47 protein-coding genes and 2 pseudogenes (1 of these 49 running past the window's edge) are annotated in these 57,296 nt (G+C 69.2%); 21 read left to right on the forward strand and 28 right to left on the reverse strand.

From position 1 onward, the window contains the following. Positions 1–408 precede the first annotated feature (408 nt). The gene (locus tag OG574_RS00005; RefSeq protein WP_326771227.1) at positions 409–2,517 is read left to right on the forward strand and encodes a DEAD/DEAH box helicase; all 2,109 of its coding nucleotides are present in this window, start codon (positions 409–411) and stop codon (positions 2,515–2,517) included. A 566-nt stretch (positions 2,518–3,083) separates the two neighbouring features. Here the strand turns inward: OG574_RS00005 and OG574_RS52580 are convergent. Together OG574_RS52580 and OG574_RS00010 are read right to left on the reverse strand one after the other, a co-directional pair. After that, positions 3,084–3,296 (reverse strand): HNH endonuclease, encoded by a 213-nt coding sequence (locus tag OG574_RS52580; RefSeq protein WP_442816779.1) that lies wholly within the window; start codon positions 3,294–3,296, stop codon positions 3,084–3,086. 484 nt (positions 3,297–3,780) lie between these two features. Next, the gene (locus OG574_RS00010; RefSeq protein WP_326771228.1) at positions 3,781–4,155 is read right to left on the reverse strand and encodes a hypothetical protein; all 375 of its coding nucleotides are present in this window, start codon (positions 4,153–4,155) and stop codon (positions 3,781–3,783) included. Positions 4,156–5,050: 895 nt separating this feature from the next. On the opposite strand from OG574_RS00010, the gene OG574_RS00015 reads away from it, so the two are divergent. From OG574_RS00015 to OG574_RS00040, 6 genes are all read left to right on the forward strand, one after another. Continuing rightward, positions 5,051–6,967, forward strand: coding sequence for a hypothetical protein (locus tag OG574_RS00015; RefSeq protein WP_326771229.1), 1,917 nt, complete (start codon positions 5,051–5,053; stop codon positions 6,965–6,967). Next, the gene (locus OG574_RS00020) at positions 6,964–8,640 is read left to right on the forward strand and encodes a UvrD-helicase domain-containing protein (RefSeq protein WP_326771230.1); all 1,677 of its coding nucleotides are present in this window, start codon (positions 6,964–6,966) and stop codon (positions 8,638–8,640) included. Before OG574_RS00015 ends, OG574_RS00020 begins: the two co-directional genes overlap by 4 nt. Positions 8,641–9,263: 623 nt before the next feature. Then, positions 9,264–10,265, forward strand: a complete 1,002-nt coding sequence (locus OG574_RS00025) for a YecA family protein (protein WP_326771231.1) — start codon at positions 9,264–9,266, stop codon at positions 10,263–10,265. Positions 10,266–10,628: 363 nt separating this feature from the next. Beyond that, a complete protein-coding gene (locus OG574_RS00030; protein WP_326771232.1) occupies positions 10,629–11,105 on the forward strand; it encodes a hypothetical protein in 477 nt (158 codons plus the stop codon). After that, positions 11,102–13,168 carry a DEAD/DEAH box helicase family protein gene (locus OG574_RS00035; protein WP_326771233.1) on the forward strand — a complete coding sequence of 689 codons (2,067 nt, stop codon included), beginning with the start codon at positions 11,102–11,104 and terminating at the stop codon, positions 13,166–13,168. Before OG574_RS00030 ends, OG574_RS00035 begins: the two co-directional genes overlap by 4 nt. Next, positions 13,158–15,881, forward strand: a complete 2,724-nt coding sequence (locus OG574_RS00040) for a TerD family protein (RefSeq protein ID WP_326771234.1) — start codon at positions 13,158–13,160, stop codon at positions 15,879–15,881. The genes OG574_RS00035 and OG574_RS00040 overlap by 11 nt, the downstream gene beginning before the upstream one ends. 144 nt (positions 15,882–16,025) lie before the next feature. On the opposite strand, the gene OG574_RS00045 is transcribed toward OG574_RS00040, so the two are convergent. Beyond that, positions 16,026–17,663: a DUF4209 domain-containing protein gene (locus OG574_RS00045; RefSeq protein ID WP_442816780.1), complete on the reverse strand. Its 1,638-nt coding sequence runs from the start codon at positions 17,661–17,663 to the stop codon at positions 16,026–16,028. Positions 17,664–17,734: 71 nt separating this feature from the next. On the opposite strand from OG574_RS00045, the gene OG574_RS00050 reads away from it, so the two are divergent. Next, positions 17,735–18,397, forward strand: coding sequence for a hypothetical protein (locus tag OG574_RS00050; RefSeq protein ID WP_326771236.1), 663 nt, complete (start codon positions 17,735–17,737; stop codon positions 18,395–18,397). Positions 18,398–18,716: 319 nt separating this feature from the next. Here the strand turns inward: OG574_RS00050 and OG574_RS00055 are convergent, their stop codons facing one another. From OG574_RS00055 to OG574_RS00065, 3 genes are all read right to left on the reverse strand, one after another. Next, on the reverse strand, positions 18,717–19,085 hold the full coding sequence (locus OG574_RS00055) for a hypothetical protein (RefSeq protein ID WP_442816915.1): 369 nt from the start codon (positions 19,083–19,085) through the stop codon (positions 18,717–18,719). An 8-nt stretch (positions 19,086–19,093) separates the two neighbouring features. Further along, positions 19,094–19,351 carry a hypothetical protein gene (locus OG574_RS00060; RefSeq protein ID WP_326771238.1) on the reverse strand — a complete coding sequence of 86 codons (258 nt, stop codon included), beginning with the start codon at positions 19,349–19,351 and terminating at the stop codon, positions 19,094–19,096. A 122-nt stretch (positions 19,352–19,473) separates the two neighbouring features. Then, positions 19,474–19,632 carry a hypothetical protein gene (locus tag OG574_RS00065; protein ID WP_326771239.1) on the reverse strand — a complete coding sequence of 53 codons (159 nt, stop codon included), beginning with the start codon at positions 19,630–19,632 and terminating at the stop codon, positions 19,474–19,476. Positions 19,633–19,899: 267 nt separating this feature from the next. Between OG574_RS00065 and OG574_RS00070 the strand changes: the two genes are divergently transcribed. Further along, on the forward strand, positions 19,900–20,520 hold the full coding sequence (locus tag OG574_RS00070; RefSeq protein ID WP_326771240.1) for a class I SAM-dependent methyltransferase: 621 nt from the start codon (positions 19,900–19,902) through the stop codon (positions 20,518–20,520). Between the two features lie 224 nt (positions 20,521–20,744). On the opposite strand, the gene OG574_RS00075 is transcribed toward OG574_RS00070, so the two are convergent. After that, on the reverse strand, positions 20,745–21,389 hold the full coding sequence (locus tag OG574_RS00075) for a CBS domain-containing protein (protein ID WP_326771241.1): 645 nt from the start codon (positions 21,387–21,389) through the stop codon (positions 20,745–20,747). A gap of 418 nt (positions 21,390–21,807) precedes the next feature. On the opposite strand from OG574_RS00075, the gene OG574_RS00080 reads away from it, so the two are divergent. Further along, positions 21,808–25,278 (forward strand): DNA polymerase III subunit alpha, encoded by a 3,471-nt coding sequence (locus tag OG574_RS00080; protein ID WP_326771242.1) that lies wholly within the window; start codon positions 21,808–21,810, stop codon positions 25,276–25,278. A gap of 5 nt (positions 25,279–25,283) precedes the next feature. Continuing rightward, positions 25,284–25,721 carry a hypothetical protein gene (locus OG574_RS00085; RefSeq protein ID WP_326771243.1) on the forward strand — a complete coding sequence of 146 codons (438 nt, stop codon included), beginning with the start codon at positions 25,284–25,286 and terminating at the stop codon, positions 25,719–25,721. A gap of 93 nt (positions 25,722–25,814) precedes the next feature. Here OG574_RS00085 and OG574_RS00090 read toward each other — a convergent pair whose 3' ends face one another. Continuing rightward, positions 25,815–26,753 carry a LysR family transcriptional regulator gene (locus OG574_RS00090; protein WP_326771244.1) on the reverse strand — a complete coding sequence of 313 codons (939 nt, stop codon included), beginning with the start codon at positions 26,751–26,753 and terminating at the stop codon, positions 25,815–25,817. Between the two features lie 188 nt (positions 26,754–26,941). Here OG574_RS00090 and OG574_RS00095 point away from each other — a divergent pair, with 188 nt between their 5' ends. From OG574_RS00095 to OG574_RS00105, 3 genes are all read left to right on the forward strand, one after another. Then, positions 26,942–27,676 carry a hypothetical protein gene (locus tag OG574_RS00095; RefSeq protein WP_326771245.1) on the forward strand — a complete coding sequence of 245 codons (735 nt, stop codon included), beginning with the start codon at positions 26,942–26,944 and terminating at the stop codon, positions 27,674–27,676. A 161-nt stretch (positions 27,677–27,837) separates the two neighbouring features. Then, positions 27,838–29,064: an MFS transporter gene (locus tag OG574_RS00100; RefSeq protein WP_326771246.1), complete on the forward strand. Its 1,227-nt coding sequence runs from the start codon at positions 27,838–27,840 to the stop codon at positions 29,062–29,064. A gap of 161 nt (positions 29,065–29,225) precedes the next feature. After that, positions 29,226–29,720, forward strand: coding sequence for a cupin domain-containing protein (locus tag OG574_RS00105; RefSeq protein WP_326771247.1), 495 nt, complete (start codon positions 29,226–29,228; stop codon positions 29,718–29,720). A gap of 148 nt (positions 29,721–29,868) precedes the next feature. Here OG574_RS00105 and OG574_RS00110 read toward each other — a convergent pair. From OG574_RS00110 to OG574_RS00120, 3 genes and pseudogenes are all read right to left on the reverse strand, one after another. Further along, positions 29,869–30,027: pseudogene (locus OG574_RS00110) on the reverse strand (transposase); the annotation flags it as partial. A 168-nt stretch (positions 30,028–30,195) separates the two neighbouring features. Beyond that, on the reverse strand, positions 30,196–31,020 hold the full coding sequence (locus tag OG574_RS00115) for an MBL fold metallo-hydrolase (protein ID WP_326771248.1): 825 nt from the start codon (positions 31,018–31,020) through the stop codon (positions 30,196–30,198). Further along, positions 31,017–32,468, reverse strand: coding sequence for a purine-cytosine permease family protein (locus OG574_RS00120; protein WP_326771249.1), 1,452 nt, complete (start codon positions 32,466–32,468; stop codon positions 31,017–31,019). The genes OG574_RS00115 and OG574_RS00120 overlap by 4 nt, the downstream gene beginning before the upstream one ends. A 171-nt stretch (positions 32,469–32,639) precedes the next feature. On the opposite strand from OG574_RS00120, the gene OG574_RS00125 reads away from it, so the two are divergent. Both OG574_RS00125 and OG574_RS00130 read left to right on the forward strand, forming a co-directional pair. Then, the gene (locus tag OG574_RS00125; protein WP_326771250.1) at positions 32,640–33,257 is read left to right on the forward strand and encodes a TetR/AcrR family transcriptional regulator; all 618 of its coding nucleotides are present in this window, start codon (positions 32,640–32,642) and stop codon (positions 33,255–33,257) included. 139 nt (positions 33,258–33,396) lie between these two features. Next, a complete protein-coding gene (locus tag OG574_RS00130) occupies positions 33,397–34,167 on the forward strand; it encodes a substrate-binding domain-containing protein (RefSeq protein WP_326771251.1) in 771 nt (256 codons plus the stop codon). A gap of 147 nt (positions 34,168–34,314) precedes the next feature. On the opposite strand, the gene OG574_RS00140 is transcribed toward OG574_RS00130, so the two are convergent. Genes OG574_RS00140 through OG574_RS00150 form a run of 3 tightly spaced genes read right to left on the reverse strand, consistent with a single transcriptional unit; the run spans position 34,315 to position 38,179 of the window. Continuing rightward, entirely contained in the window at positions 34,315–36,672 is a 2,358-nt protein-coding gene (locus tag OG574_RS00140) for a hypothetical protein (RefSeq protein WP_326771252.1), read from the reverse strand. 3 nt (positions 36,673–36,675) lie between these two features. Beyond that, positions 36,676–37,017 (reverse strand): helix-turn-helix domain-containing protein, encoded by a 342-nt coding sequence (locus OG574_RS00145; RefSeq protein ID WP_326771253.1) that lies wholly within the window; start codon positions 37,015–37,017, stop codon positions 36,676–36,678. Position 37,018: 1 nt separating this feature from the next. Then, on the reverse strand, positions 37,019–38,179 hold the full coding sequence (locus OG574_RS00150) for a tyrosine-type recombinase/integrase (RefSeq protein WP_326771254.1): 1,161 nt from the start codon (positions 38,177–38,179) through the stop codon (positions 37,019–37,021). Between the two features lie 167 nt (positions 38,180–38,346). Here OG574_RS00150 and OG574_RS00155 point away from each other — a divergent pair, with 167 nt between their 5' ends. Continuing rightward, positions 38,347–39,111, forward strand: a complete 765-nt coding sequence (locus OG574_RS00155; protein WP_326771255.1) for a DNA polymerase Y family protein — start codon at positions 38,347–38,349, stop codon at positions 39,109–39,111. On the opposite strand, the gene fxlM is transcribed toward OG574_RS00155, so the two are convergent. Then, complete coding sequence (gene fxlM / locus OG574_RS00160; protein WP_326778315.1) at positions 39,074–40,291, reverse strand: methyltransferase, FxLD system; 1,218 nt, start codon at positions 40,289–40,291, stop codon at positions 39,074–39,076. The genes OG574_RS00155 and fxlM overlap by 38 nt on opposite strands. A 579-nt stretch (positions 40,292–40,870) precedes the next feature. Here fxlM and OG574_RS00165 point away from each other — a divergent pair. Together OG574_RS00165 and OG574_RS00170 are read left to right on the forward strand one after the other, a co-directional pair. After that, a protein-coding gene (locus OG574_RS00165) for an IS5 family transposase (protein WP_326771256.1) occupies positions 40,871–41,688 on the forward strand; the annotation gives its coding sequence in 2 pieces (ribosomal slippage) (positions 40,871–41,210 and positions 41,210–41,688; 819 coding nt in all). Positions 41,689–41,922: 234 nt separating this feature from the next. Next, complete coding sequence (locus OG574_RS00170; RefSeq protein ID WP_326771257.1) at positions 41,923–42,060, forward strand: hypothetical protein; 138 nt, start codon at positions 41,923–41,925, stop codon at positions 42,058–42,060. Here the strand turns inward: OG574_RS00170 and OG574_RS00175 are convergent. The 3 genes from OG574_RS00175 to OG574_RS00185 form a co-directional block, all read right to left on the reverse strand. After that, the gene (locus OG574_RS00175) at positions 42,057–43,001 is read right to left on the reverse strand and encodes a tetratricopeptide repeat protein (RefSeq protein ID WP_326771258.1); all 945 of its coding nucleotides are present in this window, start codon (positions 42,999–43,001) and stop codon (positions 42,057–42,059) included. The genes OG574_RS00170 and OG574_RS00175 overlap by 4 nt on opposite strands. Before the next feature lie 1,423 nt (positions 43,002–44,424). Further along, complete coding sequence (locus tag OG574_RS00180; protein WP_326771259.1) at positions 44,425–47,520, reverse strand: hypothetical protein; 3,096 nt, start codon at positions 47,518–47,520, stop codon at positions 44,425–44,427. Next, positions 47,517–48,362 carry a hypothetical protein gene (locus tag OG574_RS00185; RefSeq protein ID WP_326771260.1) on the reverse strand — a complete coding sequence of 282 codons (846 nt, stop codon included), beginning with the start codon at positions 48,360–48,362 and terminating at the stop codon, positions 47,517–47,519. Before OG574_RS00185 ends, OG574_RS00180 begins: the two co-directional genes overlap by 4 nt. 217 nt (positions 48,363–48,579) lie before the next feature. On the opposite strand from OG574_RS00185, the gene OG574_RS00190 reads away from it, so the two are divergent. Next, positions 48,580–49,098, forward strand: a complete 519-nt coding sequence (locus OG574_RS00190) for a Pycsar system effector family protein (protein WP_326771261.1) — start codon at positions 48,580–48,582, stop codon at positions 49,096–49,098. A 12-nt stretch (positions 49,099–49,110) separates the two neighbouring features. Here the strand turns inward: OG574_RS00190 and OG574_RS00195 are convergent, their stop codons facing one another. From OG574_RS00195 to OG574_RS00215, 5 genes and pseudogenes are all read right to left on the reverse strand, one after another. After that, a complete protein-coding gene (locus OG574_RS00195) occupies positions 49,111–49,848 on the reverse strand; it encodes a Crp/Fnr family transcriptional regulator (RefSeq protein WP_326771262.1) in 738 nt (245 codons plus the stop codon). Between the two features lie 186 nt (positions 49,849–50,034). Then, positions 50,035–50,268, reverse strand: coding sequence for a hypothetical protein (locus OG574_RS00200; protein ID WP_326778844.1), 234 nt, complete (start codon positions 50,266–50,268; stop codon positions 50,035–50,037). A gap of 24 nt (positions 50,269–50,292) precedes the next feature. Beyond that, positions 50,293–50,415 (reverse strand): annotated as a pseudogene (locus OG574_RS00205) (hypothetical protein); the annotation flags it as partial. Between the two features lie 26 nt (positions 50,416–50,441). Next, a complete protein-coding gene (locus tag OG574_RS00210; protein WP_326771263.1) occupies positions 50,442–50,564 on the reverse strand; it encodes a hypothetical protein in 123 nt (40 codons plus the stop codon). A gap of 183 nt (positions 50,565–50,747) precedes the next feature. Next, positions 50,748–51,059, reverse strand: coding sequence for a helix-turn-helix domain-containing protein (locus tag OG574_RS00215; RefSeq protein ID WP_326771264.1), 312 nt, complete (start codon positions 51,057–51,059; stop codon positions 50,748–50,750). A 182-nt stretch (positions 51,060–51,241) separates the two neighbouring features. Between OG574_RS00215 and OG574_RS00220 the strand changes: the two genes are divergently transcribed. Beyond that, complete coding sequence (locus OG574_RS00220; RefSeq protein WP_326778316.1) at positions 51,242–52,324, forward strand: IS630 family transposase; 1,083 nt, start codon at positions 51,242–51,244, stop codon at positions 52,322–52,324. A 97-nt stretch (positions 52,325–52,421) separates the two neighbouring features. Here the strand turns inward: OG574_RS00220 and murA are convergent, their stop codons facing one another. The 5 genes from murA to OG574_RS00245 form a co-directional block, all read right to left on the reverse strand. Then, complete coding sequence (murA, locus tag OG574_RS00225; protein ID WP_326771265.1) at positions 52,422–53,768, reverse strand: UDP-N-acetylglucosamine 1-carboxyvinyltransferase; 1,347 nt, start codon at positions 53,766–53,768, stop codon at positions 52,422–52,424. Positions 53,769–53,826: 58 nt separating this feature from the next. Continuing rightward, positions 53,827–54,621 (reverse strand): class II aldolase/adducin family protein, encoded by a 795-nt coding sequence (locus OG574_RS00230; protein WP_326771266.1) that lies wholly within the window; start codon positions 54,619–54,621, stop codon positions 53,827–53,829. Continuing rightward, positions 54,618–55,328, reverse strand: a complete 711-nt coding sequence (locus OG574_RS00235; protein ID WP_326771267.1) for a hypothetical protein — start codon at positions 55,326–55,328, stop codon at positions 54,618–54,620. The genes OG574_RS00230 and OG574_RS00235 overlap by 4 nt, the downstream gene beginning before the upstream one ends. Continuing rightward, on the reverse strand, positions 55,325–56,443 hold the full coding sequence (locus OG574_RS00240; RefSeq protein ID WP_326771268.1) for a glycosyltransferase family 4 protein: 1,119 nt from the start codon (positions 56,441–56,443) through the stop codon (positions 55,325–55,327). The genes OG574_RS00235 and OG574_RS00240 overlap by 4 nt, the downstream gene beginning before the upstream one ends. A 545-nt stretch (positions 56,444–56,988) precedes the next feature. After that, positions 56,989–57,296: the 3' portion of a hypothetical protein gene (locus OG574_RS00245; RefSeq protein WP_326771269.1), read on the reverse strand. Its footprint extends 73 nt past the window's final position; 308 of the gene's 381 nt are visible here — the last part of the coding sequence; its start codon lies beyond the right edge, outside the window; its stop codon occupies positions 56,989–56,991.

Consider the following 57,296-nt stretch of genomic DNA (forward strand, 5'->3'; position numbering starts at 1 on the left):
GACGCGCCGCCGCTACGCGGCGGTTCCCGCGCTTCGCGCGGGAAGAACTCCCCGACTTCGTCGGGGAGTTGGCGTCACTCCGTGACGCCATGTCAGCACCGCTTCGCGCTGCTGACGGCTCGGATCGCTCCGCGATCCGGCCTAGCAGGCCCACGCTCCGCGCGGTCCCGCCAAAAACAGCTGGCTACACAGGCTGATCGGTGGGGGTGACGGTGCGTCTGTGTGTGGCGCAGGCTCTCTTGACGATCCGTCATGCTTCTGGTCGGAATCGGACAAGGTGAGAACCTCCCAATCCCGTGTGTGTCATCATGGCGAGCGGGCTAGATTATGGCCTGGATGCTTACCACCGACCGCCCCTGCTGGCCCTGACTTGACCCCTGCCGAGCATATCTATCACGGGAGACCGTAATGGCAGCAATGAAACTTCTTCCACATCAGGTCGAAGCTGTCGATGGGATTCTGAGGACCCTTCAGACCCCGGCCGATGGCTGTATGCCGGCGCAGGGACTGCGGGCGCAGGTCGTCTCTGCAACTGGGTCGGGCAAGACATTGATGGCGGTGGAGGCAGCTCGCCGTCTGAAAGCGCGGCGGGTGTTGGTATTGGTGCCGACGCTGGATCTGCTGATGCAGACGGCCGCCGCGTGGCGGGCCGGCGGCCGTGGTGGGGGCATGGTGGGGGTGTGCTCGCTCAGTGCCGCGGACAGTCAGGGTGTGCCGTGCACGACCAGCGCGGAGGAGTTGCGGTTGTGGCTGCGGGGCCTGGAGCAGGTCACCGTGTTTGCTACCTACGCCTCGCTGGGGCTGCGGACGCTGCAGCGGGCGCACGGAGCCGGGGTTGGGGTCTGGGACCTGGTCGTGGTCGACGAGGCGCATCGGACGAGTGGTGATGCTGGTAAGCCGTGGGCGGCGGTGCATGACCAGCAGCAGATTCCGGCGCATCGTCGGTTGTATATGACGGCGACGCCGCGGGTGTGGGAGGCCGGTGGTGAGGTGCCGCGCATGGTTGCTTCCATGGATCGGGACAGCGAGCTCTTCGGGCCGGTGGCGTATGAGTTGAAGCTGTCCGAGGCGATCCGGCGCGGGATCGTGGCGCCCTATCAGGTCGTCTGTGTGGATATCCGCGACGAGGACGTCCATCGGGCGCTGCAGGGCGAGCCGTTGGGTTCTGATCATGTGCGGGGTGCGCGGTTGGCGGCTTTGCAGACTGGGCTGCTGACGGCGGCTGTGGAGGAGAAGTTGCGCAGGATTCTGACGTTCCACAGTCGGGTTGCGGAGGCGGAGGCGATGGCGGCCGGGGTGCCGGCCGTTGCTGGGCAGTTGCACGCTGATGACCCTGAGCGGTTCCCAGCGCCGGGGCGTGTGTGGGCGCAGTGGCTGTATGGCGAGCATCCTCCCTCCCACCGGCAGGCCGTGTTGCAGGAGTTCGCCTCGGATTTCATCCCGGGCACGGACGGTCGTGAGGTGAAGGCCGCGGTTCAGGTTCTGGGGTCCGTGAAGGTGCTGGGGGAAGGGGTCGATACGGCTCGCTGTGATGCGGTCGCTTTTATGGATGCGCGGGGTTCGATGGTGGACATCGTGCAAATGGTCGGACGTGCTCTGCGTATCCGGCCCGGTGAGGGAAAGCTCGCCACTTTGGTCGTTCCGGTATTTCTCGGTCCAGGCGAAGAAGGCGGGGAAATGCTGGTTTCGAATTCCTATGGCACCCTCAGTAAGGTTCTTGGAGCCTTGCGGGCGCACGACACAGAGACGATCGAGGCGCTCGCTGATCCCCGCGTGCGCAGCGGGAGTTGGGTCCAGGATGAGGATCAGGAGGAAGTCGTCGAAGGCGCCGTTGATGAGCAGGGCGACAGCGGCGCGGATGTTGCTGGTGGCGAGGTTGCCGAGCCGGTGGTCAGTGGGCCGGCTGCGGAGTTGCTGAAGTTCAGTACGCCGCGGGATCCGGCGTTGATCGCGCAGTTCATCCGCCTGCGGATCATCGATCCGGAGAACGCCTACTGGCGGCGCGGCGTCCAGGCCTGCATCCAGTACCTCAAGGAGAGCGGAGCGCAGGTGCTGCAGGCGCCGCAGCGGTACGTGACGCCGGATGACTGGTCGCCTGCGCGGTTTCCGCTGGGGGTGTGGTTGGCGGATCAGCGCAAGTACTACAACGCGGAGCTGCTCGAGGGTGAGCGGGTACGGCAGTTGGACAAGCTGGGCATGGTGTGGAACGCGCACGACAGCGCCTTCGATGAAGGCCTCGCCGTCGCCCGGGCTTGGGCGCAAGAGCACGGGCATCTGCTGGCGCCGGTCAGTGCCGTCGGTGAGGGCGGGTTCCCGGTTGGGGTGTGGCTGAAGAACCAGCGGGCTGCCGCGCGGCAGGCCGTGGAGGCTGCTCTCGCGCACGAACAGGGCCGGCTGGTGCCTGCGGGAGGGTGGGGACTCTCAGAGAGCCGTCCCAGGGCGCGTTGGACGCGATCGACCCGGGCTGGGGCCACGCGTCCGGCGAGTCTGGGGTGCGCACTAGCCCACGCCAGGTGAAACGCGCCGTTCGTGGGTCGGCGGCGGGCGCAGGCGGCGCGGTTCACATCGCCGGATGCCTCCTCGCTGCGACCACCCGACCGAGACTGGCGCCATTCCTCGACAGCCCGATCCAGCAAGTTGCCGATCAGATCACCGAGATACCACCCCTTCTCGTACGCCATACGCCGCAGGTCTTCGCGCTCGGCTTCGGCCAAGGTGATGAACTCCGGGTGGGCGTCCTCTTGCTGGTAGCCGCAGCACAGCACGCGCATACAGCGGCTCGTGGCCGGTTTGATCTCTCGTGACTCCCACGGCGGATAGGGGTAACGCTCCATCCCTTCCGCGCACCGTTGGACTTCTTCATGCTTCTGCCGACGCAACCGCGGACTGTGCTTTCGCCCGTAGTGGTGCTCGAACCACTGGCGCCGCGCGGGATCGCGTATCTCACGCTGTACCTGGGCTACACGGTCGTTGATCCCCTCGACAATCCGGAGTGGAAGGGTATGGCGAGCGAAGCCAGCCTTCGGGTACGCGTGGTGCAACTTCATGTCACGTGCCCACTCAACCGCAGACCTTTTCTGCTTTCAGCTGTTACACCGGTCGCAGGCAGGCACGAGGTTCCACCAGATGTCCCGTCCCGCCCTGCCCGCCAACGGCGCTTCATGCTCAAGGGTCTGTGCCTGCTGCTCGTCGCAGTACACACAGCTGCGCCCGTGCGCCATCAAGACCATGATCCATACCCAGAGGGGCTGATTCCCCCGGTCCTTGCTCAGCAATTCCTGTCCGGCCGCTGTCATCTCCACCCCTCAGCAACTCGCTTCGGCGGCATCGTACGGAGAGCTACTGACAAACAGCCTGGCCGACGGGATAGCTCGCCATGCCAAAGGGCAGAGCGAGGGCTTCCAGGCTTTGGGACCTGTCAGCGCCCAGCTCGGAACCCGACCTCACCGACGTCGTTCTGCACCTGACGCCTCTCGACCCCAGGCGTCCCGCGCGGGATCTGAGGTTCGGGGCTCGGCTGCTCTCCGCAGGGAGTTGGCCTCGTGCTGAGCCTTCGCTGATCTGAACCGCGCGCGCCGATGGCGGGACACGAGAAGCGCCCGCAGTCGCCCACCGAGAAACCGGGGCGCCTTCATCGTTCTCTGGTAAGAATCATGCGTGGATGCAGGTACAGCAGCCGTGGCCGGAGAGGCAATCGGTGGAGGGCTGACGGGACTTACAGCAGTCGCGACAGGCATGTTTGGTCTTCGGACCGCCCGCCTTCAGCTCACCTCACAAGAGTCAGAAGCAGCCCGCCAACGCCGCTTCGAGAGCCTCACCGAGTGACGCGGGCCCCGCTCGCAGGCTTACGCGGAGTTCGTCGCTGCCGGCCAAGATCTGATCGACGCGCTGTACGGGCGCGAGGAGGAGTTCCACCAGCAGTTCGATGACCTTTGGGAGAACATCCGCGAGCGCCGCTCCACAGTAGCCATCGCAGGACCAGATGCCGTGGTGACGGCGGCAGGCGACTTCGCCGACGAGGTCAGGAACTTCAGGAACGAACTCGGTCGCGCACGAATCCAAAGATCTCGTGCGTTCAACGAGAAGTACCGCTTCGAACGTCGGCTGGACGCTTTCACCCGGGCGGCACGCGCAGCGCTGGAATACGAAGGCCACCCACCGGTCGGGCCTGCCTCGGAGGCAGCTCCGCAAGCATGACCAGCGATGAATGCTAAGCGGCCTTCATCGTTTCGCATCACGGGGCCCTGCGCTCGCGCCCGCTGCCAAAGGCTGTTGAATTAGGTTCGGGTGTTCTGAACGAATGCGCTCCGGGCCACTTGATATTCATTCGTCACCCAGGCAAACGGACGTTGCTCGTCATCCGTCACCCATACCGGTTCGTCCTCTTCGAAAGCCGGGGTCCGGCCTGGAAATTGCAGCAAGTCTCCAAGGTCGGCCAGCCGGGATGCTGGGGGTATGAGCCGATCGGGGCCTTCCAGTTCCCAGGCGAGCAACCGCCTTGAGGAGGCGCTCGTACACCTCATCGGCGTGTTCGATCGATTCATCATGTCGCCGCTCGGCTTCTTCCCGCTGTCCCCTGGCTCTCTCCCTGACCGGCTCCTCGTTGCTGGCCTCGTCCTCATAGATCATGTGCAGCCAGGATGCGGCGCTCCAGCTGTGGTCGCAGGAACGCTTCAAGTCGTCGGCACGCGTCAGCACTTCGACGCATGCCTCGTGCTGGCTTGTCCTGCGTGCATGCACGAGTTGTGCCCGTCCCGCGGCCACTGCCGACTGGCGGGCTGCGCGGGCCTGCACGTAAACCGCGGGTACGCCTACGACCGCGAGGGCCGCCGAGATCATGTAGGTGATCATTTGTATGGACACACGGTGATCGTAACGACGGCTGCTCGCCGGGTGAGGGCTGCCGCAGTGCCGTTGTCGTTGAAGACGGGGACCCGCCGCGGCAGGCCTCTGCTCGAGACAGAGCAGGTCGGAGCGCAGCGGATCTCGGTAGACACGGAAATACGCATATGCCTCGTCAGCACCTGTTCTGTCGGGCGATGATGGGCGTGTGCGTGCTTCACGATTGTTGATCACAGGGTTTCGGGGCTGGGAGCGGCTGGATCTGCGCCCCAAGGATCATGTGCTGCTGGCGGGGGTGCCCCGGGCGGGGCGTTCCGACATCATGGCGGCGCTGGCCCGCGTGTTGGATCCGGATGCCGGCCGGGGGGCGGCTCTCACCGATCTGTTCGACAGCACGCGCCGTACCGACGACAGTGGCACCGAGGAGGCTGCGGACACGGAACAAGTGGGGAGCGCGGATCCGGACGTCGGGGACGGCGGATCCGAGTCCGCTTCGGCCGCGGAGCAGGCTCCGGAGGAAGAGCCGGTCGCCGAGTCTCCTGCGCTGCGTTGTGCGGAGGTTGAGGTGACGCTCACCGATTTCGACGCCGATGTGCAGCAGTTGGTCGACGGCTTCTTGGAGCCGCTAGATCCGTCGGGCTGTGCGAGCCAGGACGTGGATGTTCCCGCAGATGCTTCCTGGTGCGTGCGTCTGACGTATCGGCTCACCCATGACAGCGAGGCCGAGTCGCTGGAGTCGCTGGTGTACTTTCCGGCCCGCAGCAGTCCGGCGCGGGGGCAGTTCGCCAGGGTTCCTGCTGCCACGCGCCGGGCTCTGCCGGTGCTCGTACTGGACACCGCGGCGCCGTTGCAGCTGCGTGCCGGTGGGGCGTTCCGGCGCATTCTCGAGGAGCGGGATCCCAAGGCGGCTGCGGCCGCGTTCGACGTGCTGCGCGATGGGGTCGCCGAGGCTGTGGCCCGGTTGTCGGCCGATCCGGCGGTGGTCGAGGCTGTCGATGCGGTGCTGGCAGTCGGCGGAACCGGCGGCCGGTTCGGGGACCGGCCCGTCTCCGCTGCGGAGATGGGCTTCATGGCGGAGGATGGGTCTGTTGCCGCGTTGCTGCGCAGTCTGAGGGCTGCGGCCGACCTCGACGGCAGCGGTCTGCTCCCGTTGACCAGCCATGGCAGCACCGCGGGCGCCGTGTTGTCGGTGGCCGAGGCAATGCTGCTGGCCAATGTGCCGGGCGCGCTCGTCCTCGTCGACGACTTCGGTGACCGGCTCGATGCGGCGACGGCGGAACACCTCGCTGCCGTGCTGCGTGCGCAGTCGGGGCAGTTGTGGCTCTCGACTCGACGTCCCGAGGCGGCGCGTGCCTTCGAACCGACCGAGTTGGTCCGCCTGGTCCGCCATGGCGGCACCCGCACCCATCACCAGCTGACGCTGCCGACCGACCGCAAGATGCTGGTCGCGTTTCGTCAGCTGCACACCCAGCTGCTGGCCGCGCTTAGCTCGCCCACCGTCGCCATCACCGAGGGCCCGCATGACGTTGCGGTGCTGAGCATGGTGGACCGTCGCTTCCCGCCCCAGCAGCTGCCGCTGCCGGCGCACGGCGTGCGCCTGGTGGCGGCGGGAACAGGCATGGACGGAGGCATCGACCAGATCCCCCGGGTTGCCGAGTTGGCCCGGCAGCTGGGGTTTCGTGTCCTGGCGGTCGTGGACCGGGACAAGGAGACCGCCCAGTCCCGCGGGCAGCTCGACAAGATCAGAGCGGCGTGTGATGCGGTGGTGCGGCTGCCTGCGGGGGCGATCGAGCAGGCGATGCTTGAGGGCATCGGCCTGGACGTCATCGCCGAGGCCAGCACCACACTGACCGTCTATGGCATTCCTGACCCGGTGGCTGGACGCCTCGAGGAGCGGGCGGTCATCGACCTGTGCAAGGTGCTCCACAAGCACGGGCTGCACGAGCAGTTCCTGAGCGCCCTGTACGGCGAGACGAAGACGCATCCGCCGGTGATCGCGACGGTCCTGCTGACGCTCGCCGCGCAGGCGAACGCCGCCTACCGCGGCCCGGAACAGGTCGATCTCCTTTCGCTGCCCCGCCCCCAGGCCGTCCCCAGGGATGCACCCAAGGCAGACGAAGCATGATCTACAAGCCGAACGATGCCCAGCGCAGCGTCATCTCCAGCCAGGCCCCGGCGCTGGTGGTGCTGGGAGGGGCCGGCACCGGGAAAACGGTCACCGCCGTGGCAGCGGCCCGTGAGCATCTCCACGCCGCCGACGGGCAGTTGCTCGCCGTCCGGCAGAAGCTCGTGAAGCAGGGGGTACGCAGCAGCATGCCAGCGCGGACGCGGGCACTGTTCCTGTCGTTCTCCCGCACCGCGGTGTCACAGATCATGGATCGGGCGGCGGGCGTGATCGGACGCCTCGGCCCGCGGCTCGAGGTCGCGACGTTCCACGGATTCGCCTGGCGGATCATCACGGGCTTCGGCGCACATCACGGATTTCCTCCGCCACAGACGGTGCTGAGCAGCGCCAACAGTCGCGTTCCCGGCGCCCCGCCGGGCCTGGTCTACGACGACTTGATCCCCTCCGCGAGTGATCTGCTGCGACTGCCCGCCGTCGCGGCTCACTACGCGCAGCGCTACAGCATCGTCATCTGCGACGAGTTCCAGGACACGAGCTCCGCCGAGTGGACCTTCCTCCAGTTGATCGCGCCGTCCGCACGACGGATCTTCCTGGGAGACGTGCATCAGAGCATTTACGGCGGCTTCAAGCCCGGAGTGAGCCCGGCGGCTCGCGTCGACGCCGCCATGGCGCTGCCGGGAGCTTGCAAGATCCAGCTCCCGGCCTCCAGCTACCGCGACCCCAGTGGCGTTCTGCCGGCGGCGGCCGAAGCTGCCCGCGCCCGCTGTTTCGCTGACCCGGCAGTTGCCGAAGCCGCCGGCACGGGCCGCTTGCGTGTGACCCCTGTGCTGCGGGGAACGGGCCACGACGAGGTCCTCGAGCTGGTCCGGCAGGCCCGGCGCGAGAAGGACACCGTCAGCGTCTTCACCCATGGCATCGCAGCCACGACGACACTGTCCGATGCACTGACCGAGGCCCAACTCCCCCACGAACAAATCGGCTTCGGCGAGGCGCACGGTGAAGCACTGGCCGCCCAGCTCAGCCTGATCCAGTTCGCGCTCGGCGATGACAGCGCCCCGGTGCGCAGGACGCTGGCGGTGTTCGTCACCGCGGCCCTGCGCCGGGGCCGACAACTTCCCCCGCTGGCGGGGCAGATGCTGCACTGCACGAACCCGATTCTGGAGCGTCGGCTGATGGGGCTCTTGGACGATCTGCGTGCGGCGAGGGGCGGCCCGGAAGCGGGCCTGGGTCAGCTGGCCGATGTAGTGTCCGGAGCCTATGCCCGCATCGGCGCCTCCCGCGGGCGGGAGGCCTGGCAGCAGGCGGCAGCGCGCACCCGCAGCACGCTGCGTCTGTTCGGCGGTGAGCAGAGCATCGCCGCGGTGACGACGGAACTTCTGCGGCTTCGCGACGACTCCCTGGTGGGCTCCCTGTCTCCGCGCCAGCGCCCGGTCCAGGTGATGAACCTTCATCAGACCAAGGGCCGCGAGGCGGACACGACGATCCTCCTGTTGGGGCCGGACGAGTTCTACGGCTACGAACAGGAGCCGTTCCCCGACGGGTCGCGGCTGCTATATGTCGTGTTGACCCGGGCACGGCGTACCGCGCATCTCGTCGTGCCCGGGCGCCCGCATCCTCTCTGGTCGCCGCTGGTCGCAGCCGTGTCCGCAGCCGCTTCGCAGCCCGCAAGCTAGGGCGCGGCGGCAGGTGCCGTGGCGGCTGTGCTGGCCGCGGCCCGGGCCCCGTCTTGAGCCCTGCCCCCGGGCCCTTCCCCTGTATCCAGTGCGGGGCCGGTGTTGGCCGCTGGCGCCGAGTTCTTGTGCGGTCTGGTCAACACGCCGTCGCTCGGCTCGTCGTCCTGCCGTCTGGTGACGTGTGCGTGGTGCGCGCAGTGCGCGAAGCGTTCCGGCTTGGTGTGCTTTGACGCGTTGTGCTCGGCGTCGTTTGATCCGGTGTCCGGACTGGAGCGGGACGGGGCAACGGCCGTGAGTCTGGATGCTGGTGTGGCTCCGATGGGGGCGCATCGGTCTTCCCCTGTGGGGTGGACGTACGGCTGGGGGCGGTGTGCGCCAGTGGACAGAACGTGAAGGAGTCGTGTTCACTTCGTGACGCCGGAGTGTGCGGCCCCTTGCAGGGCGTCGCGCTGCCACGGCAGCTGCGGGGTCGGCCAGGCCCTGCGGGCTGGCAGGCGGGAAACACCGTGCACGGCAGAGCGCCCTGGTTCTTCCGGGGCGCTTCTTGACTCAAGTGACACGGCGTTTCCTCCTTTCGACGCAGCGCCAGTGCGTCACGTCAGTGAGCACCAGGGGGAAAGATCATGGTTCACGCACCACAGAAGACGGTCGAACTGCCGTGCCGCATGCAGCACTTGAAGCGCGACCGTCGGGGTTACCCGGTGATCGCGACAGTGGAGCGCAGTGCCGCGGGGGTGAACTTCGGGGCGATCAGTGAGCGGCGCAAGCTGGCGCTTGCGACCTTCGACTGGTGCGCCGTGTGCGGCCTGCCGTTCGGGGACGAGCTGCGCTGGCAGGTGATCCTGCAGGACGGGCCGTTGCCGACTGCCGAGATTAGCGGGGAGGCGCCCGTGCACGAGGTGTGCGCGCTGTATGCGGCACAGGTCTGCCCGTTCCTGTTCTCCCCCAGCTCGCGGCTGGGGGACGAGGCCAGGAAGGGAACGGTCCGCACGGAGGTCATGCGATTCGCCGGCTTCCGCGAGACCATCGGCGTGTTCGCGCACGAGTCGGGGCTGCAGCCGGGAGTCTACACACTGCACTACGAGCAGGCGCAGCGAGCGGACGACTTCTCGTATCGCGATGCGGCGGGCGTCCGGGAGCGGTTCGCCAAGGCCCTCGCAGACGAGGAAGAACTGCCGTTGAGCGACGCGGAAGCCGAGCTGGTACGGCTGTTCAACCGCGTGAACGATCACGACGACGGTGACGTGGTGACCGGTGCCGCCCTGGTCGCCGGGGCCGCCTTCGCCAAGGACGTCTTCCGTCTGCAGGGCCTGAAAGCGTTCCAGGGCAAGCAGTACCCCACGGTCGCTGGACTGTTCCTGAAAGGCACGGCACAAGAGATCCGCGGCTTCTCGGACGAGGCGAACGACGAGGCGTTCGGTGCCGTCGGCCCCTGGCTGCTGGAGCACATGGACAACCTTCCGACGCCGCTTTCCCGGTGGCGCACCCGCGGCGCCAGCATGGTGCGCCGCCCGTCCCAGCGCCCCGAAGGCCCCGGGCGCAGCATCGCGAAGAACGCCCCGTGCCCGTGCGGGTCCGGGCGCAAGGCGCGGCGGTGCCACCCGGCAGGCGTTGCGGCCCAGTAGCCGGGAAGTCCTTGCAAGGTTGTTGCGACCGGGCGTAGTTGACCACGGTGCGCGGCTCGTGGCCGGTCACCGGACCGCTCCCGGCTCGCCCGCGGTCACCCGTGCGCTGTAAAGGTCACCGCGGTGTCAACGCGCCCCGGGCCGCTCACAACCGGACGTGGTAGACGTGGGCGTCGTCGTCGGCGGAGGCTCCGAAGTCACGCGCGGCGAGGGCTGGCTCGTGCACGTATGAGGGGGAATATGGGGGCATGGTTTGAGCGCATGGCGGCTATCCCTGGCATCGCCTTTTCCGGGAGCCCGGGGGTCGTGCGTGAGGCGTTGCCGGGGGCGGGAGTTCGTCCGGATGAGTCGTACGGCTCGCCAATGTGGCCGACCTCCGAAGGCAGCACGTCCGCGACACCGGCCAGTCGCCATGTGCCGTTCGAGGCACGCGGCACTGAGCTGATCGCCCGTGTGTGGGAGGCGTTGGAAGTTCCTGGCTCGGCCATGGACTACCACTTCGTTCTGCAGGGTGCGGTGGATCGGCTGTGGAGTGCACGCGGTAGGGAACCGGCGGCACTGGCTGCGCTCGAGGTGTTCGCCTTGCTGGATTTGGAGTTGATGGAGGCTGCCCCGCAGGCGGTGTCCTTCGACGCCCCCGCTGCCCCGAACACATTTGTGCGGGTGTCGTCGGTGCCCCGGTTGATTGGTCTGCTCGAGCGCGAGGGCACCTTCGCGGAGGCGCTTGAGCTGGCGGGGCGGCTGGCCCGTTTCGGGCAGGGCCAGGACGTGGCGGCCCGGCTGAAGGAGAAGGTCCAGGCACTGGCTGCCGAGGCCGCGGCACAGGATGGATCGTCATGAGTGCGGGGCTGGAGCGACTGATCCCGGCTGCCTCCTACTTGGAGGAGGCGTTCTTGCGGTGGGTGCTGACGCCGGCCGTGGACGCATCGGTCGTCTCGCGGGTGCACAGTCAGTATCCGGTCACGGTCGAGGAGCGGAGCTACCGGCTGGACTACCTGATCGCGGGTGAGACGCTGCAGTTGGCCGTCGAGCTGGACGGGTTCGCCTTCCACAGTGACCGGGCCGCGTTCACCTACGACCGGCTGCGGCAGAACGATCTGGCTGCGACCGGCCTGACCGTGCTGCGGTTCTCCTACGATGCGGTGCGCGTGGACACCGCGCGCTGCGTGGCCCAGTTGCAGGCGCTGCTGCGACAGGATCCGCTCCTGGCGCCGCTGGTGAGTGCCGTGCCGCGCGTCGAGGTGCCGGACATGGCCGGCGATCCGATGCGGGCGGCTGATCCGCCCCGCCGATCCGAGCCAATGTCGGGTGGGTCGTATTTTGCCGATGCGCGCACGGGGGTGGACCGGGCACCGTTGCGGTCGTGCCAGGACGAGGCGTTGACTGCGCTCGCGAACTACTACGCCTCCGGCGGCCGGCATGCGGCGACGGTGATGGCGGTCGGGGCCGGCAAGACGGCCCTGGGCGTGGCGGCCGCGTTGTCGTTCAGCAGGAAGCGGGCGTTGGTGGTGACGCCGGGCTCGGTGATCCGCGGCACCTTCGCCAAGGCGCTCGATCCGGGAGTGCCGGGCAATGTGTTGTACGGGCTGGCTGGCGGACCGCTGTTGCCTGGTGTCCGCCCGCCGGCCACGCTCGTCCTGGACGCGGATGACGGGCAGATCAGCCGGGTCAGCCGAGAGCAGCTGCTGGCAGCGGACGTCCTCGTCACGAACTTTCATGCGCTGGGCACCGGCGCGAGTGGCGGGGATCTCCTGGCGAAGCTGGAGCCGGACGACGTCGACTTCATCGTCGTCGATGAGGCGCACATCGCGGCCAGCGCCTCGTATCAGCGGCTGTTCGCGCACTTTGCGGGTGCGCGCACGCTGCTGATGTCGGCGTGCTTTCAGCGCTTGGACGGCAAGCCGATCGACGCCGATGTCGTCTACCGCTATCGGCTGGTGGACTCCGTCGCGGACGGCTCGGCGAAGAACCTGCGGGTGCACCGGTTCGCCCCCGAGGTGGCATCGACGGTGTACGAGGCGGTGTGGCCGGACGGACGGCGCGAGCAGATCGTGGGCCGGGACGCGTTGTTGGCCGCGCTGGGCGATGAGCGGAAAATAGCCCGCATCACCGCTCAGTCCGAGGCCCCGATCCGGCAGGTGATGGCGGTGACGCGGGCGTGTCTTGATGCGCAAGCCAAGCTGTTGGCACCCGTCAAACCCCGGGTGTTGTTCGCGGCGATGGGCCAGGCGCATGCCGAGCAGATCGCGCGGATCGCCGAGGAGTACGGGATTGCCTGCGCCACGCTGCACCACAGCATGCCCGCGTCCACGATCGCCTCCACACGACGTCGGTTCGAGTCCGACGCCGGGGACCTGCAGGGCATCGTGCAGCTGCGGATGCTCGGCCAGGGTTACGACTTTCCGCCGATCACCGTCGTCGTGCCGATCCGCCCCTATGGCAGCTTCGGCGAGTTCTACCAGTTCCTCGGCCGCGGGGTTCGCGTCCTGCGCCACCCGTCAGTGGCCGCCGACCAGCAGTACCTGGACGTGGTCTGCCATGCCGAACTCGGCCTGGAGGAGCACCTGGAGGCCACGTGTTTGGACAACGACATGGACCCCGCTGTGCTCCTGGACGTTCCGCCGATCGACCCCGCCTCCCTGGAAGAGGACCTAGCCAGTCCAGACGGCATGGCACAGGGGGACGGCGGGGGCCCGGGTGGGATGGACGCGTTCGTGCTGTACGAACAAGGACGCGTCGAGCAGCGCGTGGTCCATGAACTGGACCGGGTGGAGGCGCGCAGGGACGAGCGGGAGATGCAGCTGATGGCCCAGCGCTACGCCGTCTATGCGCAGGGCACCGCGTCCCCGGTGCCTTTTGAACAGTTCGTCGAGTACATGCGGAGGCTGACCGGTGGCCAGTAACCCGTCGCGCTGGTGGCAGCAGATGCTGGACAGCAGCCCCGAAGCGGCGCTCGCCCTGGAGCGGGCGGCCGGGATGCAGCAGCGCTTCGCTGAGGTCGATGCGCTGGCAGCCAGGCTGCTGGCCGCAGGGCTGGCCGGAGAACCGATTGCCACCGTCGTCCGCGGCCGGGGGCGCCATGTGCCGGACACCGGCACGGTGACGGCTCTCACCCGAGCCGAAGAAGTCTGCTGCGCCCGCGTATTTGACGTCCAGGAGCAGCAGCGACACGGCGCGTGGTACCTGCCGGAAAGACTGTCGGTGAAGGCGGGGGCGGTCAACCTGCCGCATCTGCTGCGTGAACGCCCGGCCCATGCCCTGACGCTGGCCGCCGATGACACGGCCCGTCTCACCGCGGTGGAGGGCTGGGACACGGTGCTGCTGTGGGCGCTGCTGGTGCCCTTGTTCGAGACGCTGCTCCAGCCGGTGCGGATACGGGCGGCCGGGGAGATCTTCCCGCGTACTGAACAGCAGCGGTCCTGGACGGCCGTGGGGGAGCGTTTCCGGCTGCTGGGTATCGGCAAGGGCCCGCTGGACGCCTTCCGTTTCGGCGGCGGCTGGCACGAATTGGACCGTGCCGGGCAGCAGCGGGCCCGCCTGGATCTGCTGGACACTCTGGCTACCGCTGATCTCGCGCAGTTCGTCGCACATTTCCGGATCCAGCGGTTGCAGGCACTGATGGCTGGATTCGCCAAGAAGGCCAAGACGGGCACCGCCCTGGCCCGCCGGGTACTCACCAAGGAACTCCAGCCCGTCGCCTCAGCGTACTTCGGCGGCGACTGGCTGGCCGTGCTGGACTATCTCCAGGTCCCGCCACACCCGGATGAGGAGATCATCACCGCGCTGCCCGAGCCTCGTCTGTACGTCGGCATGGCCGCCCAGACGGCCGACATGGCGGCCGCGGCGGGAATCGCGGAGGACGAGGCGCATGCGATGCTCGCTGCCTTCCTCGGCGGCAGCACTTCCGTGTCCCCGGTGGAAGAGCGGGCTGCGGCCCTGCGTGACTGGTGGGTGGGGTTCGACCAGGCGCACGCCGTCCAGGCGCGGGGCATGCCGTCGTTGTGGGGGCTGGTCGATCAGGACCTGATGGCGCTGTCCCGCATCGAGAGAGGGTTCACCCCGCAGGCGTACCGGGAGCATCTGCCCGCCGATCTGCGGCAGCGGGTGGAGCGGCTGTGGGAGACAGTGACGCTCCAGCGGCACCCGGGCAGCATCGTCAGCAACCCGCGCCCGCACCAGACCATGGCCGAAGCTCTCGGTCCTGCGGTCGAGTTCTGGCACGGCGTCGGTCTGACCGCCTGGTTCGAGTGCGAAGGCCCCTACTCGCGCACCACGTTGGATCGTGTCGACCGCTACTACAGCAAACCGCTGGCTGCCCTGCGGGCGGCCGGATGCCCCGTCAACACTGAATTCTTCCGTGAGCTGCAGGCGTCCGAACAGTTCCTGGGGCCGGAAAAGGAAATCACCAACAGCGAGAACCGTACGGTCGACACGCCGTACGGTCAGGCGACGTTCACCTCCAGCATGAGTCACGGCACGCGTCGGGAAGGCTTCGAGCGGGTGCGGGACCTCATCACCCGGCACCGGCGTGCCTGGGCCGATCAGTATCTCGCTCCCTTCGTGGAACACCGCTGGCGCTCCGAGTTGGAGGAGGTCGCTCACCAGCACCACCGCGTCGTCGCCGCCAAGGGCCGTCCTCCCACGCTGCCCCAGTTCGCCCGGTTCGCCACCGCGGCAGCCAACCACTGGACGGGCGGCGACCTGGGCGCGCTGTGCACAGCCATCGGCGAGCCGGCGCGGTCCCCACAGCAGCGGCCCACCCGCCTGCTGGCTGAAGACGGCTATGACTTCGCCCGCCGCGTGTACCAGGAGCTCGGGGGCAAGCCTGCCGACCACGACACCTGGGTGAACAACCCGGAGGAAACCCAACGGCAGTGGCAGCTCAGCCGCCTGGCCACCGAGAGCCTGCGCTACCTCCAGCTGCAGGAAGCATTCGGGCGGCCGCCCACCGCCAAGGAGTTCGGCGCCCAACGTCTGACCTGGCCGTGGCCAGGTGAGGAAGCCGAAGGCTGGCCCGTCCTCCAGCACGTTCTCGCCGCGCTCACCTGCCCCGGCCCGTCCCCGGCCGCACCCCGCTCCCCCGCCGCCCCTGCGCCTCCCGCCGGGGAAGGCGGCACGCCGCGCCTGCTGGTGAAGGGAGCCAACGCAGCCCTGCACACCGAGCCGACCACGATTCGCATCGCTGCCGCCGGCGTACCCGTTGACGTGTCCGCTGTCCTCCTGAGCCGCAACGGCAAAGTGCGCAACGACGACGACCTCGTCTTCTACAACCACCCCAGCCACGACGGGGTCCGCGTCGGCGGGGACACCGTCACCGCCGATCTGGGCTCCATCCCTGACGACGTCGCGGCGATCGCCGTCATCGTCAGCATCGACCTCGAGGCACAGCCCACAGCAGTATTCGGCCAGTACACCTTCTGGCAAGCAGGCATCACGCAGCCGTCCGGAGCCCCGCTGTCCTTCGCGCCGGACCCCTTCTCCTCGGGTGAGACCGTCACCATCGTGGTGGAGCTCTATCGCCGTACGACCGGATGGAAGGTTCGCGCAGTCGGACAAGGCTACGACACAGGCCTCGCTGGCCTGGCCACCGACTACGGCATCAACGTCGAAGCCTGACGGCCGGGCAGCCCCGACGAAGTGTCCGCAGCATCCCGCGTGCGGGGAGAACGTGCAGCCGAAGGGCTTCTGCTGAACAGCACTGCTGATTCGCCGCGCCCGTCTCCCCTGTCCCCTTGCCGAGCTCGGTCTGTCTGGGCCCGTTCAGGGGGCGGGCTGGGTGAGGGGCGCAGGGGTTCGATGGCCGTGGGCGTAGCTAAGCAGGTATAGCGCTGCCTGGAGGATGAGTGCGACGCGGTGCTTGGGTGGGCTGTCGATCAATCCGTGGCAGATGTCGTTGCGCAGATTCATCCCGCGGTCGGGATCGGCGAGGAGAAGGTTCAGGGCTCGACTCCAGTCCGCGGGATACCCGGCGTCCGGCATGCTGCGGATGAGGCCGCCCAGTTGCTCGACGGTGCCGGGGGTACGCCCCTGGGACACAGACACGATCGGAACTCGGGGGCGCAGGAGCTGCCGGAGGATCTGCTCGACCTGGGGCAGGGCGACGCACGCTGCCGCGTCGAACTCCCCCAACCAGAAGTACCGGAAGGCGTGGGCCAGGGTCCGTGCCCGCGGCCCGGGCAGGACGGTGTCGTGGGCCAGGGCGCCGATCAGCTCGGCCTCGTCGGGGACGAAGCGTTCTTGAATGCGGTCGAGCTGATCCGCGGCGAGGTGCCCGAGAAAGTCCATCGCGAGGACCTGCAACGCGACGGCATGGTTGTCGTCGGCGTCGACGGGCTGGAAGGTCTGGACAGGCCCCATCGCGTTGATGCGCGTGCGCGGGATTCGCAGCAGACGTTCCAGTAGGTGCGCATCATCGGCGTGCTCGCGCATCGCCGGATGGACGTCGTGGGCGGTTCGCCACAGGGCGTCCCGCAGGTCTACAGCGCCGTCGATGTGTGCTCGCATCCCGGCGGACAGTCCCCGCGGAGGGGTGAGCACCCGACGGAACCGAGACCATTCCAGGGAGCCCGGGTCGGTCTGTTGCAGGGCCAACTCGGCACGTACCCGCAGCTCAGACAGTCCCCAATTCCGTGCTTCGGTCGCGGCCCGGGTCAGCAGCTGATGACGACGGAAACCGACGTTGACGTCGGCATCGGCGGCGTCAAGCAGGGCGCTGACGATCTGGGTTTCAATGTCCGTTCGGCGGGGCCCGGATGCGACCTCCTGCCGCAGCAGCTTGAGAAAGCCGACACGGGCGTGCACATCGCTGGCGTAGCGGCGTGCAGCGCGTTCCGCGAAGTCCGTGATGTCATCCCCCTGATCGCGTAGTTCTTCCAGGAGGCCGTTCACGATCCTCGGCTCGTCCTCGGGGCTGTCCAGGACGCGTTCGACCAGGGCAACCATGTCCTTTGTGACGCGCTGCTTCAGATCCTTCTGGTTGAAGGTCCGGGCGAGGTCTCGGGCCCAGCTCAGGCACTCGGTGGGGCATAGCAGCCCGGGAAACCGCTCGGGGGCGGCGAGCAGAAGCGCTGCCGCGTCCAGGTACCCGACGGCCGCGCTGCGGGCGCGATCATGCTTACGGCCGTGTCCTCGGTCCAACAGCAGATGATGAAGGCGGGCCCGGACCAACGGGGTACTCACGGCATCGGCGAAAACGCTCCAGATCTCCAACTGTTCGGCCGTGAACTCGGCCTGGCTCGTGGAGCGTTCCTTGGAGCCCTGTGCCTTCCCGGTCCACGGTGGCTGGAGTCTCAGGGCAGCGAGCAGTGCATCGCGCTGCTGTGTCCAGGAGTGAGTAGGAGACTTCCCCCGCCGGGGGAGTTTGGAAATACTCCCACCACTGGCATTCCCTTCCCTCAAGAAGGTCGGTCTGCGTCTTCATGCGCCACCATCCCCAGCATCTCCTAAGGCCCCCCACCACCCATCCGCGCATGCGCTGGTACGGAAAGCGGCATCTGCTCATACCCGCCGCACTCGTGCTTGGGCTGATGACGGGCTCGTGCGGAGTGGACAGCGAGCAGGACAAGGCAGCCAAGCTCGAGCCGACGGCATCCGCTGCGGCCACGGCCAGCCCCGCTCCGACCGCAACCGTGACAACCAATGCAATACCCAAGATCATCGACTGGACAGGCAAGACCCTCGATGAGGCCGTCACAGCGCAAAACGCGACAGGCTACGACGTCCATCAGACCGACAAGCATCCTGCGGAGGGCGGGCGCGCGCTACCCGACAGGGTTTCCACCTGGACCGTGTGCGCCACCTCCCCGCAGGCAGGCAAGCCGTTCAAGGACGAACAGCACAAGCTGATCGTGTGGCTGACCGCCCCACACAGCGAATGCCCGGACACGATCAGTAAGGAAGAGAGCAAGGCTCCCGCCCCCCGCCCCAAGCCCACGCCGGAGCCGACCGAGACGAGTAGCAGCGGGGGAAGCTCAAGCGGATCCTCCAGCGGCGGTACGAGTACTCAGCGCGGCGTGCACCCCGGCGCGTTCTGCTCCCCGCCCGGAGCCATGGGCTACACATCCGCCGGGACCCTCATGACCTGCGCCACCACCCCCAACAGCCCCGACCGGGCCCGCTGGCACGCCGCCTGAACGCCACCGCCGGTGAGGTCGCGGGTGTGGTGGCGCCAGTCGTCATGTGGGTCGCGGTAAGGGTGGACAGACCTGCTCGCTGAGACAGGAATCCTCATCACCGTCGCTCGCGCGCCATCCCTCCAACCCCAAGTCGACGACCACGAAAGCCCGTTACCGGCCCGTGGGTAGGCCGCCGTTCGCATCCCGAGTCGACTGGAACCTATTCGGCCGCTGGCACGGCGAACTGACGCCTCGGTTTCGCCTCAGGCTTGAGCCCGACCAGGCGCGGGGCACGCTGTACGTCCGCTCCGACGGACCGGCCGGTCTCGGCAAGCTCTCAGGGAGTCAGGTCCAAGGTCCGGACTGACTGGCCTTCCCACCGCTTCGGCGAAGTTGTCGCGATGATGGCGCCATCCGGCCTGTCCACGGTCGGCTGCGCCGCGTACTGGGCATGAGCGACGCCCCAGGTCTCATGCCGGGCCACCGCAAGGGCTGCAGGCAGATCGAGGTCGAGGACCGTGACACCGGGCAGCGCAGCAATGTGTTCGGCCGTGCCCGGCCTGCTGCGATCGGCTTCGACCAGGACGCACGCCGGCGCGTACAGGAACCAGTCGGGCTCGGCATGCGCACGGTGGATCAGGCGGGAAGCCAGGACGTTGCCCTGGCCTGCGGCGGAGACCGCGGTCTCGTCCAGGACGATGTGCATGGCCTGGCTCACCGGCCGGTCACCTGCGCCAGGCGCCGGTCCAGCTCACCGTCGAGATCCCGCTCCTCGGCGACGGTCGGCGCATAGCCGCTCCACTCCTCGAGGGCGGCCCGTGCCTGTTCGGCGCGCTCGGCCCGCTCCTGCGGCGTCAGCAGCGTCTCGGCCAGGCGCGCCAGGTAGGCCCGCAGCGACAGGCCCTCGCTGGCCGCGATCGCCGCGAGGCGGTCCTTGGCTTCCTCGGGGATACGGACATTGGCATCAGGCATCGTTCCGCTCCTTCCCACACTGCCAGCATACGGGTACGTACCCGTACCCGTATGCTGATCGCCTCCCGCAGTCGCCCTGGAGCGACCCCACCGGTGCGCGGACGGCGCGGCTCAGAAGCAGGTCAGCGTGCGAGTGTGACCTTGACTGGTGCGTTGGGGCAGCGGGTCGCGTTCTCGACGAGAACCTCTTCTTCGGACGGGTCGATGGCGAGCTGCCAGCGGACCTTCATAGCGATCGAGTCGGCGATGTACTCGCACCGGTCGCCTTCGAACGGTGGCATCCACGTGGACGGGTCCTGGTCTGCCTTCGACCGGTTCGTCTTCGCAGAGACCGCAATCAGCGAGCGGTCATCACCGAGATATTGCTGGTGTTCGCGTCGGGGCGTGGCCAGGGGGTCACGTCGACGGCGAGCACGATGCCGCCGCCGGGACCGCGCGGGAGGTCACGCAGCGCGAAGGACCAGTGCGAGGTCGAGGCTGCTCTGAAGAAGGCTGTGCGATATCCCGAGCCTGGCGCCGAAGCGGCCTGAAGACGCAGCCTTGCCTCAGTGCGTGTGGTGATCGGTCCTGATGCGCTTCTAGGAAGGGGACGACGGGTGAATGCCGGCGTGCAGCACTGGGAGGACTGGTTCGCCGCCGGCGACGGGTTCCTACGCCCAGGTGCGGGCGAGATGAGCCTCCTTACCAGGCACCTGCCACCTGCAGCCGGGGCGCGGGCTCTGGATGTGGGGTGCGGGCTGGGCGGATACGCCGCGGAACTGGCCCAAGTCGGGTACACAACCCTCGCCGTGGACTGGGCGGTCTCCTCAGTTGCCGCCGTCCGCGATCGCTACGAGGGTCTGGAGCCGAATCTCGAGGCTCGCCAGGTCGATTTCGAGGATGCCAAGGCCGTCGCTGAGCTGCCTCGGGACAGCTTCGACGTGGTGACGATGCGGTTGGTGTACGCATTCATGAACGACAGGCCGGCCGTCGCCGGGCGGGTGCGCCGTTTGCTCCGGCCCGGCGGGGTGTGGGTGGTGACGACCCCGCTCGCGAATCGCCTCCCGGCCGATCGAGCGCACATCGCCCTGGCCGGCCAGGACATCGGCGGTCTCCTGGCGGGGTGGGACAGCGGTGCCTGGTACGACCTGGAGCCCGGCGGTCTGCGCTGTTTCATCCTTCAGAAATGACCTGGACAAGAGGGTTCCTCGGCCGCCGACGGTCGAGGAACCCTCTCTACTGCAGGCTCGCGTCTTGGCGACTTGGGCCATGCCCGTTAGGTCGCCCGCTGGGGTGGCGCGCTCCGCAATCGCGGGCGTGACCTCCAGCGGGAAGAAGCCCAGGGAGCCGGTAGATCTGCTCCGCGGCGTGAGCCGAAGCCGAGCATCGCTCGCAGGTAACCCCAAACCCTGACCTAGCCCGCCCCGGCGGCGGCGAGGTGGGCGTCCACGGCGACGACGCCGTCGACGCCCTGGCAGAGGCCCACGACCACCGGGCCGAGACGCGGTTCCGGGACGTGACCGCGCAGGGTGACGACCCCGTCCCGGACCTCGACTGCGACGGTGCCCTCGTCCAGGCCGAGGATGCGCCCCAGGACGTCCTGCTCCACCTCGCCGCGGATCTCGGCGTCGGAGCGGATGAAGGCGTCGAGCAGATCGCTACGGCTGACGATGCCGATGAGGAGCCCGTCGTCGCCGACCACCGGCAGCTGCTTGACGTGCCGACTGCGGAGTTCTCGAGCGGCCAGAGGGATCGTCCAGTCGGCGTGGGCGGTGAAGACGGGGCTGCTCATGAGCGCGCCCGCGGTCCGAGCCCGGGCCTTGCCCCAGGCGCCCTCATCGCTCCCGTCCTGCCCCTGCGGATCGGGCATTCCGGTCTCGTGCCGCAGCACATCGGACGCGGACACGACGCCGACGAGAGCGCCGTCGTCGTCGACGACCGGGGCCGCGACGATGTCGTTCGCATCCAGCAGGCCGACGACGTCCTGGACCGAGGTGTCGGGGTGGAGGGTGACGACATCCCCGGTCATCACGTCACCGACGGTGCGGCGGTGCAGCATGGCGTCGGCCTCCTCTGTTTGCGACGGGGCTGCCCCGGTCGGACCACCCGGGCGGACTGCGCGCGGAGCTCCGGCCTCCGAGGCCCTGCCGGATCGTCAACGCGTCTTCTCTACCCATGACAGCACCCCGCCGCTCCAGCGGCCAGTGGCGTTTGACCTGGCGAGGAGAGCAGCGGCCCCCACGGCCAGAGTGCCTCCGAGCGCGCGGTAGGTGCTGGCACATCGACGCCATGTCCGCGTCCGTCTGGAGTTGAGCGTTGCAGTTGGCCGAGCGCGCCAACTAGGGCACTCGGCCACAGCAACGACACAGTGGGACACGCGGGACCCAGGACTCGTGTTGTTCGATTTTTGTTCGATACATTGGTGACAGAACAAGTCATGCGACTTGAATCGGTGCTCGTGTGATCGGAGGTGCAACGTGACGGCCTCCGGGTTCTCTCACCTGCACGTCGCCTCCGGGTACTCGGCCCGGTACGGTGCCTCGCTCCCCCACGACTTGGTCCGCCGGGCCGCCGAGCGCGGCCTCACCACGCTCGCGCTGACCGACCGCGACACAGTCGCCGGGACGGTGCGGTTCGCCAAGGCCGCGGCCGCCGCCGGTGTGCGCCCGATCTTCGGCGTGGACCTCGCCGTTGCTCCCGCCGCTGAGCCCGACCCTGCTGTGGGACGGCGCCGTACGCCGGTGCGTGGCGGTGCGCATGTGGTGGAGGCGCGGTGGCGGGTGACGCTGCTGGCGCAGGACGTGGGCGGGTGGGCCCGGCTGTGCCGGATCGTGTCGGCCGCGCATGCCGCGCCCGTGGACGGGGTGCCGGTGGCGGCCTGGCCGGTGCTTCAGGAGCACCTCGGTGAGGGTCTGGTGGTGTTGCTCGGTCCTGCGTCGGAGCCGGTGGCTGCGCTGATGGCGGGGCGGCAGGATCTGGCTGAGCGGCTGCTCGCGCAGTGGCGGACGATCGCCGGGCCGGGCCTGCGGTTGGAGACGGTCTACCTGGGCCGGTCGGGGACCGGGGCGGGGTCGTTGCGGTTGGCGGCGCGGACCGTGCAACTCGGTGACGACCTCAGCGTGCCGGTGGTCGTCTCGAACTCGGTGCGGTACGCCGATCCCGCCCAGCACCGCCTGGCGGATGTGCTGGATGCTGCCCGTCTGCTGCGTCCGATCGACCGGCGTCACGTCGACAGCGGTGAGGGGTGGCTCAAGAGTGGCGGTGAGATGGCGGCGGTCGCGGCGCGGATCGCCGAGGCCGCGGGCCATGGCCCCGAGCGGGCGGCCGCGCTGCTCGCCGAGACCGAGGCGACGGCGGCCTCCTGCACGTTGAGCGCACAGGATTTGGGGATGGGGCGGCCGCACTTTCCCGAGCCGCACGTGGTGGGCGCCGACCGGGTTCGGGGCGGGGCGATGCGGCTGCTGCGTCAGCGCTGCGAGGCCGGGATGGTTGCCCGCGGTCTGGACTCGGATGTGGCCGCGGTGCGGCAGCTGGACTATGAGCTCGATGTCATCGGCCGGCTCGGTTTCGAGGGCTATTTCCTTGCTGTGGCCCAGGTGGTCGCGGACGTGCGGGCGATGGGTGTCCGGGTCGCCGCGCGCGGCTCGGGCGCCGGGTCCATGGTCAACCACTCTCTGTTCGTGGCGACGGCGAATCCGCTGACTCACCGCCTGCTGTTCGAGCGGTTCCTCTCCGAGCGGCGCACGTCGCTGCCGGACATCGACCTCGATGTGGAGTCCGCGCGACGGCTCGAGGTGTACGACAAGATCATTGAGCGGTTCGGGCTCGATCGGGTTGCGGTCACCGGCATGCCCGAGACCTACCGCGCCCGCCACGCCCTCAGAGATACCGGGCTCGCCCTCGGTATCGCCCCGCAGACCGTCGACATGATCGCCAAAAGCTTTCCGCACATCCGGGCCTGTGACATCCGCTCCGCCCTCGCCGAGCTGCCCGAACTGCGCCAGCTCGCCGCCCGCGCAGATGAGTTCGGACCGTTGTGGGAGCTGGCCGAGGGTCTCGACGCGCTCGTGCGCGGCTATGCCATGCACCCGTGCGGAGTGATCATCTCGAATGTGTCCCTGCTGGACCGGCTGCCGGTGCAACCGACCCCGGGCGGCGACTATCCGATGCTGCAGGCCGACAAGGAGGACGTCGAGGACCTGGGGCTCCTCAAACTCGACGTGCTCGGCGTGCGGATGCAGTCCGCGATGGCACACGCCGTCGACGAGATCCTCCGCACCACCGGCAGACTCCTCGACCTCGACAACCCCGACCACGTCCCCCTCGACGACCAGGCCACGTTCGAGATGATCCGCCGCAGCGACACCCTGGGCTGCTTCCAGATCGAATCCCCCGGCCAGATGGACCTGGTCGGACGTCTGCAGCCGCGACACATGCAGGACGTCATCGCCGACATCAGCCTGTTCCGGCCCGGCCCGGTCAAGGGCGGCATGCCCGCGAAGTTCATCGCCGCCCGGCACGGCGCCGCACCGCACTACCCCCACCCCGACCTTCAGCCGATCCTGAACGACACCTACGGCGTCGTGATCTGGCACGAACAGATCATCGCGATCCTCGCGAAGATGACCGGCTGCGACCGTGCCGCCGGCGACGTCGCCCGCCGCGCCCTCGCCGACCCCGAGCGCCTGCCCGCCGTGGAGCAGTGGTTCAAGAAGGCAGCCACCGAGCGCGACTACTCCGACTCGGTCGTCGACGAAGTCTGGGACGTCATCAAGGAGTTCGGGGCCTACGGGTTCTGCCGGGCCCATGCCGTCGCGTTCGCGGTGCCAGCCGTGCAGTCCGCGTGGCTCAAGGCGCACCATCCAGCCGCTCTGTATGCGGGGCTGCTGGAGCACGATCCGGGCATGTGGCCGATGCGGGTGATCGTCGCCGACGCCCGCCGCCACGGCGTGCCCATCCTGCCGGTCGATGTGAGCCGCTCTCAGGTGGCGCACCGGGTCGAGGCCACGGACCGGGGATGGGGGGTGCGGCTCGCGCTATCCACGGTGAAGGGAATCAGTGACGCGGAGTCGGCCCGGATAGCCGCCCACCAGCCCTACACCTCCCTGCAGGACTTCTGGCAGCGGGCCAGACCCTCTCTGCCGATCGCCGAGCGGCTCATCCAGATCGGCGCCCTCGACGAGGTCAAGGGCGCGCTGACGCGGCGGGACCTGCTGCTCCAGGCCGGCGAGCTGCACCGGCATGCCCGCAACCGGGCCACTGCCGACGGGCAACTCGCGCTCGGTGGCGACCTGGTGAGCGCGGAGCCGAGCGGCCTGAAGGAAATGTCGAGCCGGGAGCGGATGAGCGCCGAGCTGGACGTCTTGTCGATCGACGTCTCCCAGCATCTGATGGAGCACCACTACCGGTTGCTGCGTGAGCTCGGCGCCACTGATGCCGCCCACCTCCAGCGCATGGTCCCCGGGCAGAAGGTCCTTGTCGCGGGCGTGCGCGCCTCTACCCAGACCCCGCCCATCCCTTCGGGGAAACGGATCATCTTCGTGACGCTGGAGGACGGGGCTGGGCTCGTCGACCTCGCTTTCTTCGAGGACACTCACGCCGACTGCGCGCACACGATCTTCCACTCGGGGCTGCTCCTCGTCCGCGGCACCGTGGAGGCCCGTGGCCCGCGCCGCACCGTGGTCGGCGAGATGGCGTGGGACCTCGAAACAGTCGCGGCCGCGCGCCGTGATCACGGCCCGCAGGCCGCCCTCGACCTCCTCGGCCACACCACACCGGCACCGACGCCGGCCCAGTCGGACGCCTCCCCCGCTCCCGCGTCCGCAAGGACTCTCGCCGACGGGACCGCCGGCTCGGAACTGCATCCGTGGGCCGATCTCCAGCCCGCCGGGAGCCGCTCCGCAGACCTGCGCCGCCTGGGCCACCGCTCCCCCGGATCCGCAGGATGAGCACCGTGCCGGCGCCCGAGCCCCTGCGCGAGGCAGAACCGCAACGAGTCCGTCGCGGCCGCCCCCGGCAGGTCCTGCGGGTTCATTTCCATCTCGACCAGTTCCAGGACCCGGACCTGCTGTTCGAGCAACTCCTCCTGCTCGTCGAAGACATCACGCCGGTGCATCAGCCCTACCCTCAAGATCACAGCGTCGATCTGGACATCACTGGCGCGCTGAGGCTGTTCGACCGTTCACCCCACGAACTGGCCCAGCTCTTGCAGCTACGGGCGATCGCGCTGTTCGGCGTGCGTGCCACCGTGGGCGGCGGGCCCTCCCGAATCCGACGGGTTCGCAGAATCCAGAGGGGCGCCTGCGGCGAACCCGCCGGGCTCTCCGTCCTGGGGACCGCAGCGGCCGCAAGTTCCCTGCCTGCACGGTCCCTGGGGGCGCTCGGTGATTGATGTGCACGACTCGGATACGCGCGTGCCTGTGGATCACGGGCTGCGGGACCGGCGGTTGCTTCGTTCGGGGGCAGGCGTCTTCATGACCGGGCCTCATGCACCGGCGCCCGTGGTGGCGGCGTTCGGGCCGCTGGGTTGACTGCACGTCACCACGGCCCGGCGCAGCCAGCGGTGCGCCGGATCGCCTGCCCGCCGGATGTGCCATGCCTGCTGGTAGGCGGGTCGGGGAAGCTCCAGGGGCGGAGTGAACTTCCGCAGTGTCTTGTACCGGCGCATTGGCCCCACCGCCCGGCTGGCAATGGTCAGCAGGAGGTCGGTGCCTGGAAGCAGGTCGGCTGCCGCGCTCCAGTGGGGCAGTGTCACGGCCAGATGCCGCCGTAGTCCGCGTGCCGCCAGCGCTTTCTCGATCTCATCGTTCGCATCGGGTCGCAGGGTTAGCGAGATGTGCGGACGCTCCAGCCACTCCTCGAACGACAGCCCTCCCTTTGCGGGGAGGACCGCCTTGTCCGCCAGGCATACGAATTCCTCCCGGTAGAGGTCCTGGATCTCGATGTCGTCGGGCAGGTGGGGAAAGATTCCCAGCGCGAGATCGAGTTCGCCGTCCTGGAGCTGCGCCAGCATCGCCTCCCGGCTGGCCTGACTGATCGCAAGGTCGAGGCCGGGAGCATGGCGGCGAACATGCCGCACCAGCGGGGGCAGCACGATGTGCGCCGCGTAGTCCGACATCGAGATCCTAAAGCGCCTGCGGGTGCGCGCGGGCTCGAAGTCGGAGGCACTGAGCAGGTCGTTCAAGCTGGTCAGGGCGTCTTCGAGTGGCTGTACCAGCGCCTGGGCGCGTGCCGTGAGGGCCATGCGGCCGCCGTGCCGCACCAGCAGGGGGTCGCCGAAGTATGTCCGCAGCTGCCCCAGGGTGTGGCTGACGGCCGGCTGGCTCTTGTGCAGCCGCACTGCCGCGCGGGTGACGTGCTTCTCGGTCAGCAAGGCGTGCAGCGTCACCAGCTGGTTGACGTCGATCCGCTGGAGTTCATCCATGGGGCGAATAGTAGAGATGCGCAGGAAGTATTTCCATAAACGAGTCTGATGGCGGATGGTCGGAAGTGTCGCGGCGCTAACCCCTTAGGAGAGGCGTCGATGACGGCGGATTCCGGCCGCTCCTGACCGTAAGGGGGCAGGGCGGCGGTTCCCGCGGCCGTCAACCGCTACTCACCTCAGGACTGGAAATGACCAAGGCAGATCTCACGCTCTCCTACATCGACGGACGGCCGTCCACGATCGGCATCGACGCCGTCAACGAGGTGCTGCGCACCGTGGGCGTCCACGCCAGCCAGACTCCCGTTCCCGATCAGGCTCTCCCGATCCTGGAGGTGTCCAAGACCCGGGCGCTTTCGGAGGACGAGCAGGCCGAGCTGATCTCGATGTTCAGCCTGCACCGCAGCGACCTGCTGGCGCACATCCAGCTCGCCGGCCGCACGCCCGAGGCCCCTGACGGCGGCCACCTGAACACGTCCGAGCACGGGGTCGCTCCGTACCCGAAGGTCTACGACATGCAGGCCATGGACGACGACGCCAAGCACTTTGTGCAGGCGCGCTTCGGCCGCCTCCACGTCAACACCACCGACGACGGCGTCGGCATCGACGAGATTATGACCGTGGTGTCCGGCGGCCCGATGACGTGGTTCTACCGGCTCCCCGACGGCGTTGTCGTCAAGCTCTCCGTGCCCGCCGTGGAGACCGGCGACTTGGCCTGGCGCGTCAGCTACCCCGGCAAGCGTCCTCACGGCGCGTTCCTGGACGCCGAGCACGGCCTGATCGTGGCATACGCCCACGGTCCCGAGAAGTTCGTCATGCGCTACGAGGCCCCGAGCGCCGAGGGCGCAGACGCGCTGGGCACCAACCCGTGGATCGACTTCGACGGCGACGCGCCTCGGATGCTGGACGACGTGACCGCGAGCTGACCGCCTACGAGGTGAACAGGCCGGCCATGGCCCTCGCGCCCAGCTGGCCGTTCGCCTCACGCTCCCTCTGGAACCCCAGGCCGCCACCACCGGACAAACCGGGTAGTCCCGCCCCATCCCTCCTCCCCTCCATCCCACTGTCCACCAGCACAGGAAGAGTCATGTCCACCACGACCGGACCGGCCACCACGCACACCCACGCCTCCGTGAACGAACCCACCCGCCGCGTCCCCGTCCTCTGGCTGGCGCTGCTCGCCACTCCGGTCGCCGCCGCCAACAACGCCGCCGTCCTGATCCTCGGCGACATGAGCCGCTCCCTCGGCATCACCAAGGCCACCGCGTCGTGGCTGGTCACCGTGTTCGCGCTGACGCTGGCCGTCGCGACCCCGCTGATCGCGACCTTGGTGCGTCGGCGTGGCACACGCTCTGCGCTGTGGACCAGCGCGGCCTTCGTCGTCGCCGGCACCGCGCTCGTGACCGTCTCGCCGTGGCTGCCGCTCACCCTCGTCGGCCGGGCCGGACAGGCCGCGGGCGGCGCAGGCATGATGGCCATTGCCATGAATCTCGCTGGCACCGCCCGCCGCATGGGCGTCATCAGCGCCGGCTCCGGGATCCTCGGAGGCGTCGGCCCGCTGCTCGGCGAACGCCTCACCAGTGCGGTCTCCTGGCGGGCGGCCCTGAGCATCTTGATCATCACGCTCCTGGCCGTCCCCGCCGTCAGCCGACACACCACCAAGGCGCCCCCCACGGCCGAGGGCCGCTTCGATGCCCGCGGCGCCGTGTTGCTCGCGATCCTGTCCAGCGGCATCGTCCTGCTGCCGTCGAACCCGCTGCCCGCCCTGGCCGTGGCGGCCGTCACCGCCGCCCTCCTGGCCCTGCACATACGGCGCCGCCCGCACGGCTACGTCCCCCAGGCCGCGCTGCGATCCCGGCTCTTCCGCGGCTCGGTGCTGATCGCCGTCGCCCTGTCCGTTCTCTACTTCACGTTGCTGTTCGGGATCCCTCAGCTGATCACCGACCGGGCCGACTGGTCGACCGGATCGGTCGCGGTCGGCCAGATGACCGCCATGATCGCCGGGTCCGTGCTCACCCTCGCCTTCGCCGCCGTCTCCACGCGCCTGGGCCGGAGCACGGTACGAGCACTCCTGCTCGCGGTCGGAGCGCTCGCCGCCGCGGCGGCCGTCTTCGCCCACAGCGCGATCGTCCTGTTCCTCGCGATCGGCCTGGCCGTCTTCACCGCGACCGGCGCCAACGCCACCCAGTCCATGGCCGCCGCCTCCGCCGTCCCCGAACGCCAGCGTCCCACCGCCATCGGCCTGTTCCAACTCGCCTACCTCATGGGCGGAGCCCTCGGTCCGGCCCTGGCAGCCATGCTCATCCTCAGCTGAGTGACCGGCCGCACCACGGACCGGGCGAGTCACCACGTCCATTCGGCCCAGCCCGCCCACCTGCGACAACGCCGCAGATGGGCGTGTCACTGCCCTCACCCAACCGCTGTGTCTGAAGAATCCCGTCGCGGCGTCAAACCGCCCTCACGAAAGGAACCATCGTGTCGTACCCCGACCCTCGCTACCTCAACGACAACGGCGAGATCAGCGCGAAGTACCGACCCTCGGCCGAGGAGCCCGACACCGGCTTCATCGGCGCCACCAACATCAGCTACGTGGCCACCGAGGAGACGACCGGGGGCGAGTACGGCCTGTACAAGGTCGACATGGGACCGAAGACCATGGGCGCCAAAGAGCACTTCCACCGGGCGATCTCGGAGTCGTTCTACGTGCTCTCCGGCGAGGTCCAGTTCTACAACGGCGAACGCTGGATCAAGGGCGGGGAGGGAGACTTCCTCTACGTGCCCGCCGGTGGCCTGCATGCCTTCCAGAACGACTCCGATGAGCCGCTGTCCATGATGATGATCTTCTCGCCGGGTGCGCCGCGCGAGGAGTACTTCGAGAAGGCCGCAGAGTACGCGGAACGCGGCCGCGAAGAAGCCAAGGCCTTCCAGATGCGACACGACACCTACTTCACGGACATGCTTGACGCCTAGACGCACCCCGCCGCGAGGGCCCGCCAGATCACTGGCGGGCCCTCGCGGCGGCCGGGTCCTGGTCGCACAGCAGGGCGAAGTCCACGTCCAGCTTCGTCTCGTACGCCTCGGGCTGGATGCCGAGCTCATGCGTGCTGTACTCGCCGAACTCACGGACCAGGCGGCGGAGAAGCCCGTTGAGCTGGTCGAAGACACCGTCCTTCTGCCAGTCGGCGAAGTATCCGTACACCGTCTCCCATGGTGCGAAGTCGTGCGGCAACTACCGCCAGGGGATGCCGGTGCGGTCGACGTAGAGGACGGCGTCCATCTGACCTTCCCCTCGTAGCGTAGAGGCCGTGACTGCAGGGGAAGTTGGGAGTCGTGGCTGATGTGCAGAGCGGTGAGGGGCGGGGGTGTTGATGGCCCCGGGGGGCGGTGGCGTTGCCGTGGATGTCTTCGAGTCCGGCTCCGGCCGGAGGGTTTCCCGACTGCGCCGTCACGCCATGTCCTGGGTGACGCGGTGTGAGGCGATGTATGCGGCGGCGAGTTCGCGTAGGCGTACGCCGTCGAAGGACGGGCCGTGGCCGGGGTGAACCACACGGACGGGGAGTTCCAGCAGCCGGGTCATGGTGGCTATGTATGCGCATGGGTCGGCGCCGTGGATGTCGTCGAGCAGTCGGTCGTCGTAGACGACGTCGCCGGAGAAGAGCGTCTGTGTCTCCGGCTCATACAGGGCGATGCTGCCGGGGCTGTGGCCGGGCAGGTGGAGCACGGTGAGGTCGCGGTCGCCGAGGCCGATGGTGTCGCTCTCGGCCAGAAGCCGACTTACCCGGGTCGGGCGCAGCCGGTAGCTCCCCGGGTCGTAGTCCTCGTGTGGGAGAGCCGAGATCAGCAGGTGCGGCACGTTCGGGGTGTCGGTTGCCGCCATGCCGAGTTCGTCGAAGAGGGCGGCGGAGGCCAGGGCTCCGGGTGGTGGGGTCTCGACGGCCTCGGCCTGGTGTGCGCGGCAGTCGGCGAACTCGTGGGCGCCGCCCATGTGATCGAGGTGTCCATGGGTGATCACGACGATGGGTTCGTCGGCGAACAGCTGCGGGAACGCCGGGCGCAGTGGTGCCACGCCCAGGCCGGTGTCGATGAGGAGGCTGCGGTCTCGGCCCCGGATGTACCAGGTGTTGGCCTGCAGGAAGGGGTGCACGTGTGGTTCGTGGATCAGGGTGATGGCGTCGTCGATCCGTGTGGTGGTGAACCAGGTCTCGGCGACAGGCAGTTGGGGGGAGGACGCTGGTGTGGCGGGGGTGCCGTGCGGGGGCTGGGGAGTCACGGGCGGGCCGTCTCCCGGTTCTTTCCGAGCAGGCGGTAGACGGCGGCGGCGGTGAGCGGGCCGAGCAGCGCCGACAGGTCGAGACCGCCCAGAGCACTGGTGCCCGGCCCCACGAAGAGCGTGGTGTCGACGAACAGGAGCGCTACGACGGTGCCGGTGACCAGCGCGATGATGCCGGCGGGGCGGTAGCCGCGTCGGTACCAGAACGGGGCGCCCGGCTGCTCCTGGTGCAGTGCGAGGCCGTCGTAGCGGTTGCGTCGCAGGACGATGTCGGTGGCGTAGATGGCCAGCAGCGGGCCCAGGAAGGTGACGGTCAGGGCCAGGATGTTGTTGAGGGACGTCAGGAAACTCGGGGAGAGCAGAGCGTAGGCACACAAGGCGCCGCCGAGGACCGCGTCGATGAGCACGGAGCGGGAGCGGCTCATGCGTACGCCGATGGCCTGCAGGGACAGCCCCGAGGAGTAGGTGGTCATGACGTTGTTGGCGACCGAGCTGACGACGATGACCGCGAGGAAGATGGCGTAGAACCAGCCGGGGACGATGGCGCGCATCGCGTTCTGTGGGTCGCTCATGTCGACCGCGGTCCCGGCGAGGATGCCGATGCCGCCCATCACCACGGAGGGCAGGAAGCCGCCGGCGGCCGTGCTGAGGGCCACCTTCCATTTGCTGACGTCGCGGGGCAGGTAACGGGCGTAGTCGGCGCCGTTCGACCAGGACAGCGGTGCGGAGGCGATGAGGGCGAAGCCGATCAGAGCGGCTGCGAACAGGTCGTGGCCGTGCAGTGCGGTGAAGTGGGCCGGGTGGAGGCTTGCGTGCTGCGTCACGAAGCCCCCCAGGAGCAGTCCGCAGGCGCCGAGGAGCACGCAGAACAGCACGCTGAAGCGGACGATCGTGGCGTGCCCGTACAGGCTGAGGGCGAACGCCGCGACGCCGATCATCACGGTGAGCGCGACCTTGATCCACACGGCGGGATGGAGACCGACCGAGTCGAGGAGCGAGAAGCTGGCCAGGGCGCCGAGGGCGAGGTTGATGCCCTCGTAGGTGACGGCGACCAGCCACTGGAGGGCGGCGCCGAAGATCCGGTTGCCCCGGATCCCGAACACGGCACGGGTGACGACTTGACTCGGTGCGCCCGAGGCGGGACCGCTGACGGCGAGGAACCCGACCAGTCCCCAGAACAGGCTGCCGAGGAACAGCACGGCGAACGCCTGGGCGACGCTCAGGCCCAGGACCGACAGCGAGCCGCCGAGCAGGATGTAGAGGTAGCCGACGTTGGACGACAGCCACACCGGGAACAGCTCGAAGGGGCGCCCGTGGCGCTCATCCTCGGGGACGTGGTCGATGCCGCGGGTCTCGACCTTGCCAAATGCGTCCTGGGGGGCCGATCCATCGACCTGGGCGGATGGCGTGGGTGGTACTTCTGTCCGTGTGTCTCCTGAAGCGGGCATCACGACACCTCCATGTTGAACAGATGCTCAACTGCGTATTGAGCAGGTATTCAACAGGGGGGTGTGAGGGGCGTCAAGACTCACGTCTGCCTGTGTTGGCGGTGGCCGCCGCGTGGTCACGCCTCGACCCGGGCGTTCTGCGTTGAGCGAGCGGTCAATAGACTGTCCGGCATGCCGAAGAAGGTCAGCCGCCGATCCCCCGAGGAGCGCCGCCAAGAGATCATCGAGGCAGCCCTGTCACTGGCCGACACCGTAGGTCTCGACCGGATCACGTCCCGGGACGTGGCCCAAGTACTGGGCGTGACCTCCGGGTTGATCCATCACTACTTCCCCACGGTCGACGACCTGGTCGTCGCCGCCTTCGCCCAGACCACTGCCGCGCACAACGACCGCGACCGCCAAGCCCTGCATGAACTGCCTCCCGCCGAGGCGCTCGCCGCGCTCGTGGGCAGGATGCTGGGCCTGGGGACGGAGCAGGCCCGCATCTGGATGAGCGCCTGGGTCGCCGCCCCGCGCCGACCGGAACTCGCGGCCGAAGTGGACCGGCGCATGCTCGACGGACTCGACGTCCTGACGGAGATCCTCCGGCTCGGCCGGGCAGCGGGCGCCTTCCAGATGGCCGACCCGAAGGCCAGTGCCCTGCGCATCCTCGTCCTCGTCGACGGGGTCCTGGTCCAGACATCCATGCGGGGCGACGCCCCGTACGGCGATGTCCATTCCCTTGTCTGGGACACCGTGGAACGCGAGGTCGGCATGCCCAACGGAAGCCTGCGATCCGCGCCTGCATGACCCGGCAACACCGCCTCGCCCAGCCCCCGCAAGCCGAAGTACAAGGTCACCTTGCAGGATCCGCAGTACGGCGGCGTCTACAGCATCTACGGCACCGCTGCTTACCACCGACAGCTTCACGCGCTTCGCGATCCCCATCATGCTGGGCATCGAGGATGCTCTCGGGGCCGGTCGCATCTCCGTTCTGCTTGCCGACGGGCGCGGTGACGCGATCCGCGAGAGCTACCACCTGCAGACCTTCCTCGAGCGCGGGGTGGACGCGATCATCGTGACGGGCCGTCGCGCGGAGCCTCGGCCGCCGATCGACATCGCGGCCAAGGTTCCGGTCTGTTACGTGCTTGCCCGGTCCCAGAGCCCAGAGGACCTCTCGATCGTCATCAACGACGATCACGGCGCCAGGCTGGCGACCTCGCACCTGCTTGCGCTCGGGCATCGCCGGATCGCTTACATCGCGGGGCCGCAGAAGCATCTGTCCGCGCGGCTGCGCTACGCCGGCATGCGGGACGAGCTTCACGCGGCCGGGCTCGAACCCGTCACGCACTCGGCCATGTGGGGCGAGTGGAACGAGGCCTGGGGTCGTCAGGCCGCCAGCATCCTCGCCAACTCCGGAAAGCCCTTCGACGGGGTTTTTTGCGGCAGCGACCAGGTCGCCCGCGGTGTCGTCGAGCAGCTGCAGGCGCTCGGAATCAAGGTGTCGGAGGAGGCATCCGTCGTCGGCTTCGACAATTGGGACGTCATGGCACTGGCGTCTCGGCCCCAGCTCACCACGATCGATCCGCAGCTGGGTGAGCTGGGACGGGTAGCGGCGGAGTCGATGCTCGCCATGCTGAACGGCGAGCCGCGGCGCGGCGTCATTGCCAACGACTGCGAGCTGGTGGTGCGGGAATCCACGGCAGTGCTACCAAGTTGACCCTGCCGGGGCCTGGCGGCGCATTCCCTTTTTTGTAGGCGCTGGGACGGGAGGTACCCATTTCGGCGGCGACGTGCGCGATCGGGCGGCCGGAACAGACGCGTTCGACCAGGATCCGCCTGCCGTGCAGGGTCGCGGCAACAGGTTTCACGGTGCAACGACGTCGGGCCGGAAACGCCCCGGGTGCGCGGCATATAGATAGGTCATGGCGGTGCGCGGGTGGATCCCGAACAGCCGCACCAAGTGCAGCGGATCGCTGGTATGCCGGGCCTCGTCGAGGATCCGGTCGCGGCGCAGTCGACCGATTTGGTGCCCCAGTCGCCGCAGCGGTTTGCCGATGCCCTCCGTGGACACCGGTGGTTGGGCCGGGTCGAAGGCGGTGTGGGCCGTGACGAGCAAATGCGGATTCGTGCCGACTGGCCAGCGGCGGTTCCGCTCTGCCAGCCACGACGTGACCAGGCGGCCGGTGAGTTCGTCGAGGAAGAGGGTGTGCGGGAGCACGCCTTGGCGGCGCACGAGGAGCGTGCCGGCGGCGCGGTCGAGGTCGTCGAGGAGCAGGCCGCGCTGATCGTGAACGCTCAGGGCGTGGACGGCGGCGAGCACGAAAGTGAGCTGCGTACGCACGGCGGGAATCAGGCGCAGCGCGCCGCGGAGTTTGTCCTCGTCTAGTGGTCTGGGCAGGCTGTGCACGGCTGGTGCCGGAGCGTGTTGGGCCGGGTCGTGGAAGATGAGGCCTTCGCGCTTGAGTGCACGGAACAAGGAACGCAGCGCAACGGCGCGGGACTGGGCCGGTCGGCCGGTGAGTTCCGTGATGGCGCGAGCGATGTGGGCATGGGTGACGGTGCGGAGGTCCTCGATGCCGCTTGAGTACCAGGCTTTGAGGACCGTTACGGCCCGTCGTACGTAGCCGCACACGGTGACCGGCGACAGGGGGTGACTGCGGCGTGCGGCGGTTCCGGTCAGTACGTCGATCCATCGGTGCACGGGCGTACGGAACGGGTCGGGCGCGGTGTCGGCCAGGCGGCGGGCGCGGGCGAGATGGGCATTGCCGTGCCGGTCGGGTGTGAGGTGTCCGATCAGGCGGAGGTATCCGAGAAGCCGGGCACCGGAGTAGTGGTCCTGCCGGGCGAGGAGGCGCACGTCCTCCTCGAGCAGTGGTGCCTCGGCGCCGAGATGGGCCAGCAGGACGCGCAGAGTGCGCCGGGCGGGCTCGATCGTGCTCGACGCCCATCGGCGGGCGCGGGCGTGGGCCGTGAAGTCGTCGAGCAGCTGCTCGGCGGCGAAGGTCAGGGCGGGCAGGCGCCGTTGGTCCAGGCGGGACCAGTCGCGGGCCAGGTGGAACAGCTCCAGCTGCCCGGGGACCGGACCGGGAGCGCAGGTGGAGCGGGCGCGGCGGGAGGCGCGGACCGCCTGGTTCCTCTTGCGCTGCAGGCGACGCGGCCCGTAGAGGTCTCCGACCCGCGAGGTGCGTTGCCGCGGGGCCAGGGGGCCGCCGAGCCACAGCTGGTCGCCGCCGTGAAGTCCTACGGCGTCCAGGTCGTACGCGGTCTCGGCGAGGACCAGCACGCAGCGTCGACAGTAGCCGTCGTGCAGTGCCACCCAGCGGCCGCACCGGTGACAGGTTCCACTCGGATGGCCATGAGCCCAGTTCAGGCACCCAGCGCACCGTTGGGCTCGCTCGTTCGTCCAGGCCAGGCAGTCGCGGCAACTCCCCTGCCTGGGCCCGTACCAGGTCGGGACGATGCGGGCTCGAGGGCGGGCGAGCAGACCGGCACGGTCGAAGGCCTCCTTCAAGGTCGGCGCCATCTGCGGCAGGTCCGCGAGCGCCTCGGGCCGCACCCGCTGCTCATCCGGTGGCCGGGAGGCAGGGGCAAGGCGTGCGCCGTTTCTGGTGTGGAACATCCAGGTCTCGCCGACGCGGCGCTCGCGGGCCATCTCCCGCAGCACTGCGTCCACTTCGCAGAGCCCCGCCAAGGGCCGGTCGCGGATCCGCGAGGCGTGGGCGCGGGTGAAGGTGCGCGGCCAGGGCGGGAACAGACCCAGCTGGCCGGGGACTTCCTCGACACACACGGCGGGGTCATCGGCCGGCGCGGGCGCCGCGGCCGCGCGCAGGGCCCAGGCGGGCGGCTGCTGGCGCACCAGCGGGGTGTCGGTCTGGCGCAGGGGGTCGGCCCGTGGCAGGCGCACCGGGTGAAGGCGCAGCGCGAGTTGCTGAGGACGTCCCGGTGGCAGGCTCTGGCGCGCGAGCTCGGCGGTGAGCCAGGCATCGTCGCCGCCCAGGCGAATCAGAAGGCGACAGCAACGGCATGTGCCGTCGCTGGACACGATCGCCGGCCACCCGCACCGGCGGCACGACGCCTCCCGGTACCGCTCGCCGTGCGTGCCGCCCTTGCGGTAGCGGCGGCGCGCGGTCGCGCACTCCGGGCACAGGCCGCTCAACTCCACAACGCCCCACGTACAGCACAGCTCACAGCTCCCCGCCATGGGCCGCCGAGTCGCGCTCACGGGTCAGTTCGGAGGCAGGCGACGCACGCCGGCCTCACCGGTCTGCTTGGGCACGGGACGCTGCCCGCTGCCCGCACGGGGCTGCTCTCCCACCGCCTGCGGCCTCTCGCCCAGATCGCCGCCGGCCGCCAAGGGCTCAGCTTCCATCAGGTCGGCGACCGTGCACTGCAGCGCCGCACAGATCATGTCAAGGTCGTCGAGCCGCAGGGTGAGCGGCTTGGCCGACCACAGCGCGCACACCTTGCTCAGCGACGGAGTGAAGCCCACCTCCTCGAAGGCCGTCTTCAAGTCACTGGGCCGCCAGATGTCGCGCTTGGCCGCCACCCAGCGCAGATTCCACTTCACGTCAGGTCTCCTCTGTCAGTCGGCGAACCGCGCGCCGGGACGATTCCAAGCAGGTCCGCTCCGGATCCGCCTTCGCGGAGGCCAGATAGCCGATCGTCGTGGTCGGCCACTGGTGCCCGAGCAGCACCTGAACATCCCAAAGAGGCATCCCCGCCTCATAGTTGTGCGTCGCGCACGCGTGGCGCAGCAGATGCGGGAACAGCACCGTCACCGTTCCGGTCAGATGCGCCTGCGACGCCGCGCGCAGCGCCCGCCGGAAGGTGTCGGGGTGCATCTCCGGCGCCACCGCGGGCACCGCCCCCAGCGCGGCCGGCAACCGCTCAGAGGGAAACAACGGAGCGTACGGGTCCAGTGGGTCATCGCAGAACAGGCCGCGCACCTCTTCGACGTACCACCACAGCAGTTCCCGGCCCTCGGCGAACATGAACGCCTCGCGCTCCCTCGGGCCTGACCCTCTCGCGCCCTTGCCCCGTACCAAGAACCGGCCCCACTGGCCGTTGTCCCAGTGCAGATCGCCCATCCGCACCCGGCACAGCTCGCACGCCCGCACCCCGGAGATGTAGGTGATCTTGGCCATCACGTAGTTCCGCACGGCCACCGGGTACTTGCGCGCCGCGGCGAGACTGTGCCGCCAGGCGGCGAAGAACGCCTCCATCTGCTGCCGCGACGGCGGGATGCGCAGCCCGAAGTCACCGCGGTGCCGGGGCCGGTTGAAGGCATCGACCGGCGACTCCACGATCGCCGCGAACCGGCGGCGGATCTCTCCGGCATAGCGCTGCTCGAGGAACGCGAAGTAGTGGTCGATGTTCGTGATCTTCTTGCGGACGGTCTGACGACCGCGTTTGCCCGGACCGGCGAAGTACTGGTCGAGCATGCGTGACGTCAGTTCCCAGGGGAGAACGTCGTAGAAGGTGCAGATCTCGATCACGGGCTGCACCAGCTGGTTCAGCGTGGTCGCCGCCAGTCCCGCCACGTCCCGGGCCCAGCAGTACTCCGCCAGCGAGTCCTGATACAGGTCGCGCTCGGCCTCCCGCGACGACGACGGCACGCTCGGCCGCTGCAGGGTGAGCACGTCCGCGAGCCCCTCGTCCGGGCCCTCGGGAAGGTCTGGCGTATCGCCACCGGAGAGGAGCGTGAAGCGACGGGTTTCGGAATCCCCCACGGACTCGCAATTTAGGGAACTGACTCCTGAAATCTGCGAGTTACTGGCACATCTTCACTCATTCGAGTGGGGCGCGGTCCTACCCCCTTGTGCAGCACGAACTGTCCGAACGCTCCCGATGGGACTTGCGAGGAACCCGTCGCCACTCCAGTTCGCTCATCTCCGCCATGGCGGCAGCCGCCACCCCGTTCGGTCACATCACCGTCATCGCCGATGACGACGCGTCAGTGGCCGCGTTCCTGCGGCTGCGGCCTCTCGCCGCGCTTCCCGGCATCGGACCCGCGACCGCCAAAACCCTGAACCGGTATGGGATCAGCACCATCGGGCAGCTTGCCGACACTCCCGCTGGCCCCCTCATCCGGCTGCTCGGTGCGCACGCCGCCCGCGAGCTGCACGCCCGCGCCCACGGCTTGGACGACAGGCCGGTCCGACGCACGGCCCTGGTCCGGTCCACCAGTACCAGTCACACCTTCGAGGCTGACGAGCTAGATCCGGTCGCCCACCGCCGGGAGCTGCTCGCCCTGGCTGACGAGCTCGGCGCCCGCCTGCGCACAACAGGCGAGGTCTGCCGGGGACTGACACTCACCGTGCGCTACGCCGACCGCACCCACACCACCCGCAGCCGCACCCTGCCCGAACCCACCCACCACACCCCAGCCCTCTCCACCCTCGCCTACGACCTCTACACGAGACTCGGACTCGAGCGGGCACGCGTCCGCCAACTCTCCCTGCGCGCCGACCAGCTCGGCCTTGCAGACGGTGTGCACCACCAACTCCTGTTCGACGACCACGATGACAAGGCCCGCAAGCTGGAGGCAGCCTCCGATGCAGCCCGCGCCCGGTTCGGCCCACACGTCATCCAGCCCGCCGCCACCGCACCGAACGTTCAGGGCGTCACCAGCCGACAGTCAGGCGGGTTTCGGGCCGGGTGACGTGGACACCGGCGGCGAGCCGGGCGTCGGGGGTGGTTGCGGGGTAAGCGGTGACGACGGGCTGCTCGGGCCTCTCCTGGCTCCAGCGGCGAAGGAGGTCGTTGACCTGGCCGAGGAGTTTGCTGCTGTCCGGGCCGTGCGCGATGAGGCCGAGCTCGTTGGCGTTCTCGCCAGCCGGGCGGGCGGTCACGTAGGCGAGGGTTCCGCCGTTGTACAGGCCCGCCCCGGCCCACCGCAGGGCGGGGTCGGCCAGGCCGAGGGTGCGGGCGGAGGAGCCGGTGGACAGCCGGCCGAAGCTAAGGCCGCTGTTCATGGTGGCGAGCCAGAGGTCGAGGTGGGCGGCGGGTTCGTTGTGACGGACCTGGATGCCGGTCCACTGCTCATGGGCGGGGTGAGTGAGGGCCTGGGCGAGGGCGGGCTCGTCGGGAAAGTCGTCGGCATCGAGCTTGAGGATGACGTCGTCGGCGAGGCGGACGTGGCGTTCGCCCATTTCGGCGGCGCCACGCATCGGCACGAATCCGCACACGACAGCGTTGGTGCTGACCATCAGCCCGTCGTCGGTGTGGTCGAAGGCGAGCGAGCGGGTCAGGCCGCTGCCGTGGAGGCGCAGGGGTACGACGATGCGTCCGCCGGGGGCGAGCTGGGTCCACCAGGCGGTGGAGATGTCCCAGGCGCCCGCGGTGACGATGATCCTGTCGAATGCGGTGCCGTTCGGGTCGCCGAGGGCACCGTCGCCGCAGACCACCTCGACCTGGTCGTATCCGGCGGCGGCCAGGCCGGTGCGGGCGCGCTGGGCGAGGTCCTCGTCGAGTTCGATGGTGACCACCGAACCGCTCGGCCCGGCCAGTTCGGCGATCAGGGCTGCGTTGATGCCGGTGGCCGCGCCGATCTCCAGGACGCGGTGGCCGGGGCGGACGTCGAGCTGCTCGAGCATCTTGGCCACGATGTTGGGACTTGACGCGGAGGAGACGGCGGTGCCGTCCTCGGCGCGCTTGGTGACTACCGGCTTGGGCGCGTACGCCGTCTCCAGGTCCACATCGGGCAGGAAGACGTGCCGGGGCACGGTGCGGAAGGCGTCCTTGACCCGGCTGGTGCGGAAGCTGCCGAGGCTGTCGATCTTGGCGATGAGGACCTCGCGCAGTTCCTGCGCATCGCGGGCCGGGGCGTCGGTGGAGTGCATGGTCACTGTCACGACAGTAGTGGGGTCCCGGAGTCAGTTCGGCTGCTTCGCGGGGCCTGGTCGGGTATGAGCTCCCGGTGGAAGATCACGCGGCTGCCAGAGGTCGCCAGGACGTTCTGATGGGCCGCAGAGATGCCGAGCCGGTTGAAGGCGAACAGCAGATGGTCAGTGAGGACAGCCCGCAGTCCCCAGGTGAGCTGTCCGTGGCAGGCAAGGTCAGCGAGGGTGCGTCCGGTGTCCTCGAAGACGGCCGGCCAGTGAGGGGCCAGTGGGAGGGGGCGCTGGAGGACGTCGTCCTGGCGATCTCGAGTTCGACTGGGGGCCTCGCCACCGCCTCAGCGGCTGAACTGATCACGCAGACCGGGCTCGTGGGATGCCTCCCACGAGCCCTGTCACGTCCTGCAGCGCAGGCAGCGCCGGAATGTCCCGGGTGCCCTTGACGCCTCAGTGGAGTACGGCGAGAGCGCGCCTGCGTCCTGCTGCTGCCAGCGGTGAACCCTGGCGTTGGCCGACCCGGTGGGGTGGAACAGACAGCTAAGACGGTGTCCTACGTGGTGAGGCTGGGTAGTGCTCCTCAACATGGGTCAGGGGACGTGGAGTTGGATTGTTCCGGACGGGTTGTGGGAGATCGCCAGGCCGTTGATTCCGGCGGATCGGGTGCGGCCGCAGGGTGGCGGAAGGCAGAACACGCCTGATGAGACGCTGTTCGCCGCGATCATCTACGTACTGGTCAGCGGTTGCGCCTGGCGGGCGTTGCCGCCCTGTTTTGGGGTGTCGAAGTCGACGGTGCACCGGCGGTTCATGATCTGGTCGAGAGCCGGTGTGTGGGGTCGGCTGCACGAGGCAGTTGTGCATCGGCTGGACGATGCCGGCCTCGTCGATGTCTCCCGTGTCGTGCTGGACTCCGCGCACGTGCGGGTAAAAGAGGGGGCGAACACGCAGGTCCGAGCCCCGTGGACCGGGGCAAGCCGGGTTCCAAGATGCACATCCTGTCGGACGCGAACGGACTGCCCCTCATCGTCGGTCTCTCCGCCGCCAACGTCCACGACAGCCTCGCGTTGAAACCCATGGTCGAGGGTCACCAAACGAGACATGACCCCTACCGCGGACGCTACTTCAAGCCACAACGCCTTCACGCCGACAAGGCCTACGACATCCCGCACCTGCGGCGATGGCTCTGGGGCAAGCACATCGGGGTCCGCATTGCCCGCAAGGGTGTCGAGTCCAGCGAACGATTAGGGCGCCGCAGGTGGGTGATCGAGCGGACGATGTCGTGGCTGACGGGCTACCGCAGACTCAGCCCTCGTTACGAGCGCCAACCGGCCAACCACCTGGCCTTTCTCGGCCTCGCCGCAGCCCTCTGCTGCTACAAACGGCTCCTCAAACTCACCATGTAGGACACCGTCTTACTCGCAATCGCCGCACTACTGTCGCCCTCCTGGCTTGGTGCGGATGAGGGGGAGGGGCGATCTGCTCCACTCCGGCCGGCCGTGATACCCGCGCTCACCTGCGGCGGCACATCAAGGCGACCATTGGTCAGTCTAGTGACCAGCGCGAACACCGCGGCAGACAAGCTCGGTTGGGGGGCTGGTCCCCGGCCCTCGACCAGATCCAGTGCCGCCGATCGGTGCGTGAGCAAGTGGAAGCAGTTCCGCGCGGTTGCCGGCAGGTACGACAAACGCGACTACATCTTCCACGGCACCCTGACCGTCGCAACGATCGTCATCTGGCTCCGTGACACCGTCCGGGAGCCATCAGAAACGGCCTAGGCGTCACGCCGCAGTGCCTCGAGGTTCTGCGTGAGCCGGGCGCGCGTCTGTTGCGTGCCGTGGTAGTCCTTGCCGGCCGTGCGCTCATAGATGTGGAGCAGGTCGGCGTTGAGGGTGCGGGCCGCCTCGTAGTCGCCGAGGGCGTGAAGCGTGTGGGCGACGTCGGCCGCCGCGTCGAGCGTGTCCAGGGAGGACGCGCCCGACCTCTGGAGGTGCCAGCGGTGTACGGCCCGGTACATGAAGAGTGCGCTGCTGTGCTCGCCCAGGCCGAAGAGGCTGGATGCGGTGACGTTCATGGCGCGGTTGGTTGTCCAGTTGTCCGAGCCGAGGTGGCGCTCGCACCGCTGCAAGGTCTCGGAGTTCAGCCGGAGGGCCTCTCGGTAGTCGCCGAGAGTGTTGAGGCAGACGCCCAAGTTGCAGAGCGAGTGGAGGGTGTCCGGGTGATCGGCGCCGAGGCTCTGTGACCGCAGCCGGACGATGCGCTCCAGCACGGGCCGGGACTGCTCAGCGCCCTCCCCGTCGTGCCGGCAGGCGGCGAGCCGTTCCAGCGCCACGATCGTGTCCGGGTGCGTCTCCCCGAGGTGCTCCTCCCAGTCGCGTTGCACCAGCTCTGCCAAGGGGATACCGGCTGCCGCCCGGCGGGAGTCGTAGAGATAGTGGAGCACGCCGATGAGCAAGGCACGGAAGCGTGCCGCCTCGCCGCTCGGGTCGCCAGCCTCGCGCGCGTAGCCGAGGAGGGACTGTACGGTCGGCGTGAGCACCCGGTAGGCGTCCCAGTGATGCGGATCATGCGGGTCGGGGACCGGCATCGCCGTGAGCCGGTCCCGGGCCGCCCGGCACACCGCCGCGAGCCCGGCGGCATCCGTGACGGGGGTGTCGCGGAACAGGGCCACGACGTCCGCGTGTGCCTGAGCCACTGCGGCGTCGACGGACTGTGTCATGGCTGCCGCCTTCCTTCGATGAGCCGCTCCAGCCGGACCCCGTCCACGACGTCCGGTGCGCTGCCCTCCGGTGAGGTGCAGGCGAGACCGCGGGCGGCGGCCGAGCACAGGGCGGCGGCCGCGTCGGCGCCGAGGGCGTCGGTCAGCAGCTCCGCGGCGTGTTCCAGTAGACCCGCGGCGAAGCCCCAGTTCGTTGAGGCGATCTCGTAGAACCTGTGCAGCGCGACGGCCGGCGCGCGCTCCAGCAGCACGGGAAACAGGCGGGCGGTGACGACGCCGGGGATCCAGCTCTCGCTTGGAGAGCCAAGGACGCAGCGGTCGGTGGCGTGCAGCAGCTGTACGGGATCCACCAGTTCGCCGAGGCTGGGAGAGGACGCCAGGGCGCTCAGCGCCTCCACGCCGGTCGCGGAGCCGTCGCCGGCGCACGCCGCGGTCTCGGCGGCGAGCTCCTTGATCCCATGCCGCTGGTCCGGCCGGATCTCCGCGGCGTAGGCGAGCAGTTCGGCCGCCGCCGCGAGCTGGGTCTTGTCCAGCAGTTCCCGCAGCCGTCGTACGAACGCCTGGCTGAGGGGGGCTCCGGGGGCGGGGGTGACGAGGTCGACGACCGCGCCGTAGACCGGGTCGTCGATGTGCGTGTCCGCCACGCGGGATACGTGACCGGGGACGGAGCGGGCCAGCCGGTACTCGTGGTAGGCGGCCGCGGCCGCCGCGCTCTGGGCCAGGATGTCGGTCAAGTCCGGGGCCTGCACCGGCTGGAAGGCGCGGATGAACTTCTCTCTGTCCGCCGGGTCGAGGCGTCGCCTGGCGCCGACCGGCGTGAGGTTCCGACGGTGCTTCTCCTCGCACCGGTCGATGGCGGGCTGCCCGTCGATCAGCAGGGTGGCGTGGAGGGAGGACACCCACGCCGCCAGGGTGTGCTGATGAGCGAGGGCCAGATAGGGCAGCCCCGCTATCGCCGTCATGTCCTTCTCCCGGCAGCCCAGCGCGCGCACCGCCAGCTCGAAACGGACCCGGTGGTCGGGGCGCGTGTACACCCACGCCCCCCACTCCTCGTCGCCGGCACCGTTGACGGTCCACCGGTAGCGCGGCAGCTCGCCGAGGGCCCGGTCGATGTCCTGGGAGAACGCGTCCGCCTCGGGGCCGTGGTGCGACACGCGGTCGGGGCCGTGGGCGATCCGGTGGAGGATCCCGTACCCGATCGCTCGTTCCCCGGGATCGTCGAGGGCCCCGACGAGCGTGCCCGCGCGGGCGAGGTCCTGTGGGGCGACGCACTCCGCGAAGCGCCGTACCACGCGGTCCAGGTGGCTGGTCGATTCGACGTCGACGGCGCGCACGATGTCCGCGGGCGTGCGGAAGAAGCGCTTGCGGACGCGCCCGGCCCAGTACTCGCTCAGGTTGAACCGGAGCTGGGCTCCCCCCAGGTTCAGCGCCTGCGAGGCGGCCCCGGGGGCATCGGCTGCGGTCGCGGATGCCCCGGCCGGCACCCGTGCGTACGTGGCGTAGCCGACCCTGCCCCCGCCGAGCGCGTCCGGGTTCTCCGCCTCCCTGAGCACGGCATCGAGGAGCGCGACCGCCTTGGCCATCTCCCCCGCTCGGCATGGATATGGCCGATCCCGGCGAGCACCGAGAGCCGGTCGAGCCCGAAGATCTCGCGCTTCGGGTCCTCGGTGGCGGCTATGGCCTTGTCCCGCCACGACCAGTCCGTGACGATCCACGCCGTCTCCCGCACGCTCCAGGCCATCTGCGCCGCCCGCCCGAGGTCGTGGGCCGCCATGCGGCGGACGGCCTCGGTCAGTTCGGCGTCCCAGCGGAGGCTGTGGATCGCGTCCACGGGCCTGCCCCGCTCGACGACCCGGGTGTGGATGAGACCCGCGGTGTTCATCACCTCGTCCGGATCCACTCGGCCGAGGGCCTCCTTGGCGTCGAAGTCCGCCCATTGCTGGTGGGGCATCCCCGCCAGATACCGGTCGACGCAGTCGCGGGCGCGCTCCGGCTCCCCCCAACGGGTCCAGAGGCGGGCGGCGTCGAGGAGGGGGAGGGCGTCCCCCTGCTCGAACCCGGTGTCGAGGCGCGCCAGCAGGCACCGCGCCGTGGTGCGGTCCACGTCCGCCAGCACGCGGGCCGCCGCGGGCAGTTGCCCGGGAAGCTCCTTGTGCTCACCCGCCGCGAAGACCTCCGCGCGGACCTCGGCGAGCAGCCGCCGCGCGGCCTCCGGCCGGTGTTCGCTCCATGCGGCAGCCAGCCGCGCCAGCGCCGTCAGCCGCACCGGCGGCCGGGCGTCCCGCAGCCCGCGCTCGGCGTCGCGCAGCAGCTCCGGCGCCGCTGCGCCGGCGCCAGCCCGCTCCGCGAGGTCCAGGTGGTCCGCCCAGTGCTCGCCGCTGATCCGGTCAACGAGGGCACGGGCCGCGGCCACGTCCGGTGTCGCGGCCGCGGCCGCGCGGAACACCTCATCCGGCTCCGTATCGGTGCGGAACTGCTGCCGCACGGTGTCCTGCGCGTACTGCCACAGGCGCAGCGCCCGCTCGAGGTCGTGCGGCGCCAGAAGCTTCGCGGCCCGCAGCGTCGCGCTGTGCGCGTCGTACTCGATGTCCCGGTCGGTGCCGCTTCTCGGCATGGTCAGCGCGCATTCGACCAGAAGATGCAGCAGTTCCGCGGTGGACGGCTCGCCGGGGCCGGGCCGTGCGTACCGCAGGATCTCCTCCACGGCCGTGATCCGCTGCTGCGACGGCGTGATCGCCGCGACCCGCTCCAGGGCCTCCCTGAGCCGGCCGGTACGGGCCAGCAGCCCGATCACCCGGGGCGGCAGCGCGTCACTGGACCGCGTGGCCCGCCGGCGGACGACGCCCAGGTAGGTCAGCGTGGATAACCCGGCCACGGAGCCGCGGTCCGCCAGCTGATGGGCGATGCGGTCGACCATGTCCTGGAAGCGGCCGTCGGACCCGAACTCGATCCTGGCGGCCCGTCGCAGTCCGGGGCAGACCACTTGGGCGGCGTCGTCGGACAGCGGTGGCCCGGACTTCAGGAGGTGCGCCACGAGGTGGGCCAGGCCGTAGCGGTCCATCGCCGGCCAGTCCACGTCCGCCCAGGTGGGCGCGGAATCCCGGTAGTGCTGTGTGATTCGCCGGTGCCAGGCGGCGGCGTCGACCCAGCACTCCGGGTGCTTCTCGCGGGTCTCGGGTGCGGTGAGGAATTCACCGATCGAGGTGTGGAAGAAGCCGATGCGGTGCTCGCGCCGGTCCAGCAGCCAGCGCAGGCTGCCCAGCACCTGCCGTACGAGCGCCTCGCGGAGAGGCGTCCCGGACAGGGCCGCGAGCTGCTCCTCCGTCAAGGTTTCCCTCGCCACGGTGAGCACGCCGATGAGCGGCAGCGCCACCGTGTCCCAGTCGTCCGGCGCCCCGGCCCTGCTGCCTGGCCACGAGGCGATGTCCTCGCGGACGAGTTCCAGGAAGAAGCCGTACAGGCCGACCAGGTTCCCGGGTATGTCGCTGAAGGTGAGCAGACGGTCGGCCAGCTCGTCGCTCCCTTCCGCGGCGGCCGCGTTCAGCGCGCGGGCGTACGTTGCCAGATAGAGGAAGTTCCCGGCCGCCCTGCGGACGGCGTGATGCTTGGTGTGGCCCACGAGCCGGCCCCGGGCCCGTTCCATGGCGACGACTGCGGGGTTCTCCAGGACGCGGTCCGCGTACTGGCGCAGATCGTCCCCCACCTGAGCGGATCCGGGGTCGATGACCACCTCGGTGAGGCGCTCCTCCCGGGCCGACCTGAGCAGCCGCAGTCCCGAATGCGGCCGGGACATCAAGACGATCCGGATATTCTCCGGCAGTTCGGGAGAGCGGGCCAGCCAGCGCAGCAGTCCGTCCCTGGGTGCCGCCAGGTCTTCGTCGGCGATCTCGTCCAGGGCGTCGAGCAGGATGACGATCCTGGCCTCGGGGGCCTGCTCGGCCAGCACCTGCGCGGGACCGATCAGCGCGAGGTGGGCGAGATTGTCCGGATCGAGGAGGCGGGGCTCCAACTGCGCCGTCCCGATCTCGATGCCGCTGACGGACCCGCCCACATCGCCGATCCGCTGCTGCACTTCCAGCGTCGCGGTGAGCTGGAACGGCGACACCTGCAAGTCGTCGATCTTGATGCCGACGACGCGCCCCTCGACCTTGACGGACTCGATGTGCTGCTCGATCACCACCGAGAGCCGATCCAGCGCGAAGATCTCCGGGTACACCCGGGCGAGTTGGTGCCCGATGGACAGCAGGAATGCCTGGATGTCCCCGCCGGTGAGCGCGGTGCGGCTGTCCCGCCGGAAGAAATAGCGCAGCCGGTCGGGGCGGGATCGCGCTATTCCGGCGAGCAGGCTGGTCTTGCCCGCGCCGGGCTCGCCGGTCACCAGCACGTACTGGCCGCGCTCCGACGCCAGGGCCCGCTCGATCTCCTCGGCCAGCCACGTGCGCTCGACGTAGTCCGTCCCCGTCCGGTCCCGGACCACGTCCTCGAATGCCTGGCCGGCCCGGCCGTGGTCGGTGGTCACTTCTCGCCTCCGGCGGTACGGATGTCCACCCCGATCACCGTGCCGCTGGGGGCCACCCGGCCGACCCTGGCGGTGCCCTCGAGGCTGCCCACGGCGCGGTCCGTACGCACCGAGACCGCCTCTCCCGCCACCTCGTCGACGCTGATGTCACCCCGGACCACGGCCGTCTCCCCGGCGGTGTCAGCCGTCTCTGCCCGCTTGCGTGGCCGGTCCGGTTCGAGGTCCAACTGCCGGGCATCGGCGTCCGGCAGCCAGATCCAGGCATCCCCTCGGTACTCCTTCTCCTCGACCCATACACGCCGCAACGCCTCCGGGGCGATGGTCGTATGCGCGTCCTGTACGACGTCCCGGAAGACGACCGCCGAGACCGCGACGGCCAGATCCGCGTCCGGCGCCTGGACCAGGGCGGTGCGCAGGGCGGCGCAGTCCAGGATGCGGCCCGTCTCCACCGGGGCCCGGCCGACGAACCCGTTGGCGGCAGGGGAGGCCGGGCCGAAGTGGACGGCGGCGCGGAGCCGGAGCCGGCTCTCCCGCACCCGGTCACGATTGAAGGCGCGCAGCCCCGCGTTCAGGGCGCGCATGAAGGTGTCGACCAGGGCCGGTTCGGAGGCCCCCTTGGGCAGCACGGCGAACACGGAGTCCCCGCCCTCCTGGGTCGCCCATCGTGCGCGCTCCAGCCCGGCGGTGTCGGCCGCCTCCGCTACCAGGCGCGTGATGCCCTCCTGGAGTTGACGCTGGGTCACCGCATCGGCCGCGCCGTACCCTTTCGCGTCGACCGCGAGCAGCAGGCGACGCGCGAACGCGGCCCGGTGATCTGGTGAGTGCGCACGATGTGCCGTCATAACACCTCTCAACTCTCCTGCGTAGCAATGGACTTGCCCCAGAGGGCTGCGTCGTACACGCAGCCCGTGCGGCCGCCGCTGCCACAGTCGTACGCCCTCGTCCCGGCACACACCCTGTAGAAGTAGGGGATCCCGGAAAGCCGTAGAAGGGACTGGTGCCGTCCCGGTCGCCGGCCGCTACTGGACGGGACGCACCGTCGCGGACCGAGGAGACGCCATGACACCTGTCGGGCCGGCAGCCGACCGTAGCCCCGAGCGGGACATGTTCACCGTGCTGCACGCGACCCACCAGCAGGCGGACACCAAAGCCGGCGTGCTGGCGGCGGCGCTGGCCGCGCTGGCCAGCACGGCGGGCGGGTGGAGCCGCCCCGCGGTGCTCCTGTGGGAGCGCGGTGGGGCGGCCGGGCTGCTCGCCGGAGGGCTGCTCGCCGCGTTCGTCTGCGGATTGGCTGGCGGCGCGGTGAGCCTGGCCGCGGCGTTGACCCCGCGCCTGCTGCGGGACCCGGGGGGCAACCGCTACAGCTTCCTCCAGCTGGCCGCCGCTTCCGACGAGCAGCCGGCGGATGCCGCGGATGCCCACGAAGCATCGGCAAGCGGGGAGTTGTCGCGTACGGTGCGGTTCCTCGCCCGGGTTGCCGTGCGCAAGCACCGCTGGCTGCGGGCCGGGGTGGCCTGCACCGCTGTCGTTGGCGTGGCCGCGGGCCTCGGCGCGACGTTGCTGCCGCCCTTGGTCTGACGGCCGTGCCGGCTACGGCTGCCCAGGCGCCAGGTCGGCGAGCAGCCTGAGCTGGGGCACATTCCGGATGGTGGTGGCCCGGTAACCCGTCTCCACCAAGCCCTCCTCGCGCAGGTCGCGCAGCACCTTGTGGATGGTCGTCTCGGCGGCGCCGACCAGGGTGGCCAGCTCCGGCTGCGTCAGCCGGCAGCCGATCACCACGCCGCCGTGTCCGGGCGAGCCGTACGCGGCCGCCAGCTCCACCAGCAGCCGGGCCAGCCGCACTTTCGTCGGGTAGCCATGGAAGTCGAGCCGACGCCGGTTCGCCCAGCGCAGCCGGTCGGCGACGAGGCCGGTCAGGGCAATGGAGATCTGCGGGCGGCGCAATAGCAGTCCGCGCAGTGCGCCACTCGGCAGCACCTGGGCCGTCAGGGGGCCGCAGGCGATGACGGTCGCGGAGCGGGGCGTGCCGGCCAGGGCGGCCATTTCGCCCACTGTGTCCCCGGCGGCCCGGACCGCAAGCAGGGAACTCTCGCCGTTCTCCACCGTCGCCGTGACCTTGGTGAGGCCGGACAGCAGCAGCAGCGCGTGCCGATCCCGCATCCCCTCCCGGAGCAGCACGCCCCCGGCCTCGATGCGCGTCCGGGTGCCCAAGTTCAGCAGCTCTGTCCGTTCCGGCTCCGGCAGCGTCCCCAGCAGGCTGCGCGCCGGCCACCCCTCGGACTCGATCCACTGGCCCATACCTGCCCCCACGGCTCTCAACGAGGTCATGCCCGTGCACGGGACCGATAGCCCCGCGTGGCACAACGTGTTCCTGGCTGCTGACCTTGCCGACTCCAAGGTGATCCGACAGCGGCAGGTCGCCAGCCCGGCGGAGCTTCGTCACGGAATCTACCTCCTTCCCGCCGGGCCGAGCCAAGTCTCATCCACCCGTGCCTGCTCAGGCCAGTGCCAGATTCACTTCCCCTCCTCCTGCAGCTTGAGCAAGTGGTCGAAGTTGCCAGCCCGGCGGACGAGTTCCTCATACGTGCCCGTCTCGCAAACGCGCCCCTGGCTGACGACGATGATCCGGTCGGTGAGGCGGGTGTTGGCCAGACAGTGGGCGATAGACACGGTCGCGCGTCCGACGGCGAGGGCCTTCAGCTGCTGGTAGATCCGGTGCTCGGTGAGGGCAGCGGTCGGCTCGTCCATCACGAGCACGGGAGCCTTCCGATGGAAGGTTCGCGCGACCGCGACGCGCTGCCACTGTCCGCCGGACACACCAGGAGTGGGCCAACGAGGTGTCCAGTCCGTTGGGCGGTCCCCGTTGGGTGCGCGCCAAGAAACTTTACCCAACATCAGCTGCCAGGCACGGAGTTTGACTGTCAGTGGCACGTGATACCCCTGAAGACATAACCCTCAATCTCGCGGGCGGCCTGCGTGTAGCTGCGGCCGGTGCGCTTCATTTCGGCACGGATCGCGTCTTTGCGCTGCTTGTCCTTGGTCATGACGGTCCTTCCACGGCATGCCCACGCCCATGCTGCAGCAGGGTCATCACGATCAGGCAAGGAGCTGCGCGATTCTCAGAACCTTGTCCATGTCCCGAGCGCGTGGGTGCTGTTCGGGCCGGACTGGCAGGCGCTTTCACTGCCGTGGTCGGCACGATAGCGCATCGCCGGGAGGGGGCGTGGTCAGTCTGCGTGGTCGTGCTGTATCCGCTCGCCCGCGTCGATGACTGTCCCGTGTGTCAGGGGTGCGTCTTCTGCTTCAGCCAATAGGCCGGACACGGTGCGCCCGTAGGCGGCGCACACCTTTGCCAGGCACGTCGTCGTTGGGTCGGTCACTGCCCGCTCGATCCGCGACAGCGTCGAGCGGCTCACGCCCGTGCGCCTCTCTAGGTCCTCCAGTGACCAGCCCTGAGCTGTCCGCAGGTCCACGAGTCGGCGCGCCAGGCGGGCTTGCATTCGCTCGATTCTCTCGGACTCCGCCGCGTCAACTCCCATGTCTTGCTTCCCGTTCGGGCTCAGTGCCGGCAGTCTGCTTGGGTCTCCAGGACGAAGGGCCGGTTCCCGCTGAACCTTGGCGACCGGTACGGGTCACCGCCTTCGCCGGCGCACTGACGACGATCTCTAGTGTTCCGAGTCAAGAATTCCGTGTGTATGTGTAGCCTTGTTCTATGGCGCGGATGGGGCGGCCGAAGGCCGAGTTGACTCTGTCGGATGAGGAGCGGGCTGCACTCGAGGGATGGGTGCGGCGTCGTTCCACGCCGCAGGCGTGGGCATTGCGGTGTCGGATCGTCCTGGCTTGTGCCGAAGGCACCTCCAACAAGGATGTGGCTACTCAACTCGGGTCCACACCACAGGCGGTGGGCCGCTGGCGGGCCCGGTTCGTGCAATATCGAATCGCAGGTCTGGGTGACATGCCACGTCCGGGTGGCCCCAGGACGGTGACGGACGACCAGGTCGCCGCGGTCGTCACCAAGACGCTGGAATCCACCCCGAAGAACGCGACGCACTGGTCGACGCGATCGATGGCGAAAGAGATGGGCCTGTCTCAGTCGTCGGTGTCCCGGATCTGGCGGGCGTTCGGCCTGCAGCCACATCGCTCGGAGACCTTCAAACTGTCAACCGATCCGTACTTCGTCGACAAGGTCCACGACGTCGTCGGTCTCTACCTGGACCCGCCCGAACGGGCGTTGGTGTTCTGCGTGGATGAGAAGTCGCAGATCCAGGCCCTGGACCGGTCCCAGCCGGTGCTGCCGATGATGCCCGGTGTTCCCGAGCGGACCACCCACGACTACGTCCGCGCCGGCACCACCACACTGGTCGCGGCTCTGGAGGTCGCCACCGGCAAGGTGATCGGCTCCCTGCACCGCAGGCACCGGGCCGAGGAGTTCAAGAAGTTCCTCGTCAAGCTCGACAAAGAGGTGCCTGGTGACCTGGATGTCCACCTCGTCTGTGACAACTACGCCACCCACAAGACACCCGCCATCAAGAAGTGGTTGCTGGCCCACCCCCGGTTCCACCTGCACTTCACACCAACCGGCTCGTCCTGGCTCAACCTCGTCGAGCGGTGGTTCGCCGAACTGACCAACAAACAGATACGGCGAGGTGTCCACAGATCCGTCCAGGCCCTCGAGAAGGACATCCGCAACTGGATCGCCACCTGGAACACCGACCCGAAGCCCTACGTCTGGACGAAGACCGCAGACGAAATCCTCGAACGCCTCGCCAGCTATCTGAATAGAATTCCTGACTCGGAACACTAGCGCCTGGAGATGTTGTTTCGATCTCGGCCGGCGAGGGACCCGTCCACAGTCGCGATGTGCTGCTCGGGGTCCCACGCGAGGACGACGTGAGAGTGCGTTAGATGGGCTGGGTGGTGATGCGGGCTCCGACCGCGGCCAGCTTGGCGACGGGCTGTTCGTAGCCGCGCTCCAGGTAGCGGGTTCCGGCGATGGTGCTCGTGCCGTCGGCGACGAGTGCGGCGAGGACGTAGCCGAAGCCGGCCCGCAGGTCTGGGATGACGAGGTCGGCGCCGTGCAGGCGTCGGGGGCCGCTGATCTTGGCGGTGTGCTGGAAGTCCCGCCCGTGGAAGCGGCAGGCGACCGCTCCCAGGCACCTGGTGGTGAGCTCCACCGAGGCGCCCATGGCGTTCAACTGCTCGGTGTAGCCGAAGCGGTCTTCGTAGATGGTTTCGTGGACGACGGAGGTGCCGGTGGCCTGGGTGAGCAGGACGGTGAGCGGCTGCTGCCAGTCCGTCATGAATCCGGGGTGGACGCCGGTTTCGACGTCGGTGGCGGTCAGGGGCCGGGCCCTCCAGAATTCCAGGCCGTCCTTGGTTTCGGCGAAGTCGCCGCCGATGTGCCGCAGGGTGTTGAGGTAGGTGACCAGGTGTTCCTGGCGTGCCCCGCGGACCTCGATGCGTCCGTCCGTTGCGATGGCGGCCGCGGCGAAGGAGGCGATCTCGATGCGGTCGGCGATGGTGGTGTGTTCGACGCCGCGTAGTTCGCGGACTCCCTCGACCATGATGGTGCGGTCGGTGTTGATCGTGATGAGGGCGCCCATTTTCTGGAGCATGAGGATCAGGTCCACGATCTCGGGCTCGACGGCCGCGTTGGAGATCACGGTGGTCCCGGAGGCGCGGACTGCCGCCAGGAGGAGGTTCTCGGTGGCGCCGACGGAGGGGAACGGCAGGTCGATGTGGGCGCCGGTGAGCCTGTCGACGTGGACCTTCACCGAGGTGGGGTGTTCCGCGATGTCGGCGCCCATCTGGCGCAGTCCCTCGAGGTGGAAGTCGATGGGGCGTTTGCCGATGGTGCAGCCGCCGGGCAGGGGGACGATCGTTTCGCCGCGACGGTGGAGCAAGGGGCCCATCATGAGGATCGGGATGCGGTTGACGCCGGAGTACATAGCGGACAGCGACGTTTCGCGTACTTCGGGGGTGTGCACGCGGACCGAGTGCTCGCCGAGCCAGGTCACTTGGGTGCCCAGTTCGGCGAGCATGCCGAGGACGAGGTCGACCTCCAGGATGCGGGGGACTCCGTGCAGCACGCACGGCTGGTCGGTCAGCAGGCCGGCCACGATCTGCTTCGTGACGGCGTTCTTCGCGCCCGATGCCGTGACGGAGCCCTCAAGCGGTACGCCACCCGTGATGCGGTAGGTGTGACGGTCGGCTGCCATGGGCTGCTCCAGCGCGCTGGCGATATTCATCTGACGGTATCCCTCACAGTGCTGTTCGGCGCTTATGGCGAAATGCCCGCCGCAAACATCACGCCGGAACCCGCCTCGTGCGATAGGACGATACCGGTGGGACGGTGGTTGCATCGGTCAGGGACAGCCGTTCGGCCTCGCGGTACAACCGGTTCGGGAAGATGACGCCCCCGGTCAGCGCGGCCTGCAGAACGGCGGTGCGGGCGCTCTCCTCCAGGCGCAGCATGAGGTCGGTGGTCTCCTCCAGTTGGCGGCCGACGGTGAATGCTCCGTGCCGGTAGAGGGTGAAGGCGAGCCCGTGGCGCTGCATCTCCTCGGCGCGCGGAGCGATGATTTCCTCCAGCTGGGGCCTGTAGTGCAGCAGGGTGACGGCGGCCACGTCGGGGCGTTGCACCATGCCCTGGGGCAGGTCCAGAGGTACCGGGTCGGCGAGGAAGTCCGCTTTGACGGCGCTGTCGTCGGCTTGGAGGCAGGGGATCTCACCGAAGGCGTCGGCCCGGTTGGTCACCGACGGGATCGGCAGGCCCAGGGAGGCGAAGGCGAGGGCGTAGGGCGCGTGCGTGTGCACGATCGCACCGGCGCGGGGCAGCATCCGGTACAGGTCCAGGTGCATGGGGGTGCCGGAGGCGCCCAGACCACCGGTCTGCTCGACAATCCGGCCGTCCGGGTCCAGCACGATGAAGTCGCGGATCGAGGCGTCCCAGCGGTCGAACGCGAGCCGCGTGCAGGACATGAGGATGTTGCCGTCCGGCAGGCGCACCGATACGGCCCCGCCGGCAGGGTTGAGCACCTCCCACGCCTTGAGGTCTTTCAGGGCAGCCAGGAGGTGCATGCGCTCGGTCTCGTGCTTCACGGGGCGGCTCCTTCGGTTCGAGGGGTGAGGTGGAATCCACCAGTGGGCGGGTGCAGGGTGCTGCCGGGCGGTATCCAGGCCGTGGGCACGGTGATCCCGGCGTGCAGAATCGAGTCGGCGCCCACGACGGTGCCGGGGCTGAGCACGACGTGGACGCCGGCGCGGACGCGGTCACCGACGAGGGCGCCCCACTTCGCCAAGCCGGTACTCATCCGGCCGCCGTCCGGCAGGCCGAATTCCACTGTCCGCGTTGGATGGAGCATGTCGGGGTTGGACAGCAGGCACGAGGCGGTCACCAGGCCGGTCGCGAAGTAGGCGTGCTGTCCGATGACGGAGCAGGAGATCGTCGCCCGGTGGGAGAGCACCGTGCCCGCTCCGATGACGCTGCGGGAGATCTCGCAGCCGTAGCCGATGTGGACACCTCCGGAGATCACGGTGCGGCCCCGCACCGTGGAGTACTCGTGAATCCTGGCTTCTGGACCGATCACCACGTCCGCGGCCACGTTGGCCAAGGGGGAGACGTAGGCGCTGGGGTGGATGCGCGGCTGATCGCCGAGGCTGGCGCACACCAGGTCGTACACCGCACCGGACACATCTCCGATCGCCGCGATCGGCTTGCCGTCGAGGACGTCCGCACCCCAGCCCTTCAAGTGCGGATCGTCCCCCAGGCGCAGCACCTGGCCGAGCAGGGGGCCGTCCTCGTTCATCGTGCCGCCGCCAGGGAACCCGGGAGGGGCTGCTGCCCCATGACCAGGTTCAGGAACTGGGCCGCGCAGCGCCCGGGGGTGTACCAGGCTTCGGCGAGGGCTCGGGCGGCACTTCCCATCGCGGCCAGCTCGTTGCGGTACATCACGGCGTCGGTGAGCGTGGCCACGAGGTCGTGCGGGTCGTGCGGGTCGTAGACCATGCCCGTCAGGCCGTCCACGACGAGCTCCGGGCTTGCCCCTGCGTCGGGAACGATGGACGGGATGCCCGCGCCGGCAGCGTCGATGACACACCGCCCGAATCCCTCCTGCAACGCGGCGGTCGCCAGCGCGTCGTACCCGGCTAAACGGTGTGGCAGGTTGTCGACGTACCCCATGAAGCGCACCGGCGCGCCCAAATCTCCTACCAGGTCTTGGAGTTCCTGGTGCTGGGAACCGGGCTCACCGAAGATGTCCAGCATCACGGCGGTGGACAGGCGTGGATCGGCGACGGCGCGCACCAGGACGTCCAGGCGCTTCCAGGGAACGGTTCGGGCGACCGCCGCAACCAGGAGCTTTCCGGTATTCGGCCGGCTGCGGGCCGGAATCCGAACGGGGACGGTGACGCCGTTAGGGATCGCGCTGACGAACCGCGCGCGTGGAGCGTGCTCGCGCAGGGCGGCGGCGGATGCCTGCGAGATGCCCACCCAGACCGGCACGGCGGACAGCACATCCCAGGCCATCTGTCCAATGCTGCGTTCGACCAGCTCGCCTGTGTGCGGGTCGATCACGCGGAGCGTCTGGTCCTGGCTGACGACGTGGCGCACCACGGGGATGACGCGCGCGTTCGGCGCGATCGTCACGTCGGCGGCGGCGGTGCGGTGGTTGGAGATCACCACGACGGGCTGACCGCCGGGCAGCGACGTCGCGCGGGCGAGGGCCTGCTGGTAGCCGTTCCAGTCGGTGACCTCGTGGACGTGTACGGGACCCGGGTTTTCGGCGGCTCGGCCGCCATGGCGCCACCACACGACCTCTACGTTGGGCACCAGGCGGGCAAGGTGCGTGGCGAGCTCGATGACCGAGTTCTCCGCTCCGCCGCGAGCGGTGGAGAGCCAGGTAATAACGACGTGGGGGACCACAGAGTTCCTCCTGATGGGAGTTGAGCCGCTGGTGGGTGCGGCCTGGCGGTGATCAGCTGTCGGTTCGCATGCTGGGGAAGCGGAGCTACATCAGGACCCGCGCCATCACAGCTCTGCCCTGCCGCATGGTGGCGCGGACGGTTTTGCCGTCGCCGTCGCCATCGCCGTCGCGGTTGACGAACCAGGTGAGCGCAGGGCGCCGGCCTGCCGAACGATCCAAAGGCCCCGCCCCAGTTCGCCACGGGACGCCCAGTGACGCGGAAGCAGACGCCGAGGGGCTGGGCGCTCTTCCCGTCGTCGCGGCCCCGTTGAACGCGTACCCGAATCCACCCGTCAGTTCCGTGCGAGTCTGCGGGGGGACGGTAGGCATCCCGAGGTTGGTCATGGTTCCTCCGTGATCCGTTGAGGCAGTTGTGGAACGGCCCGGCAATGGGGTTCTCGCGCGCCGGGGTTGGGCCCTGCCCGATGGCCGGGGCCGAAGTCATCCGGGCCACCGGGCAGAGATCTATGGGGTGTGCCGCGAGGACGGCACGGCAGGGCCTGCCTCATGGCGGGCTCTCTCCGTCGGGGTCGAAGGCGCCGGGCGTGGCTGCCAGGACGAACTGGACGCTGCCGTCGCAGACGACGAGCGAGTAGGTGATCCCGCGAGCGAGTTGTGCGCGCGCCCGTTGGTGCTCGGCGTGGTCTTGGATCCATGCGCGCACTGGTCGGGCCAGTTGGTCATCGAGCTGGTCGGCAACGTGTCCGGCTCGCCATCCGATCCAGGCCAGGGCCTGCTCAGTTGTCCAGCAGGCCTGTCCGCCCAGCCAGAGCATGCGGCCATCGGAGAGGTGAGCGGCGGCATCGCACCAGA

It is taken from the genome of Streptomyces sp. NBC_01445, assembly GCF_035918235.1.
In the GTDB taxonomy this organism is placed as follows: Bacteria; Actinomycetota; Actinomycetes; order Streptomycetales; family Streptomycetaceae; genus Streptomyces.

Excerpts from the sequence above, each read along its gene's own strand:
- OG574_RS00005 (WP_326771227.1), top strand. The coding sequence starts at position 409 with ATGGCAGCAATGAAACTTCTTCCACATCAGGTCGAAGCTGTCGATGGG.
- OG574_RS52580 (WP_442816779.1), bottom strand. The coding sequence starts at position 3,296 with ATGACAGCGGCCGGACAGGAATTGCTGAGCAAGGACCGGGGGAATCAG.
- OG574_RS00020 (WP_326771230.1), top strand. The coding sequence starts at position 6,964 with ATGATCTACAAGCCGAACGATGCCCAGCGCAGCGTCATCTCCAGCCAG.
- OG574_RS00025 (WP_326771231.1), top strand. The coding sequence starts at position 9,264 with ATGGTTCACGCACCACAGAAGACGGTCGAACTGCCGTGCCGCATGCAG.
- OG574_RS00030 (WP_326771232.1), top strand. The coding sequence starts at position 10,629 with ATGTGGCCGACCTCCGAAGGCAGCACGTCCGCGACACCGGCCAGTCGC.
- OG574_RS00035 (WP_326771233.1), top strand. The coding sequence starts at position 11,102 with ATGAGTGCGGGGCTGGAGCGACTGATCCCGGCTGCCTCCTACTTGGAG.
- OG574_RS00050 (WP_326771236.1), top strand. The coding sequence starts at position 17,735 with ATGCGCTGGTACGGAAAGCGGCATCTGCTCATACCCGCCGCACTCGTG.
- OG574_RS00055 (WP_442816915.1), bottom strand. The coding sequence starts at position 19,085 with ATGCACATCGTCCTGGACGAGACCGCGGTCTCCGCCGCAGGCCAGGGC.
- OG574_RS00060 (WP_326771238.1), bottom strand. The coding sequence starts at position 19,351 with ATGCCTGATGCCAATGTCCGTATCCCCGAGGAAGCCAAGGACCGCCTC.
- OG574_RS00065 (WP_326771239.1), bottom strand. The coding sequence starts at position 19,632 with ATGCCACCGTTCGAAGGCGACCGGTGCGAGTACATCGCCGACTCGATC.
- OG574_RS00075 (WP_326771241.1), bottom strand. The coding sequence starts at position 21,389 with ATGCTGCACCGCCGCACCGTCGGTGACGTGATGACCGGGGATGTCGTC.
- OG574_RS00090 (WP_326771244.1), bottom strand. The coding sequence starts at position 26,753 with ATGGATGAACTCCAGCGGATCGACGTCAACCAGCTGGTGACGCTGCAC.
- OG574_RS00095 (WP_326771245.1), top strand. The coding sequence starts at position 26,942 with ATGACCAAGGCAGATCTCACGCTCTCCTACATCGACGGACGGCCGTCC.
- OG574_RS00100 (WP_326771246.1), top strand. The coding sequence starts at position 27,838 with ATGTCCACCACGACCGGACCGGCCACCACGCACACCCACGCCTCCGTG.
- OG574_RS00120 (WP_326771249.1), bottom strand. The coding sequence starts at position 32,468 with ATGCCCGCTTCAGGAGACACACGGACAGAAGTACCACCCACGCCATCC.
- OG574_RS00125 (WP_326771250.1), top strand. The coding sequence starts at position 32,640 with ATGCCGAAGAAGGTCAGCCGCCGATCCCCCGAGGAGCGCCGCCAAGAG.
- OG574_RS00130 (WP_326771251.1), top strand. The coding sequence starts at position 33,397 with ATGCTGGGCATCGAGGATGCTCTCGGGGCCGGTCGCATCTCCGTTCTG.
- OG574_RS00155 (WP_326771255.1), top strand. The coding sequence starts at position 38,347 with ATGGCGGCAGCCGCCACCCCGTTCGGTCACATCACCGTCATCGCCGAT.
- fxlM (WP_326778315.1), bottom strand. The coding sequence starts at position 40,291 with ATGCACTCCACCGACGCCCCGGCCCGCGATGCGCAGGAACTGCGCGAG.
- OG574_RS00175 (WP_326771258.1), bottom strand. The coding sequence starts at position 43,001 with ATGACACAGTCCGTCGACGCCGCAGTGGCTCAGGCACACGCGGACGTC.
- OG574_RS00185 (WP_326771260.1), bottom strand. The coding sequence starts at position 48,362 with ATGACGGCACATCGTGCGCACTCACCAGATCACCGGGCCGCGTTCGCG.
- OG574_RS00190 (WP_326771261.1), top strand. The coding sequence starts at position 48,580 with ATGACACCTGTCGGGCCGGCAGCCGACCGTAGCCCCGAGCGGGACATG.
- OG574_RS00195 (WP_326771262.1), bottom strand. The coding sequence starts at position 49,848 with ATGACCTCGTTGAGAGCCGTGGGGGCAGGTATGGGCCAGTGGATCGAG.
- OG574_RS00200 (WP_326778844.1), bottom strand. The coding sequence starts at position 50,268 with ATGGACGAGCCGACCGCTGCCCTCACCGAGCACCGGATCTACCAGCAG.
- OG574_RS00210 (WP_326771263.1), bottom strand. The coding sequence starts at position 50,564 with ATGACCAAGGACAAGCAGCGCAAAGACGCGATCCGTGCCGAAATGAAG.
- OG574_RS00215 (WP_326771264.1), bottom strand. The coding sequence starts at position 51,059 with ATGGGAGTTGACGCGGCGGAGTCCGAGAGAATCGAGCGAATGCAAGCC.
- OG574_RS00220 (WP_326778316.1), top strand. The coding sequence starts at position 51,242 with ATGGGGCGGCCGAAGGCCGAGTTGACTCTGTCGGATGAGGAGCGGGCT.
- murA (WP_326771265.1), bottom strand. The coding sequence starts at position 53,768 with ATGAATATCGCCAGCGCGCTGGAGCAGCCCATGGCAGCCGACCGTCAC.
- OG574_RS00235 (WP_326771267.1), bottom strand. The coding sequence starts at position 55,328 with ATGAACGAGGACGGCCCCCTGCTCGGCCAGGTGCTGCGCCTGGGGGAC.